At 53.7% G+C, this 54,413-nt stretch carries 48 protein-coding genes (1 of these 48 only partly in view); 28 read left to right on the forward strand and 20 right to left on the reverse strand.

The genetic code is table 11. The features are described 5' to 3' along the window. From HED65_RS14760 to thpR, 11 genes are all read right to left on the reverse strand, one after another. Window positions 1-388, reverse strand: the 5' portion of a protein-coding gene (locus tag HED65_RS14760) for a fimbrial chaperone (protein WP_114979124.1). Its footprint begins 356 nt before the window's first position; 388 of the gene's 744 nt are visible here — the first part of the coding sequence; the start codon lies at window positions 386-388; its stop codon lies beyond the left edge, outside the window. A 74-nt stretch (window positions 389-462) separates the two neighbouring features. Next, window positions 463-1,053 (reverse strand): fimbrial protein, encoded by a 591-nt coding sequence (locus HED65_RS14765; protein ID WP_114979125.1) that lies wholly within the window; start codon window positions 1,051-1,053, stop codon window positions 463-465. A gap of 267 nt (window positions 1,054-1,320) precedes the next feature. After that, window positions 1,321-1,701: an aspartate 1-decarboxylase gene (gene panD, locus HED65_RS14770; RefSeq protein WP_006810068.1), complete on the reverse strand. Its 381-nt coding sequence runs from the start codon at window positions 1,699-1,701 to the stop codon at window positions 1,321-1,323. Window positions 1,702-1,733: 32 nt separating this feature from the next. Beyond that, complete coding sequence (gene panC, locus HED65_RS14775) at window positions 1,734-2,585, reverse strand: pantoate--beta-alanine ligase (protein WP_114979126.1); 852 nt, start codon at window positions 2,583-2,585, stop codon at window positions 1,734-1,736. Window positions 2,586-2,596: 11 nt separating this feature from the next. Continuing rightward, window positions 2,597-3,388, reverse strand: a complete 792-nt coding sequence (panB, locus tag HED65_RS14780; RefSeq protein WP_114979127.1) for a 3-methyl-2-oxobutanoate hydroxymethyltransferase — start codon at window positions 3,386-3,388, stop codon at window positions 2,597-2,599. Between the two features lie 122 nt (window positions 3,389-3,510). After that, window positions 3,511-3,990 carry a 2-amino-4-hydroxy-6-hydroxymethyldihydropteridine diphosphokinase gene (gene folK / locus HED65_RS14785; RefSeq protein WP_114979128.1) on the reverse strand — a complete coding sequence of 160 codons (480 nt, stop codon included), beginning with the start codon at window positions 3,988-3,990 and terminating at the stop codon, window positions 3,511-3,513. Next, window positions 3,987-5,384, reverse strand: coding sequence for a polynucleotide adenylyltransferase PcnB (pcnB, locus tag HED65_RS14790; protein WP_223256825.1), 1,398 nt, complete (start codon window positions 5,382-5,384; stop codon window positions 3,987-3,989). Before pcnB ends, folK begins: the two co-directional genes overlap by 4 nt. A 42-nt stretch (window positions 5,385-5,426) precedes the next feature. Next, window positions 5,427-6,317: a tRNA glutamyl-Q(34) synthetase GluQRS gene (gene gluQRS, locus HED65_RS14795; protein ID WP_114979130.1), complete on the reverse strand. Its 891-nt coding sequence runs from the start codon at window positions 6,315-6,317 to the stop codon at window positions 5,427-5,429. A 59-nt stretch (window positions 6,318-6,376) separates the two neighbouring features. Then, window positions 6,377-6,832 (reverse strand): RNA polymerase-binding protein DksA, encoded by a 456-nt coding sequence (gene dksA, locus HED65_RS14800; RefSeq protein WP_001155232.1) that lies wholly within the window; start codon window positions 6,830-6,832, stop codon window positions 6,377-6,379. 176 nt (window positions 6,833-7,008) lie between these two features. Further along, window positions 7,009-7,713, reverse strand: coding sequence for a DNA/RNA nuclease SfsA (sfsA, locus tag HED65_RS14805; protein WP_114979131.1), 705 nt, complete (start codon window positions 7,711-7,713; stop codon window positions 7,009-7,011). Beyond that, on the reverse strand, window positions 7,713-8,258 hold the full coding sequence (gene thpR / locus HED65_RS14810) for an RNA 2',3'-cyclic phosphodiesterase (RefSeq protein WP_114979132.1): 546 nt from the start codon (window positions 8,256-8,258) through the stop codon (window positions 7,713-7,715). Before thpR ends, sfsA begins: the two co-directional genes overlap by 1 nt. Before the next feature lie 73 nt (window positions 8,259-8,331). On the opposite strand from thpR, the gene hrpB reads away from it, so the two are divergent. The 6 genes from hrpB (at window position 8,332) to fhuB (ending at window position 19,569) form a co-directional block, all read left to right on the forward strand. After that, window positions 8,332-10,761, forward strand: a complete 2,430-nt coding sequence (hrpB, locus tag HED65_RS14815; protein WP_114979133.1) for an ATP-dependent helicase HrpB — start codon at window positions 8,332-8,334, stop codon at window positions 10,759-10,761. 79 nt (window positions 10,762-10,840) lie between these two features. Beyond that, complete coding sequence (gene mrcB, locus HED65_RS14820) at window positions 10,841-13,366, forward strand: bifunctional glycosyl transferase/transpeptidase (protein WP_114979134.1); 2,526 nt, start codon at window positions 10,841-10,843, stop codon at window positions 13,364-13,366. A gap of 236 nt (window positions 13,367-13,602) precedes the next feature. Further along, window positions 13,603-15,852 (forward strand): ferrichrome porin FhuA, encoded by a 2,250-nt coding sequence (gene fhuA, locus HED65_RS14825; protein ID WP_114979135.1) that lies wholly within the window; start codon window positions 13,603-13,605, stop codon window positions 15,850-15,852. 50 nt (window positions 15,853-15,902) lie between these two features. After that, entirely contained in the window at window positions 15,903-16,700 is a 798-nt protein-coding gene (gene fhuC / locus HED65_RS14830) for a Fe3+-hydroxamate ABC transporter ATP-binding protein FhuC (protein ID WP_114979136.1), read from the forward strand. Beyond that, on the forward strand, window positions 16,700-17,590 hold the full coding sequence (gene fhuD, locus HED65_RS14835) for a Fe(3+)-hydroxamate ABC transporter substrate-binding protein FhuD (RefSeq protein WP_114979137.1): 891 nt from the start codon (window positions 16,700-16,702) through the stop codon (window positions 17,588-17,590). Before fhuC ends, fhuD begins: the two co-directional genes overlap by 1 nt. After that, the gene (fhuB, locus tag HED65_RS14840; protein WP_114979138.1) at window positions 17,587-19,569 is read left to right on the forward strand and encodes a Fe(3+)-hydroxamate ABC transporter permease FhuB; all 1,983 of its coding nucleotides are present in this window, start codon (window positions 17,587-17,589) and stop codon (window positions 19,567-19,569) included. Before fhuD ends, fhuB begins: the two co-directional genes overlap by 4 nt. A gap of 34 nt (window positions 19,570-19,603) precedes the next feature. On the opposite strand, the gene hemL is transcribed toward fhuB, so the two are convergent. Continuing rightward, window positions 19,604-20,884 carry a glutamate-1-semialdehyde 2,1-aminomutase gene (gene hemL, locus HED65_RS14845; protein WP_114979139.1) on the reverse strand — a complete coding sequence of 427 codons (1,281 nt, stop codon included), beginning with the start codon at window positions 20,882-20,884 and terminating at the stop codon, window positions 19,604-19,606. Between the two features lie 176 nt (window positions 20,885-21,060). Here hemL and clcA point away from each other — a divergent pair, with 176 nt between their 5' ends. Further along, window positions 21,061-22,461 (forward strand): H(+)/Cl(-) exchange transporter ClcA, encoded by a 1,401-nt coding sequence (gene clcA, locus HED65_RS14850; protein ID WP_114979140.1) that lies wholly within the window; start codon window positions 21,061-21,063, stop codon window positions 22,459-22,461. A gap of 79 nt (window positions 22,462-22,540) precedes the next feature. Beyond that, on the forward strand, window positions 22,541-22,885 hold the full coding sequence (gene erpA / locus HED65_RS14855) for an iron-sulfur cluster insertion protein ErpA (protein WP_013095643.1): 345 nt from the start codon (window positions 22,541-22,543) through the stop codon (window positions 22,883-22,885). Window positions 22,886-22,924: 39 nt separating this feature from the next. Here the strand turns inward: erpA and HED65_RS14860 are convergent, their stop codons facing one another. The 3 genes from HED65_RS14860 to mtnN are packed head-to-tail and all read right to left on the reverse strand — an operon-like array spanning window position 22,925 to window position 25,067. After that, window positions 22,925-23,548: a TRIC cation channel family protein gene (locus HED65_RS14860; protein ID WP_114979141.1), complete on the reverse strand. Its 624-nt coding sequence runs from the start codon at window positions 23,546-23,548 to the stop codon at window positions 22,925-22,927. Window positions 23,549-23,575: 27 nt separating this feature from the next. Continuing rightward, window positions 23,576-24,376 (reverse strand): vitamin B12 ABC transporter substrate-binding protein BtuF, encoded by an 801-nt coding sequence (gene btuF / locus HED65_RS14865; protein WP_114979142.1) that lies wholly within the window; start codon window positions 24,374-24,376, stop codon window positions 23,576-23,578. Further along, the gene (gene mtnN / locus HED65_RS14870; RefSeq protein ID WP_028018306.1) at window positions 24,369-25,067 is read right to left on the reverse strand and encodes a 5'-methylthioadenosine/S-adenosylhomocysteine nucleosidase; all 699 of its coding nucleotides are present in this window, start codon (window positions 25,065-25,067) and stop codon (window positions 24,369-24,371) included. The genes btuF and mtnN overlap by 8 nt, the downstream gene beginning before the upstream one ends. An 83-nt stretch (window positions 25,068-25,150) precedes the next feature. On the opposite strand from mtnN, the gene dgt reads away from it, so the two are divergent. The 3 genes from dgt to HED65_RS14885 all read left to right on the forward strand — a co-directional run bounded on the left by dgt (window position 25,151) and on the right by HED65_RS14885 (window position 29,537). Then, window positions 25,151-26,665 carry a dGTPase gene (dgt, locus tag HED65_RS14875; protein ID WP_114979143.1) on the forward strand — a complete coding sequence of 505 codons (1,515 nt, stop codon included), beginning with the start codon at window positions 25,151-25,153 and terminating at the stop codon, window positions 26,663-26,665. Window positions 26,666-26,796: 131 nt separating this feature from the next. Next, entirely contained in the window at window positions 26,797-28,233 is a 1,437-nt protein-coding gene (degP, locus tag HED65_RS14880; protein ID WP_114979144.1) for a serine endoprotease DegP, read from the forward strand. Between the two features lie 146 nt (window positions 28,234-28,379). After that, window positions 28,380-29,537, forward strand: coding sequence for a CdaR family transcriptional regulator (locus HED65_RS14885; protein WP_114979145.1), 1,158 nt, complete (start codon window positions 28,380-28,382; stop codon window positions 29,535-29,537). 59 nt (window positions 29,538-29,596) lie between these two features. Here the strand turns inward: HED65_RS14885 and HED65_RS14890 are convergent, their stop codons facing one another. From HED65_RS14890 to map, 4 genes are all read right to left on the reverse strand, one after another. Beyond that, window positions 29,597-29,986: a DUF3461 family protein gene (locus tag HED65_RS14890; RefSeq protein WP_008501916.1), complete on the reverse strand. Its 390-nt coding sequence runs from the start codon at window positions 29,984-29,986 to the stop codon at window positions 29,597-29,599. Window positions 29,987-30,097: 111 nt separating this feature from the next. Beyond that, window positions 30,098-30,922 (reverse strand): 2,3,4,5-tetrahydropyridine-2,6-dicarboxylate N-succinyltransferase, encoded by an 825-nt coding sequence (gene dapD, locus HED65_RS14895; protein ID WP_008501915.1) that lies wholly within the window; start codon window positions 30,920-30,922, stop codon window positions 30,098-30,100. A gap of 32 nt (window positions 30,923-30,954) precedes the next feature. After that, window positions 30,955-33,630, reverse strand: coding sequence for a bifunctional uridylyltransferase/uridylyl-removing protein GlnD (gene glnD, locus HED65_RS14900; protein ID WP_114979146.1), 2,676 nt, complete (start codon window positions 33,628-33,630; stop codon window positions 30,955-30,957). Window positions 33,631-33,693: 63 nt separating this feature from the next. After that, window positions 33,694-34,488: a type I methionyl aminopeptidase gene (gene map, locus HED65_RS14905; protein ID WP_028018301.1), complete on the reverse strand. Its 795-nt coding sequence runs from the start codon at window positions 34,486-34,488 to the stop codon at window positions 33,694-33,696. 321 nt (window positions 34,489-34,809) lie between these two features. Between map and rpsB the strand changes: the two genes are divergently transcribed. The 17 genes from rpsB to accA all read left to right on the forward strand — a co-directional run bounded on the left by rpsB (window position 34,810) and on the right by accA (window position 54,256). Further along, a complete protein-coding gene (gene rpsB, locus HED65_RS14910) occupies window positions 34,810-35,535 on the forward strand; it encodes a 30S ribosomal protein S2 (protein ID WP_003856207.1) in 726 nt (241 codons plus the stop codon). Window positions 35,536-35,652: 117 nt separating this feature from the next. After that, window positions 35,653-36,504, forward strand: coding sequence for a translation elongation factor Ts (gene tsf / locus HED65_RS14915; protein ID WP_014830708.1), 852 nt, complete (start codon window positions 35,653-35,655; stop codon window positions 36,502-36,504). Between the two features lie 150 nt (window positions 36,505-36,654). Next, window positions 36,655-37,380, forward strand: a complete 726-nt coding sequence (pyrH, locus tag HED65_RS14920; protein ID WP_008501910.1) for a UMP kinase — start codon at window positions 36,655-36,657, stop codon at window positions 37,378-37,380. A 167-nt stretch (window positions 37,381-37,547) separates the two neighbouring features. Next, window positions 37,548-38,105 (forward strand): ribosome recycling factor, encoded by a 558-nt coding sequence (gene frr, locus HED65_RS14925; protein ID WP_028018300.1) that lies wholly within the window; start codon window positions 37,548-37,550, stop codon window positions 38,103-38,105. Window positions 38,106-38,200: 95 nt separating this feature from the next. Beyond that, entirely contained in the window at window positions 38,201-39,400 is a 1,200-nt protein-coding gene (ispC, locus tag HED65_RS14930; RefSeq protein WP_114979147.1) for a 1-deoxy-D-xylulose-5-phosphate reductoisomerase, read from the forward strand. 186 nt (window positions 39,401-39,586) lie between these two features. Next, window positions 39,587-40,345 (forward strand): (2E,6E)-farnesyl-diphosphate-specific ditrans,polycis-undecaprenyl-diphosphate synthase, encoded by a 759-nt coding sequence (gene ispU, locus HED65_RS14935; RefSeq protein WP_028018298.1) that lies wholly within the window; start codon window positions 39,587-39,589, stop codon window positions 40,343-40,345. Between the two features lie 12 nt (window positions 40,346-40,357). Further along, window positions 40,358-41,215: a phosphatidate cytidylyltransferase gene (gene cdsA, locus HED65_RS14940; protein WP_114979148.1), complete on the forward strand. Its 858-nt coding sequence runs from the start codon at window positions 40,358-40,360 to the stop codon at window positions 41,213-41,215. An 11-nt stretch (window positions 41,216-41,226) separates the two neighbouring features. Next, window positions 41,227-42,579, forward strand: a complete 1,353-nt coding sequence (gene rseP, locus HED65_RS14945) for a sigma E protease regulator RseP (RefSeq protein ID WP_023310458.1) — start codon at window positions 41,227-41,229, stop codon at window positions 42,577-42,579. A 29-nt stretch (window positions 42,580-42,608) separates the two neighbouring features. Further along, window positions 42,609-45,026, forward strand: coding sequence for an outer membrane protein assembly factor BamA (gene bamA, locus HED65_RS14950; protein WP_114979149.1), 2,418 nt, complete (start codon window positions 42,609-42,611; stop codon window positions 45,024-45,026). Between the two features lie 122 nt (window positions 45,027-45,148). Continuing rightward, complete coding sequence (gene skp, locus HED65_RS14955) at window positions 45,149-45,643, forward strand: molecular chaperone Skp (RefSeq protein ID WP_023334576.1); 495 nt, start codon at window positions 45,149-45,151, stop codon at window positions 45,641-45,643. Between the two features lie 3 nt (window positions 45,644-45,646). Then, entirely contained in the window at window positions 45,647-46,672 is a 1,026-nt protein-coding gene (lpxD, locus tag HED65_RS14960; protein ID WP_114979150.1) for a UDP-3-O-(3-hydroxymyristoyl)glucosamine N-acyltransferase, read from the forward strand. A gap of 102 nt (window positions 46,673-46,774) precedes the next feature. Beyond that, a complete protein-coding gene (gene fabZ, locus HED65_RS14965; protein ID WP_010426706.1) occupies window positions 46,775-47,230 on the forward strand; it encodes a 3-hydroxyacyl-ACP dehydratase FabZ in 456 nt (151 codons plus the stop codon). A gap of 3 nt (window positions 47,231-47,233) precedes the next feature. Beyond that, window positions 47,234-48,022: an acyl-ACP--UDP-N-acetylglucosamine O-acyltransferase gene (lpxA, locus tag HED65_RS14970; RefSeq protein ID WP_114979151.1), complete on the forward strand. Its 789-nt coding sequence runs from the start codon at window positions 47,234-47,236 to the stop codon at window positions 48,020-48,022. Beyond that, window positions 48,022-49,170: a lipid-A-disaccharide synthase gene (gene lpxB, locus HED65_RS14975; RefSeq protein ID WP_114979152.1), complete on the forward strand. Its 1,149-nt coding sequence runs from the start codon at window positions 48,022-48,024 to the stop codon at window positions 49,168-49,170. The genes lpxA and lpxB overlap by 1 nt, the downstream gene beginning before the upstream one ends. Continuing rightward, complete coding sequence (rnhB, locus tag HED65_RS14980) at window positions 49,167-49,763, forward strand: ribonuclease HII (RefSeq protein WP_114979153.1); 597 nt, start codon at window positions 49,167-49,169, stop codon at window positions 49,761-49,763. Before lpxB ends, rnhB begins: the two co-directional genes overlap by 4 nt. 38 nt (window positions 49,764-49,801) lie before the next feature. Then, entirely contained in the window at window positions 49,802-53,284 is a 3,483-nt protein-coding gene (gene dnaE, locus HED65_RS14985) for a DNA polymerase III subunit alpha (RefSeq protein WP_114979154.1), read from the forward strand. 12 nt (window positions 53,285-53,296) lie between these two features. Then, window positions 53,297-54,256, forward strand: a complete 960-nt coding sequence (gene accA, locus HED65_RS14990) for an acetyl-CoA carboxylase carboxyl transferase subunit alpha (protein ID WP_006810033.1) — start codon at window positions 53,297-53,299, stop codon at window positions 54,254-54,256. A 60-nt stretch (window positions 54,257-54,316) separates the two neighbouring features. Here accA and HED65_RS14995 read toward each other — a convergent pair. Continuing rightward, a partial coding sequence (locus HED65_RS14995; protein ID WP_147279780.1) for an IS3 family transposase occupies window positions 54,317-54,413 on the reverse strand: 97 nt, incomplete at its 5' end.

A 54,413-nucleotide genomic window follows, 5' to 3' on the forward strand; every position in this document is an offset into this window, starting at 1 on the left:
TACTGGTTTTGGCTTTTGGTGGTACTTCCAGCACGTTAAACCAGAACAATGATTCACGGTCTTTGGGTAATGACTGGCCGAGTGAGGTAATGCGGATAGCCTGACCTTTTTGTGCATCTACACGAGTTACTGGCGGAGTAATGACGAACGGTAATTTAAGCTCCTGAGGGTCGGTCGTGTCACGGCCATCATCCAGCCATGACTGAACGAGTAAAGGATGTGCGCCTCTGTTTTCCAGATTCACCACAACATCTTTTGCTTTTTCAGGATAAATAATACGGGTTCCGGAGATAACAATATCAGCGTGGGCATGACATGCCATTATGCTGGTCAGCACAAAAGAGAGTGCTTTCATTCCTTTGATCATTTTTGCATTAAGCTGTCGCATATCCACTCCAGGATAATTGAGATAAACAAGCGCCCACGGCTAAGCGGGCGCATTATTAAATAAATAATCGACGATTATTCGTAGCTCATGGTGAAGTAAGCGTTCGCAGAGACTTTACCTGCAGTGACGGGGTTGGTGTCTTTCACCCAGGCAGAACCCGGAACATAAGCCACGCGGTAGTAAAGTTTGCCGGAACCGCTGGTGACAGTCGCAACCTGGGGGTTATTGTCAGGCTGACCAACCATAATACGATCGGTGTTGCTGCTGGAGTTGTTATACATCGCCAGGCTTACGTTGGTTGCTGAACCTGCAACGTTAGTATCTGGATCAACGGTACCGTTAGCCACGGAACCCATGTTTTTAGACATGAAGTTTGCGGAAGCTTTAGATACAGTTCCTGGGCAGTTTGTCAGCAGCAGTTCGAAGTTTTTCGCGCCAACACCTTTGTCCAGCGTAGTGCCTTCAACGTCAGATTTTTTCACGACAGGCAGTGCGATAGTGATGTTGTTAGTGCCTTCACCATTGTTGGTGGTGATGGTACAGGTAGTATCAGTAACAGCACCGTCAAATGTGATCAGGCCAAGATCGGTAGCAGCGAAAGAAGAAGAGGTGCCCAGTGCGAGAACGACGGTAGCAGCTGCCATGCTAATTTTTTTCAGTGACATAACAATATCCATGTAAAAGATTAAAAGGCCAAACATTGTTTTTGGCTGGTGGATAATAGTGTGCACACTAAAAAAAGTAATTTTAAATATACTTAAAGTTAAATTTAGTTATTCTTTTTCTTTAAATATACCAGACAGTTAATGTTATTGTTGCGTGGAAAGTAAATGAAATCTTAAAAAATAAAAAAGACTAGCGGGGCATTTCTTTTTGATGAATTTATCTGAAAGCCCGAATTATTCAATTAAAATATAATTCGGGCTTTTATATCAGGCAACCTGAACAGGGATCGCCTTTGCGGTGCGTTTCATGTCGTTGTCGCCTTCGAAGTAGGCTACTTTTGGCTGCCAGCGACGGGCTTCTTCGTCGGACATCATGACGAAGCTGGCGATGATCACGATATCACCCACGTCAGCACAGTGTGCTGCCGCGCCGTTGACGGAGATGATTTTAGAGCCGCGCTCGGCAGCAATCGCATAGGTAGAGAAGCGTTTGCCGTTGTTCACGTTCCAGATATCAATCGCTTCATTTTCAAGGATGCCAGCCGCGTCCAGAAAATCCTGGTCGATTGCGCAGGAGCCTTCATAGTGCAGGTCGGCCTGGGTGACTTTCACACGGTGAAGCTTACCTTGCAGCATTTTGCGAATCATTACGTTTACCTTTAATCGTCCGGGTAGAAAAACTACGCCAGCTCAACCACTTTATTGTCGATAAGGCGGGCCTGACCGAGCCATGCCGCCACCAGGATCACCGCACGTTTGCTGGTCTCTGCAAGCTCCAGCAGCGTATCGGCATCGCGAATTTGAACGTCGTCAGCGCGAAGACCTTTCTCGTTCAGCGCTTGTTCGGCGAGGGCAATAATCTCTTCTGCACTCAGCTCTTTAGTCAGGAGTTGCTCAGCCATGGTATTCATGACCTTGCTTAAGCCCGGCGCGATTTTGCGCTGCTCGGCCGTCAGATAGCCGTTACGGGAACTGAGCGCCAGACCGTCTTTGGCACGCACAATCGGCACGCCGACGATCTCGATATCGTAACCCATATCGGCAACCATCTTGCGGATCAATGCTAGTTGCTGGAAATCCTTCTCGCCGAAGCAGGCAACGTCTGGCTGCACCAGATTGAACAGTTTGCTGACGATGGTGGACACACCGCGGAAATGACCCGGGCGGCTCGCGCCTTCCAGCATGGTGGAAATGCCCGGAACGTCAACGTAGGTCGCCTCATCGGTACCCTGAGGGTAGATATCGGCCGGCGCAGGAGAGAAGACAATATCCGCATGGCGTTTTTTGAGCTTCTCGCAATCTTCCTGCAGGGTGCGCGGGTAGCGTGCCAGGTCGTCGGCGCGGTCAAACTGCATTGGGTTAACGAAGATACTGACCACCACGATATCTGCCCGGGCTCTCGCCTCATCGACCAGCTTCATATGGCCGTCATGCAGGTTACCCATGGTTGGGACCAGTGCGATGCGTTTACCTTCCTGACGTGCGCGACGGATGTGTTGGCGCAGCAGCGGCAGGGTTTCAATGATTAGCACAACGAGACTCCTTAATGGAAACTGTGTTCTTCGCCCGGGTAAACGCCGGACTCAACCTCGGCAATATACTGCCTGACCGCAGCGCGCATGTCGCCCGCTTCTGTGAGAAAATTTTTGGCAAATTTCGGGATATGTCCACCGGTAATGCCAAAAGCGTCGTGCATCACCAGGATCTGGCCATCCGTCACGTTACCTGCGCCAATACCAATCACCGGAATCGATAGCGCGTCAGTGATGCGTTTTGCCAGTTCAACCGGAACGCACTCGAGCACCAGCAGTTGTGCACCAGCGGCTTCCAGGGCGAGAGCATCATCGAACAGCGTTTGTGCGGCATCGCCACGGCCCTGCACTTTATAACCGCCAAAGATATTCACGGATTGCGGCGTCAGGCCTAAATGACCGCACACCGGCACGGCGCGCTCGGTGAGCATTTTCACCGTATCAACGAGCCAGGCACCACCTTCGATTTTGACCATGTTGGCCCCGGCACGCATCACGGCTGCTGCATTTTCAAAGGCTTGCTCTGGCGTGGCGTAGGCCATAAACGGCAGGTCGGAAAGTAGCAGGCAGGCTGGCGCACCACGGCGCACGGCACGGGTATGGTAAGCAATATCCTCAACCGTAACCGGCAGGGTGGAATCATGTCCTTGTACCGTCATCCCTAACGAATCTCCGACCAACATGACGTTGATACCCTCTTCGGCAAAGAGTTTGGCGAAGCTGTAGTCATACGCGGTGATGGTGGCGAAGCGTTTTTTTTCCTGTTTGCATTTCTGCAGTAAGGAGATGGTGGTTGGTTTCATACTGTTTCCTGATAGCCCAAAAGCGAATCTTTGCGCATTTTAACAGTAACATTCGGGGGAACAATGATTTTAGGTAACCGATTAACTGCAAATATTTCAGGGTTAATCGGTAAGATGCAGGATCACCAGCGAGCGGGTCTTTCCGCATTGAGAGTGTCCAGAACGGCCTTCAACGAGATACCATCCGGAAAGGTGAGGTCGGGGGCGACTTCAAACAGCGGCCAGAGCATAAAACCCCGGTTTTTCATGTCGTAGTGCGGAACAGTGAGGCGGTCGGTGTTTATGATCTCATGACCAAACAACATAATATCGAGATCGAGAGTGCGTGGCCCCCAGCGTTCGGCTTTGCGTACGCGACCCTGTTGCAGTTCGATGCGCTGAGTATTATCCAGCAACGTTTCGGCATCCAGAGTGGTTTCCAGCACGACGGCGGCATTGAGGTAATCAGGCTGATCCTGCGGGCCCAATGGTGGAGTACGGTAAAACGAAGAGACTGCCACGATCCGGCTTTGCGGAATTTCGCCCAACGCCTGTACGGCAGCATTAACCTGCTCCAGTGGAGAGGCTAAATTGCTGCCGATGGCGATATACGCGAGGGTCATGAAGCACCTTCACGACGCGGCGCGCGTTTGCGCGGACGACGATGACGGCGACGTGGTTCCGGCTCTTCATCCAGCCCGGTGAGCATATCTTTCTGTTCAGGTGGGGCGGAAACCTGGAACTCGGCCCACCACTGCGCCAGACGCTGTAGCTCCTGATTCCTTTCAATTTCAGCCCGCAGTGAAAGCAGATCGAATGCCGCGCGGAACTTAGGATGCTCCATCAACTTCCAGGCACGTTTGCCCTGACGACGGGACATACGCAACTGAAGCTGCCAGATATCACGCACCAGCGTGGTAATACGTTTCGGGATCGCCAGCGTACGGCACCCTTCGTCCAGCACGTCGTTCGCGGCCAGTGCGAAGGCATCGTAATAGGCGAGACCGCTCTCCTGAGTGATTCTTTGAGCCGTTTCCAGCAGTGGATACCAGAACATCGCCGCAAACAGAAACGCCGGATTGACACGCATATCGTTGCGAATACGGGTATCGGTATTTTTCAGCACCTGCGCAATCATGCGCTCCATCGGGCTGTCACCGCTTTCGGTGAAGTAGCGGGTAATGGTCGGGAACAACGGCTGGAAAAGGTTATATTCACGCAGCAGATTATAGGTATCGAACCCAAAACCGGCTTGCAGCAGTTTCAGGGCTTCCTCAAACAGACGGGCAGGGGGCACGTCGTTGATCAGCGTCGCCAGACGCGGAATAGGTTCTGCTGTTTCCGGGCTAATGCGCATATTCAGCTTGGCGGCGAAACGCACGGCGCGCAGCATACGCACGGGATCTTCACGATAACGCGTTTCCGGCGTGCCAATCAGACGAATCAGGCCTTCTTTCAGGTCCTGCATGCCGCCGACGTAATCACGCACGGTGAAATCCGCCACGCTGTAGTAAAGGCTATTGATAGTGAAATCGCGACGCTGGGCATCTTCTTCGATAGAACCGAAGATATTATCGCGCAGCAGCATACCGTTCTGGCCGCGCTGCGACGTGGTGCGATCAGATGCGCCCGCTTCGTGGTGGCCGCGGAAGGTCGCCACTTCGATGATCTCCGGTCCAAACATCACGTGAGCCAGACGGAAACGACGGCCAACAAGACGGCAGTTACGGAATAATTTACGTACCTGCTCAGGCGTGGCGCTGGTCGTCACGTCGAAATCTTTAGGTTTTTTGCCCAGCAGTAAATCACGCACCCCACCGCCCACGAGATAGGCCTCGTAGCCCGCTTTATTCAGACGATAGAGCACCTTGAGGGCATTTTCACTGATATCTTTGCGGGAAATATTGTGCTGCTCACGCGGAATAACCGACATGTGTGGCTGTGCAATAGCATCATTCGCCATGCTCTCTTCGCGGCTTAGCACTTTACGGCAAAAATTAGCGACTCGGGTAAAAATGGTACACCTCGTAGTGTGTTTTGTTATGAAAAAAGCGGCTAATCATAGCTCAGCGCAACGCATTTGAGAATGCTGGATTTTTTGCACCGCCGTGAGCGTCCAGTGGGCGATCGCCATTTTCAGCAGTTCGTCAATACGCAGATCCTGCCATTCATTGGTTACATTCTGGTTGAGAAATCGCAGCGCGTCGATCAAAACCGGGCGTGGATCGCCGTATGGCAGGGCTGGCGCATGGTTTTGCTTCGACAGCTTACAACCATGCTCATTGACCGCCAGCGGCAGATGAATGTAATCCGGCGCTTTCCAGCCAAACTGGTGATAAAGCGATATTTGCCGCACGGTAGGTTCAACAAGATCTGCCCCACGAACGATTTCCGTGACGCCCTGGAAATTGTCATCCACGACAACGGCCAGGTTGTAAGCGAACAGACCATCACGACGGTGAATAATAAAATCTTCACGCGCCAGACGTTCATCGGCTTGGATCTCGCCGGAGAGTAAATCGTTAAAGTGTGTCACCGGTGAACGCTGTCGAATCCGTACAGCGGCATTTTCCGTACCGTTGTTAAGCGTACTGCAATGGCCGTCGTAGACACCCCCTACGCTCTGAATACGTGCGCGGGTGCAGGTACAGTTATAGGAAAGCCCCTGAGCGCTAAGCCAGGCCAGACGTTCCTGGTAAGCGTCGTGACGTTTTGATTGCCAGAGTACTTCGTCATCCCAGTGAAGACCGTAATGTTCCAGCTGACGCAGAATGGTGTCTGCTGCACCGGGAACTTCACGCGGAGGGTCAATATCTTCAATGCGAACAAGCCATTTGCCCTGGCTGGCACGAGCCTGCAGGTAGCTGCCGAGCGCGGCAATTAATGAGCCGAAGTGTAATTCACCGGAAGGAGATGGCGCGAAGCGCCCAATATAGTGTGATTCAGACATATCAACAGTAACAAGGCGGGAGTGACTCCCGCCTTTGGAGTGTGTAAACAGCGCTGGTATTAACCGGCCATCTGTTTTTCGCGGATTTCGGCCAGTGTTTTACAGTCGATGCACAGGTCGGCGGTTGGACGCGCTTCCAGGCGACGAATGCCGATTTCAACACCACAGGATTCGCAGTAGCCAAAATCTTCGTCTTCGACTTTTTTCAGCGTTTTCTCGATCTTTTTGATCAGTTTGCGTTCGCGGTCACGGTTACGCAGTTCGAGGCTGAACTCTTCTTCCTGAGCGGCACGGTCGACCGGATCCGGGAAGTTAGCAGCTTCATCCTGCATATGAGTAACGGTGCGATCGACTTCATCCCTGAGTTGATTACGCCATGCTTCAAGAATACGCTTGAAGTGCGACAGCTGGGCTTCGTTCATATACTCTTCGCCCGGTTTCTCTTGATACGGCTCCACCCCAGCGATGGCGAGAATACTCAGGGACGATGTTTTACGGTTTTGCCCTTCTTGCATGTTGCTTCTCCTTAACACGCACTATCGATCCCCGTGTTGGGGGAAAAATCAGGTCGCTATAAATAGCAGATGCTTTTCCGGATGGCAATTATCTAAACGTAACACTTGACAAGCCTGTGAGGAAAAGCGTATTTACGCACGCGGCCAGAACACTTAATCATCAATCGTCTAATCCCTTATAAGACAATGGGAAGAGAGGATCTCAGAGTCATATTATCGGCAGAAAGTTCCGCTTTATAAGCCAAAACCTCTACCCCCTGCTTTTGTGCCTCATTCAACAATTGCGCGTATTTAGGATCAATATGGCGGGCAGGAGAGAATCGTTCAATGGCTGAATGCAAAACCGCAAACAGCAATACGGCGCGTTTGCCCGCCGCCGCAACACACATTAGCTCTCGCAGATGCTTCTGCCCGCGTAGCGTTACCGCATCCGGGAAGTAGCCATTTTCCTGTTCCGCTAACGTCACTGATTTCACTTCAATATAGCACTCAGGCCTGTCTTGCGCCTGTAACATGAAGTCAATTCTGCTGCCTTCATCGCCATATTTCACTTCACTTTTATGCGTGTCATAACCCACCAGTTCGGGAAGGGCATTATTCATTAGCGCTTCTTTAACCAGTTGATTGGCACGCAGTGTGTTAACACAAATAAATGCCCCGTTTTGTGTTTCGGTCATTTCCCAGGTATGGGCATATTTGCGTTTAGTATTTTCTGATGTGGAATACCAAACCCGGTCACCCGCTGTCGCACACCCCGTCATGGCACCGGTATTGGGACAGTGCAGGGTGAGCTGTATTCCTTCAGGCGTGACTACGTCTGCGAGGAAGCGTTTGTAGCGTTGAATCAGTGTGGCGTGCTGCAGGGGAGGGCTAAACTTCATCAGGCGTCCTTAACGGTGTTGCCCAGCGTCCAGCGCTGTAGCGGCGTGTAGCGGGTGCGTCCTTGTGCAAAGACGGATTCATAAAGTGCGAATTCATTAACCGGAAAGGCCCAGTGAAAACCTGGTGGTGGGATGGCAACGGCCTGACCTGCATCGCGCAGCAACGTGATATGCGGATGAAATGGCTGCGGGCTCTGGTAACAGCCGCTGCGTGCCGCCTGGGCGCGCAGCATATTTGCAAGCTGTAATATTCCACGAGGCGGCTGGCGCGTACCCAGCCAGACTACCCGCGAGCGCAACCACTGCCCGGCATCATCAAGGTGTAGCGTAAATCCCGGTTGAGAGATCCGTCCGGCCATTGATGCCAGGGCCCGCTGTTTATCGGAGCTCACATCACCCAAAAAGGCCAGCGTCAGGTGCAAGTTAGCCGCGGCAACAGGGCGACCCGCTTCCGGCGGGAAGTGCTCAGCGCGCCAGCGAACAATTTGCCGCTGTATTGGGGCGGGTAATTCAATGGCAAAAAACAGCCGTTTCGACTCAGACATACGGGGGACTCGGTAATGATATGCGCCGATGCTACAATGTACGCCGACTAATGTTAACCCTCTGGAGCTGTTAGTGTCCTCATTGCCGGTCGCCGTCGTCCTTCCCGAGCTTCTCGCTGCCTTACAACATGCCCCGCAGGTTTTGCTGAATGCCCCGACAGGGGCCGGTAAATCCACCTGGCTGCCACTGCAGATCCTGAAAGACGGGAATATCAGCGGGAAAATTATCCTGCTGGAGCCGCGCAGGCTGGCCGCGCGCAATGTGGCACAACGCCTGGCGGAATTGCTTAACGAAAAACCGGGCGAGACGGTGGGCTACCGTATGCGCGCTGAAACCTGCATCGGCCCGACCACACGGCTTGAAGTAGTGACCGAGGGAATACTCACCCGCATGCTGCAAAACGATCCTGAACTGACCGGCGTCGGGCTGGTGATTCTGGATGAATTCCACGAACGCAGTCTGCAGGCGGATCTGGCTCTCGCGCTATTACTGGATGTTCAACAGGGTCTGCGTGACGACCTTCGGCTGCTCATCATGTCGGCGACGCTGGATAACGAACGGCTGCAGCAGACACTGCCTGATGCACCGGTGATAGCCTCGCAAGGGCGAGCGTTCCCCGTTGAGCGCCGTTATCAACCGCTACCTGCCCATCAGCGTTTTGATGAAGTGGTCGCCATCGCAACCGCAGAACTGCTGCGTCAGGAACCCGGTTCGCTGCTGCTGTTTTTACCTGGTGTGGGCGAAATACAGCGTGTGCAGGAGCACCTGGCCTCCCGTGTCAGCAGCGATGTACAGTTGTGTCCGCTTTACGGTGCGCTGTCGCTGGCCGACCAGCGTAAAGCGATTCTCCCGGCGCCTGCGGGGCAGCGCAAAGTGGTACTGGCAACCAATATTGCGGAAACCAGTTTGACCATCGAAGGTATTCGCCTGGTGGTGGATAGCGCGCAGGAGAGAGTGGCAAGCTTTGACCCGCGTACCGGGCTGACGAAACTCCTGACGCAACGTATAAGCCAGGCGTCGATGGTACAGCGCGCAGGCCGTGCAGGACGTCTTGAGGCGGGTATCTGCCTGCATTTGACCAGTGCAGAGCAGGCTGAACGCGCGGCACAACAAAGTCCCCCGGAAATTTTACAAAGTGATTTATCAGGTCTGGTGATGGATCTGCTGCAATGGGGCTGTCCGGATCCGGGACAACTGGCCTGGCTTAATCCGCCTCCTGTCGTAAACCTTACCGCAGCACGTACACTGCTGGCCCAGCTTGGCGCGCTTGAAGGCGAGCGTCTGACGACGCGCGGCCAGAAAATGGCTGCTCTGGGCAACGATCCGCGTCTGGCCGCAATGCTGGTTGCCGCGCAAGGGGAAGATGAAATTGCCACGGCGGCGAAACTGGCCGCTATTCTTGAGGAGCCGCCGCGTGGTGGCAGCAGCGATCTGGCGCAGGCATTTTCACGCAATCAGGGGAACTGGCAGCAACGGGCGCAGCAGCTCAGCAAACGGCTAAACAGCCGTGGTGGCTCGCCAGACACTGATATTATCGCGCTGTTACTGGCACAAGCATTTCCGGACCGAATTGCGCGCCGACGCGGGCTGGACGGTCGATATCAGCTGGCAAATGGCATGGGCGCGATGCTGGACAGCGACGATGCTCTGACGCGCCATGAGTGGCTGATCGCACCGCTCCTGTTGCAGGGCAGCCAGTCGCCGGATGCACGGATATTACAGGCGATAGCTGTCGATATTGAGGCCCTGACGCGTGCCTGTCCGCAACTGCTTCAGCAATCTGATATCGTCGAATGGGATGACACCCAGGGCACCCTGAAGGCGTTTCGGCGTAGCCAGATTGGCAAATTGACCCTTGGTACGAAGCCGCTGGCGAAGCCGTCAGAAGAAGAGATGCATCAGGCGATGCTGAACGGCATTCGGGAAAAAGGGTTGAACGTACTGAACTGGACGCCCGAGGCGGAGCAATACCGTATTCGTCTGCACTGTGCCGCGCGCTGGCTGCCAGAATATGCCTGGCCTGCGGTGGATGATGAGACGCTGCTTGCCTCGCTGGAGAGCTGGCTGCTGCCGCAAATGAGCGGTGTACACTCGCTGCGGGCACTAAAAGCCCTTGATGTTAAGGTCGCGTTACAGAATTTACTGGACTGGTCATTACGTCAACGTCTGGATAGTGAACTGCCAGGGCATTACACTGTGCCGACCGGAAGCCGGATTGCCATTCGTTATCACGAGGATAATCCTCCGGCGCTGGCGGTACGCATGCAGGAGATGTTTGGTGAGGCGACCACGCCATCCATCGCTGAAGGGCGTGTGCCGGTGGTGCTTGAACTGTTGTCGCCTGCTCATCGTCCGCTACAAATCACCCGCGATCTGGGGGCGTTCTGGGCGGGCAGCTACCGGGAAGTGCAAAAAGAGATGAAGGGTCGATATCCCAAACACGTTTGGCCGGACGATCCGGCGAATACCGCGCCGACACGGCGTACGAAGAAATATTCTTAATTGAGAGATTTCTTCTTTCACGGTGATGTGGAAGAAAAGAGAATCGGGCCTTTGCGCCTGAAAGTTGCGGAGAAAAAGCATGGCGGGGAATGACCGCGAGCCAATAGGACGTAAGGGAAAACCAACGCGTCCGGCGAAAGAAAAGGTAAGCCGTCGTCGCCTCAGAGATGAGGACTATGACGATGACTATGAAGATGATTATGAGGATGAAGAACCGATGCCGCGTAAAGGGAAAGGCAAAGGGCGTAAGCCTCGGGGTAGACGCGGCTGGTTCTGGCTGCTGCTGAAGCTGTTTATTGTTTTTGTTGTGCTGATGGCGATTTACGGCGTCTATCTGGATCAGAAGATCCGCAGCCGTATCGACGGTAAAGTCTGGCAGTTGCCTGCGGCAGTATATGGCCGCATGGTTAACCTTGAGCCAGATATGTCCATCAGTAAGAACGAGATGGTGAAACTGCTGGAAGCTACCCAGTATCGTCAGGTGTCTAAGATGACGCGCCCGGGTGAATTCACCGTGCAGGCGAACAGCATCGAGATGATCCGCCGTCCGTTTGATTTCCCGGACAGCAAAGAGGGACAGGTGCGGGCGCGTCTGACCTTTGACGGCGATCGTCTGGACACTATCGAGAACATGGATAACAACCGCCAGTTCGGTTTCTTCCGCCTTGATCCTCGCCTGATCACCATGCTCTCATCGGCAAACGGTGAACAGCGTCTGTTTGTGGCGCGTAATGGCTTCCCGGATCTGCTGGTGGATACGCTGCTGGCAACCGAAGACCGTCACTTCTACGAGCACGACGGTATCAGCCTCTACTCCATCGGGCGTGCAGTACTGGCGAACCTGACTGCAGGGCGCACGGTGCAGGGGGCGAGTACGCTCACCCAGCAGCTGGTGAAGAACCTGTTCCTCTCCAGCGAACGTTCTTACTGGCGTAAAGCCAACGAAGCGTACATGGCCGTGCTGATGGACGCGCGTTACAGCAAGGATCGTATCCTTGAGCTGTACATGAACGAAGTGTACCTCGGTCAAAGCGGTGATAATGAAATCCGTGGTTTCCCGCTGGCAAGTCTGTACTACTTTGGTCGCCCGGTTGAAGAGTTGAGCCTTGACCAGCAGGCGCTGCTGGTCGGCATGGTGAAAGGGGCGTCCATTTATAACCCGTGGCGTAACCCAAAACTGGCGCTTGAACGTCGTAACCTGGTGCTGCGTTTGCTGCAACAACAGCAGGTGATCGATCAGGAGTTGTACGAGATGCTGAGCGCTCGCCCACTCGGCGTGCAGCCGCGCGGTGGCGTGATTTCGCCTCAGCCTGCGTTTATGCAACTGGTGCGTCAGGAGCTGCAAAGTAAGCTCGGTGATAAGGTTAAAGATCTCTCCGGCGTGAAGATCTTCACTACCTTTGACTCCGTAGCGCAGGATGCCGCGGAAAAAGCGGCAGTGGAAGGCATTCCGGCGCTGAAGAAACAGCGTAAGCTCTCCGATCTTGAAACCGCGATGGTGGTGGTTGACCGTAACACCGGTGAAGTTCGCGCGATGGTGGGCGGGGCTGAGCCACAGTTTGCGGGCTACAACCGCGCTATGCAGGCGCGTCGTTCGATTGGTTCTCTGGCAAAACCAGCGACCTATCTCACTGCGCTGAGCCAGCCAAACCAGTATCGCCTGAATACCTGGATTGCAGATGCGCCAATTTCCCTGCGTCAGCCTAACGGCCAGGTATGGTCACCGCAGAACGATGATAAACAGTTCAGCGGCCAGGTGATGCTGGTGGATGCGTTAACCCGCTCCATGAACGTACCAACGGTTAATCTGGGGATGTCACTGGGCCTGCCAGCGATTGTTGATACCTGGCAGAAACTGGGTATTTCGAAAGATCAGCTGAATCCGGTACCGGCGATGATTCTGGGCGCGCTTAACCTGACGCCAATCGAAGTCGCACAGGCGTTCCAGACCATTGCCAGCGGCGGGAACCGGGCACAGCTGTCTGCGCTGCGCTCAGTGATAGCTGAAGATGGCTCTGTGCTGTATCAGAGCTTCCCGCAAGCTGAACGTGCGGTGCCCGCTCAGGCCGCCTATATGACGCTGTGGACGATGCAACAGGTTGTGCAGCGTGGTACCGGGCGTCAACTGGGAGCGAAGTATCCGGGTCTGCATCTGGCGGGTAAAACCGGGACCACCAACAACAACGTCGATACCTGGTTTGCCGGTATCGACGGCCGTGAAGTGGTGATCACCTGGGTAGGTCGCGACAACAACCAGCCGACCAAACTGTACGGCGCAAGCGGGGCAATGTCGATTTACCAGCGTTATCTGGCGAATCAGTCCCCTGTGCCGCTGAATCTGGTCGCGCCGGAAGACATTGTTGATATGGGCGTGGATGGTTCCGGTAACTTTGTCTGTGGCGGCGGGATGCGTACCTTGCCGGTCTGGACGACCAACCCGGACGCGCTGTGTCAGCAAAGTCAGCCAGAACAACCATCGGGCAATCCGTTTGATTCGTCTTCTCAGCCACAGCAGCCGCAGCAACAACAGCCGCAGCAGCAGAATGAGAAGAAAGACAGCGACGGTGTCGCAGGCTGGATTAAAGATATGTTCGGCGGTAACTAACTCCTCAATATCCCCTTCTTCGGAAGGGGATGTTTTTTCACCAGCCCGTCTCATTTCCTTAACTGCAAATTTAATTCAGATTAACCCTTCGTTTTCTCTTGTTTAATTCTTAAACCCTTAAATCTTGTAGGGCCGCTTATTGCTTGCTATGCAGTCAGTGTTTCGCATATTATTCTGGCGCTCATAATAATAATTCTCGTTTACGTTATCATTCACTTTTCCATCAGAGATTAAACATGGCGCTTTCCAATACTGCTCAGCCAGGCAAAACGTCGCTGCATAAAATCGCAGTTGTCGTCGCCACCGCGGTTGCTGGCATGTCTGCTTATGCACATGCTGCCGAAACACCGAAAAAAGAAGAAACCATCACTGTTACTGCCGCTCCGGCTGCACAGGAAAGTGCCTGGGGGCCTGCTGCGACTATCGCTGCAAGGCAATCTGCGACCGGAACGAAAACGGATACCCCGATTCAAAAGGTTCCACAGTCCATTTCGGTAGTGACTGCCGAAGAGATGGCATTGCATCAACCACGCTCTGTTAAAGAAGCGCTGAGTTATACCCCGGGCGTTGCGGTCGGCACGCGTGGTGCATCTAATACCTATGACTACCTGGTCATTCGCGGTTTCGCGGCCGATGGTCAGAGCCAGAATAACTACCTCGACGGTATGAAGATGCAGGGCAACTTCTATAACGACGCGGTGATTGACCCTTATATGCTGGAACGCGCTGAAATTATGCGTGGCCCGGTTTCTGTTCTGTACGGAAAAAGCAGCCCTGGTGGCTTGCTGAATATGGTGAGTAAGCGTCCAACGACTGAGCCGCTGAAAGAGATCCAGTTCAAAGTAGGTACTGACAGCCTGTTCCAGACTGGCTTTGATTTTAGCGATGCGCTCGACGACGACGGCGTTTATTCCTACCGTTTAACCGGCGTGGCGCGTTCTAATAATGCCCAGCAGGAACGTGCGGAAGAACAGCGTTATGCTATCGCGCCATCGTTCTCCTGGCGTCCGGATGATAAAACCACCTTCACGTTCCTCTCCTATTTCCAGAACGAGCCTGAAACGGGCTATTACGGCTGGCTGCCAAAAGAGGGAACGGTTGATCCGCTACCAAACGGCGATCGTCTGCCGACTGACTTCAACGAAGGTGCGAAGAACAACACCTATTCCCGTAACCAGAAAATGGTGGGATATAGCTTCGATCACGAATTCAACGATACCTTTACCGTGCGTCAGAACCTGCGTTTTGCCGAGAATAAAACCTCGCAAAATAGCGTTTACGGCTATGGCGTTTGTTCCGACCCGGCGAATGTCGGCAACAAGCAGTGTGCAGCGTTAGCACCTGCTGACAAAGGCCATTACCTGGCGCGTAAATACGTTGTCGATCATGAAAAACTGCAGAACTTCACCGTTGATACTCAACTGCAGAGCAAATTCTCTACCGGTGAGGTGGACCACATTCTGCTGACCGGCGTTGACTTTATGCGTATGCGTAATGACATCAACTCCTGGTTTGGTTATGACGATTCTGTACCGCTGCTGGATCTCTACCATCCGGTGAACAGCGATTTTGATTTCGGCTCGAAAGATCCTGCAACCTCTGGTCCTTATCAAATTCTCAACCGCCAGAAACAGACAGGTCTGTACGTTCAGGATCAGGCGCAGTGGGATAAAGTGCTGGTAACCCTTGGCGGCCGTTATGACTGGGCCGATCAAGAGTCCTACAACCGCGTATCTAATACCACTTCCAAACGTGATGATACCCAGTTCACCTGGCGCGGTGGCGTTAACTATCTGTTTGATAACGGCGTAACCCCGTACTTTAGCTACAGTGAATCGTTTGAACCATCTTCACAGGCAGATGCCCAGGGCAAACCATTCTCGCCGTCTAAAGGCAAACAGTACGAAGCGGGCGTGAAATACGTGCCGAACGATCGTCCGATCGTAATTACCGGTGCGGTATACCAGCTGACTAAAACCAACAACCTGATGGCTGACCCAGCGGGTTCTATATTCTCCGTTGAAGGTGGTGAGATCCGTTCCCGTGGCGTAGAGCTGGAAGCGAAAGCGGCATTGTCTGCGAGCGTTAACGTTGTAGGTTCTTATACCTATACCGATGCGGAATACACCACGGACACCAACTACAAAGGCAACACACCAGCGCAGGTGCCAAAACACATGGCATCGCTGTGGGGTGACTACACGCTGTATGACGGTGCGCTGTCTGGCCTGACGCTGGGTACCGGTGTTCGTTACACCGGCTCCAGCAAAGGCGATGCGGCGAACACCTTCACGGTAGGCAGCTACACCGTAGTTGATGCACTTGTCAGATATGATCTGGCGCGTGTGGGGATGGCAGGCTCAAACGTCGCGCTTCATGTGAACAACCTGTTCGATCGTGAATATGTTGCCAGCTGCTTCAACACCTACGGTTGCTTCTGGGGTGCTGAACGTCAGGTTGTGGCCACGGCGACCTTCCGCTTCTAATCTCTCTTTGGGCACGGTTCGCCGTGCCCTTTTTATTTAAGTTGGCTGACATGCAGGATAATAAAACGCAATCCGACACCACTTTTACGCTCAGCAATCTCTCCTTTCGCGTACCCGGGCGCACCTTGCTGCATCCGCTCTCTTTGACATTCCCTGCCGGTAAAGTCACTGGCCTGATTGGTCACAACGGTTCCGGTAAATCGACTTTGCTTAAGATGCTGGGCCGCCATCAGCCGCCTTCGGAAGGCGATATTCTGCTGGATGACCAACCGCTGGAGAGCTGGAGCAGTAAAGCCTTTGCCCGCAAAGTCGCGTATTTGCCCCAGCAGCTGCCGCAGGCGGAGGGGATGACGGTGCGTGAACTGGTAGCGATTGGGCGTTATCCGTGGCACGGGGCGCTTGGGCGTTTCGGTGTCGCCGACAGAGAAAAAGTGGAAGAGGCGATTTCGCTGGTGGGATTAAAACCACTGGCACACCGTCTGGTGGATAGCCTGTCCGGAGGCGAACGTCAGCGCGCGTGGATTGCGATGCTGGTGGCGCAGGACAGCCGTTGCCTGCTGCTGGATGAACCCACTTCTGCGCTGGATATTGCCCATCAGGTTGACGTTCTGGCGCTGGTGCATCGCTTAAGCCAGCAGCGTGGGTTGACGGTGATTGCGGTCCTGCACGATATCAACATGGCCGCGCGTTATTGTGACTACCTCGTCGCGCTGCGTGGCGGGGAAATGATTGCGCAGGGCACACCATCCGAACTGATGCGCAGCGAAACGCTGGAACACATTTACGGAATTCCAATGGGTATTCTGCCTCACCCGGCCGGGGCTGCACCGGTGAGCTTTGTATACTGATGCTGGATTCAATGCTACTGAGCCGCCGTCGCCTGCTGACGGCAATGGCGCTATCACCGTTGTTATTAAAAATGAATACGGCGCATGCCGCCGCTGTCGATCCGCACCGTATCGTGGCACTGGAGTGGTTGCCAGTCGAGTTGATGATGGCGCTCGGCGTCACGCCTTATGGCGTAGCGGACATTCCCAACTATAACCTCTGGGTGAACGAGCCGAAGCTGCCGGACTCGGTGATCGACGTCGGCCTGCGTACTGAGCCAAACCTTGAGCTGCTCACTCAGATGAAACCGTCATTCCTGTTCTGGTCAGCGGGGTACGGTCCGTCAGAAGAGACCATGTCCCGCATTGCGCCTGGTCGAGGTTTCTCCTTCAGTGACGGTAAAAAACCGCTGACCATGGCGAAACACTCAATTAACGAGATGGCGCATCTCCTCAACCGAGAGGCGGAGGCCAAAAAGCATCTCGACGAATTCGACGCCCTGATTGACTCCCTGAAACCGCGCTTTACCCACCGGGGCGATCGTCCGCTGTTGATGATGACGTTACTGGATGCCCGCCATATGCTGGTCTTCGGCAAAAACTGTCTGTTCCAGGACGTGCTCGACAGTGTTGGTATTCGCAATGCCTGGGAAGGTGAGATGAACTTCTGGGGCAGTACGACAGTGGGTATTGACCGCCTGGCGGCATTTCGTGATGTCGACGTGCTGTGTTTCGACCATGGCAATGAACGGGATATGCAAACGCTGATGGCCACTCCGCTCTGGCAGGCGATGCCGTTTGTGCGTGAGCAGCGCTTCCAGCGCGTGCCAGCGGTATGGTTCTACGGCGCGACGCTGTCGGCTATGCATTTTGCCCGCGTGCTGGATAATGCGCTGGGAGGTAAAGCATGAGTACGCGTATTGCACGCTTCCCGGCACTGCTGTTGTCCTTACTCTTCCTTGCTGCGCTGGTCTTAACCTGGTTCAACTTGTCGACGGCATTGCCGCGCGGGCAGTGGGGCGCCGCGCTGACAGCCCCGGATATCGACAACATTCGGCAGATGGTGTTCCACTACAGCCTGCTACCACGTCTGGCGATTTCGCTGCTGGTCGGGGCCGGGTTAGGCCTGGTGGGGGTGTTGTTCCAGCAGGTACTGCGTAACCCTCTGGCAGAGCCGACAACGCTGGGTGTTGCAACAGGTGCGCAGCTTGGGATCACCATTACCACGCTGTGGGCGCTGCCCGGCGCGTTAACCACACAGTTTGCAGCTCTCGTGGGGGCATGTGTGGTGGGGGCTCTGGTCTTTGGCGTGGCCTGGGGTAAACGCCTGTCCCCCGTGACACTAATCCTGGCCGGGCTGGTGGTCAGTCTCTATTGTGGCGCGATTAATCAACTGCTGGTGCTGTTCCATCACGATCAACTGCAAAGCATGTTCCTGTGGAGTACCGGAACCCTTACCCAGACTGACTGGAGCGGTGTTGAGCGTCTGTGGCCGCAGCTAATTGGCGGTGTACTGCTGACCCTGCTGCTCCTGCGTCCGTTAACGTTAATGGGGCTGGATGATGGTGTGGCGCGTAACCTGGGGCTGGCGCTGTCGCTGGCTCGTCTTGCAGCGCTGACGCTGGCGATTGTATTAAGCGCTTTGCTGGTAAACGCCGTTGGCATCATCGGGTTTATTGGCCTCTTTGCTCCCCTGCTGGCGAAAATGCTCGGTGCACGGCGTCTTCTGGCGCGTCTGATGCTGGCGCCGCTAATTGGCGCGCTGATCCTCTGGCTTTCCGATCAGATCATTCTCTGGCTGGCGCAAGTCTGGAGGGAAGTGTCAACGGGATCGGTGACCGCGCTTATTGGTGCGCCGCTGCTGCTGTGGCTGCTCCCGCGTCTGCGCAGTATTAGCGCACCGGCGATGGATGTCGGCGATAAGGTTCATGCTGAACGTCAGTCAGTACTGTGGTTTAGCCTTGCCGGTCTGGTGTTGCTGATTATTGCCTCATTTGCCGCATTCGCTTTTGGGCGGGATGCGGCGGGCTGGCACTGGGCGACGGGCGATTTATTCCATGAACTGCTGCAGTGGCGCTGGCCGCGTGTTCTTTCTGCGTTAATTGCCGGTGTCATGTTGGCTGTCGCGGGTTGTATTATCCAGCGCCTGACCGGCAATCCGATGGCCAGCCCGGAAGTGCTGGGGATTAGTTCTGGCGCGGCATTTGGTGTGGTGCTGATGCTGTTCTTCGTGCCGGGAAATGCCTTCGGCTGGTTAATGCCTGCCGGGAGTATTGGTGCGGCGGTGACGCTGTTAATCATCCTGATTGCCTCTGGTCGCGGTGGTTTTTCCCCGCACCGAATGCTGCTGGCCGGGATGGCGCTCAGTACGGCATTTACCATGTTGCTGATGCTGCTTCAGGCGAGTGGCGATCCGCGTATGGCGAAGATCCTGACCTGGATTTCCGGCTCAACGTACAGTGCTACCGGCAGCCAGGTTGTTCATACCGGGATCGTGATGATCGTGTTACTGGCGGTTGTGCCGCTGTGTCGTCGCTGGATGACCATCCTGCCGCTGGGTGGTGAAACCGCACGTGCGGTCGGGTTAGCGCTAACACCAACGCGCGTGGCGCTTCTTCTGCTGGCTGCGTGTCTGACGGCGACGGCCACCATGACGATAGGACCGCTAAGTTTTGTGGGGTTGATGGCGCCGCACATCGCCAGAATGATGGGTTTTCGTCGGACCATGCCGCATATTGTTATGTCGGCCCTGACGGGCGGGATAATGCTGGTGTTTGCGGACTGGTGCGGAAGAATGGTGTTGTTCCCGTATCAGATCCCGGCGGGTCTGCTGTCGACCTTTATTGGCGCGCCGTACTTTATTTATCTGTTAAGAAAGCAGAGCAGGTAAGCCGGGTAAGCGTTAGCGCCACCCGGCAATGCCCTTACAACTTCGCGAACACCTTACGCGCCGCGTCGATGGTCTTATTGATATCGTCTTCGCTGTGCGCCACGGACATAAAGCCAGCTTCGAACGCTGACGGAGCCAGGTATACCCCTTCTTCCAGCATCAGGTGGAAGAAGCGCTTGAAGCGCTCGACGTCACATTTCACCACATCCTGATAGCAGGTGACGGTTTTCGCATCGGTGAAGAAAATCCCGAACATCCCACCTACGTGGTTCACCACCAGAGGGATCCCCACTTCTGCAGCGGCTTCCAGCAGACCGTTTGCCAGCTGAGTGGTCAGGTCAGTCAGAGTTTCATGAATACCTGGCTGAGCCACTTCGGTCAGGCAGGCTAAGCCCGCAGCCATCGCGATCGGGTTACCGGAGAGCGTACCCGCCTGGTAAACCGGGCCTGTTGGTGCCAGGGCTTCCATCACATCCTTACGACCACCGAATGCACCGACTGGCATGCCGCCGCCGATGATTTTGCCGAGGCAGGTCAGATCAGGCTCAACGCCATAATAAGACTGGGCACCCGCCAGCGCCACGCGGAAGCCGGTCATCACTTCGTCAATGATCAGCAGCGCGCCGAATTCATCACACAGTGCGCGCAGACCCGGCAGGAAATCAGGCTGCGGTGGGATGCAGTTCATGTTGCCCGCAACGGGTTCAACGATAATGCAGGCGATCTCCTGTGGATATTGCTCGAACGCTGCGCGAACGGTATCCAGATCGTTATAGGTGCAGGTCAGCGTGTGCTTTGCGAAATCAGCCGGTACACCCGGAGAGTTTGGCTGGCCCAGGGTCAGCGCGCCGGAGCCCGCTTTCACCAGCAGGCAGTCCGCGTGGCCGTGGTAGCAGCCTTCAAACTTGATGATTTTGTCGCGGCCAGTAAAACCACGCGCCAGACGGATGGCGCTCATGGTGGCTTCGGTACCGGAGTTCACCATGCGCACCATGTCCATGGTGGGCACCAGTTCAGTCACCAGCTCTGCCATTTTCACTTCCATCTCGGTTGGCGCGCCGAAGCTCAGACCACGCTGAGCTGCTTCAATCACCGCGTTACGAATAGCAGGGTGGTTATGCCCAAGTACCATCGGTCCCCAGGAACCGACATAATCAATATAGGCTTTGCCATCGACATCAAACAGGTACGCGCCGTCAGCACGTTCGATAAACAGCGGCGTGCCGCCTACGCCGGTAAAGGCGCGTACAGGTGAGTTCACGCCACCCGGAATAAGCTCGCGGGCTGCACTGTAGAGGTTTTCAGACTTGCTCATGGCGTCGTTCCTGGTTCGTATAAAATGATTAAGCACACTATTCTAAGTGATCCGCGGAAGGTAATGAAATTTTTGCCTCTTTCTTCCCTGAACAATTGTTAAGTATTTTTCACGGGATGACATGACGCAGTCTGGTAGAATCCCCGGGGCTATTTGTATGACGATAAGAAATGGTAATGAAAGCAAACATCCCCACTTTTGAAGAACAACAGTTCAGACGCATACAGCACCGTATCAGTATTCGGCGTTTGCTCAATCGCGATAAAACCCCGCTGGCTATTCTGCTGGCTGCCGCCGTGGTCGGTACAGTCGCCGGGCTGGTGGGTGTACTATTCGAAAAAGCGGTCAATGCGGTACTGAACTGGCGAGTCGGCACTGTAGCTGGTTTCGCCGATAGTCGGTGGCTGGTTTGGGTATGGGCGTTCGGACTGTCGGCGCTGTTTGCCATGGTGGGATACTTTCTGGTGCGCAAGTTTGCGCCGGAAGCTGGGGGTTCAGGGATCCCGGAAATTGAAGGTGCGCTGGAGGAGTTACGCCCGGTGCGCTGGTGGCGCGTCATCCCGGTAAAATTTATCGGCGGTATGGGAACGCTCGGAGCGGGCATGGTTCTGGGGCGAGAAGGTCCAACCGTACAACTGGGCGGGAACGTCGGGCGCATGGTGGGCGATCTGTTTCGGATGCGTAGCGCCGAAGCACGCCATACCCTGCTGGCCACGGGCGCGGCGGCGGGACTTTCGGCGGCGTTTAACGCGCCGCTGGCGGGGATCCTGTTTATCATCGAAGAGATGCGCACGCAGTTTCGCTACAACCTGATTTCTATCAAAGCGGTGTTTACCGGCGTCATTATGTCGAGCATTGTCTTTCGCATCTTTAATGGCGAAGGCGCGGTGATTGAGGTCGGCAAACTCACCAATGCCCCGGTGAATACTCTGTGGCTTTACCTGATCCTCGGTATGATTTTTGGCGTGGTTGGCCCGCTATTTAACACCTTTATCTTGCGTGCTCAGGATATGTTCCAGCGCATTCACGGCGGAAATACCACCAAATGGGTGCTGATGGGCGGCCTGCTGGGTGGGATGTGTGGTCTACTCGGTTTTATTGAGCCCAATGCCGCTGGCGGTGGCTTCGGGCTGATTCCCATCGCGGCGGCGGGCAATTTCAGCGTGGGTCTGCTGCTGTTTATGTTTATTTCACGCGTCATCACAACGGTGTTGTGTTTCTCCTCCGGAGCACCCGGCGGGATTTTCGCGCCAATGCTGGCATTGGGCACGCTGCTGGGGACCGCGTTTGGGATGGCGGCTGAAGTGGGTTTCCCGGCTTATCATCTGGACGCCGGGACGTTTGCGGTGGCCGGAATGGGCGCGCTGCTGGCCGCATCCTTGCGAGCACCGTTGACTGGCATCGTACTGGTGCTGGAAATGACGGATAATTACCAGCTCATTTTGCCAATGATCATTACCTGCCTCGGCGCGACACTATTAGCCCAATTCCTGGGTGGAAAACCGCTATACTCCACCATCCTTGCACGTACCCTGGCAAAACAAGAGGCTGAACGGGCGGCCACGCAGAATACTTGAATGAAATACCAGGGTATTAGATAATGACATAAAGAATTGGGTGAATTTTGCCCAATAGCAGTATTCATGGGAGCATAAGATGAGTGATGACGTAGCGCTGCCGCTGGAATTTACCGAAGCAGCAGCCAACAAAGTGAAAACCCTGATTGCCGATGAAGACAATCCGGATCTGAAACTGCGTGTCTATATTACCGGTGGCGGCTGCAGCGGCTTCCAGTATGGTTTTACCTTTGACGACCAGGTTAACGATGGTGATATGACTATCGAGAAGCAGGGCGTTGCACTGGTGGTTGACCCGATGAGCCTGCAATATCTGGTAGGCGGTTCGGTGGATTACACTGAAGGTCTGGAAGGTTCACGCTTTGTTGTGACTAACCCGAACGCAACCAGCACCTGCGGATGCGGTTCGTCGTTCAGCATCTGATGACCAAAAAACGGTAACCTGGCGGTTACCGTTTTGCTTTTACCTTCCGTTATCATCCAGCGCAAACGTCGGTAGCTTCAGATGCCAGCGTATCGCCGCTAAACGTATCACCAGCGTGACCACCATCCCCAGCATCGCGGAATTTTCCAGCGGGAGGGCAAAGGTGTAGTACGCGGTAGCGTGAACAATCCCGCCCACTATGCAGGCCGTTGCATAAATTTCAGTACGCAGAATCATCGGCACTTCACGCGCCAGAATATCGCGAATGATCCCGCCGCCGACGCCGGTTAAGACCCCCATGCAGATTGCCACCATTGGGCCCGTTCCCGCATTGAAGGCTTTGTTGACCCCAATGCCTACGAATACGGCCAGACCGACGGCGTCCAGCACGGGAAGAATCCATTTTGGTAATCTACGGGGCTGACGCACCAGAACGATGGTTAACAGGCAAGTGACCATCGCTACCACCAGATCGGTGGGATCTTTTACCCAAAACACGGGGCCATTTGCCAGCGCCATATCGCGGATAGTCCCACCACCAACGGCGGTAACCACGCCAAGCACCAGCACGCCAAATGGATCCATGCGTAGTTTCCCGGCCAGCAGGACACCGGAGATAGCAAAAACGGCTGTGCCAAGAATATCCAGCCAATACACGAGCATCGTTAAATCCTCGAACGGGGTCTTATGTTAGTGACTCTCTGCCAGCGCGGCACAGAGCTGTTTTGCGGCGAGGATAATACGCGGGCTGGCGCGTTCAAACCAGTCACTGTTGAGTGGGATCACCGGAATTTTTAGCTGGCTTCGCCAGAATTGTTCAATTTTAGGAATCTCGCTCGCATTTCCGACCACGACAATGGCCTGTGGCTGGCGTGCCAGCACCTGTTCACGGCTGACCTGAGGCCACGGTACCCGGCTGGCAGCAAAGATATTTTCACCACCGCAAACTTCCAGCACCTGGTTCTGAATTGAGCCTTTCCCGGTGGTGAATAGTGGCTGGCTACCAAACTGCAGGAAGATGCGCTTTTTAACTGGGGTGTCGTATCGCGATTTTAGCGCGGCATAGTCACTGAGCATCTGTTTCGCCGCGCTCTCGGCTTTTTTGGGCGTTGGGCTATAAGGGGCGAGAGAGCGTAGCGCCTGAGCGACTTGTTCAATGCTCACGGCATCAATCCACATGACGTTGATCCCAAGCGAGGTGAGCTGGTTGACCTGTCGCTCGGCATTACCACCACGCCACGCCAGCACCAGATCCGGTTTAAGTGCGACGATGCGCTCAAGGTTCATTCCTTGCCAGGATGCAACCTGTTCAATACCTGCCGCTTGCGGGGGGTAATCCGAAAAGCTACTCACGCCAACTGGCGTGATCCCGGCGGCAAACGCCAGTTCGGTGTTGGCGGGAGAGAGTGTAATCACACGCGGCACAGCATAGAGCCATACCGGTGCAAGCAGAAGCAGGGCGGCCAGCGCCCTGACGGTATGTTTAGCCACGTGCCAGTTTCTGCACCAGGCGTTCCACCATCACGGTGGACTGTTTTGCCGCAACGGTCAGGAACTCGTCGAAGCTGATGTGAGACTGCTGATCTGCTACGTCAGAGATGGCACGTACCACCACAAACGGTACGTTGAAGTTATGGCAAACGTGAGCGATCGCGGTCGCTTCCATCTCAACGGCAACGGCCTGCGGGAAGTTATGACGGATTTTCGCCAGGCCAACAGAACCATTGATGAAGGCATCACCGCTGACAATCAGACCACGTACAGCGTTGAGGTTCAGCTCGGCAATGCAGGTTTCTGCCGCCGCAATCAGTTTATCGTCAGCTTTAAACCCTGCCGGGCATCCCGGGAGCTGGCCGTACTCATAACCGAACGCGGTGACGTCAGCATCGTGGTAACGTGCTTCGTCGGAGACGACGATATCACCCACTTTCAGCGACGGTGCCAGACCGCCCGCAGAGCCGGTGTTAACGATCACGTCTGGCTTGCAGCGCTCAAGCAACAGGGTTGCACCCAGTGCAGCAGCCACTTTACCGATGCCTGATTTCAGCAGAGCCACGTCAACACCGTTCAGTTGGCCGGTGTAGATCTCACAACCCCCCAGAGAGAGCGTCTGACGGTTCTCAATTTTGTCACGCAGCAGCGTAACTTCTTCTTCCATTGCACCAATAATGCCGATTTTCATAGATTTACTCGCGATGTGCCTTGTTAAGATGCATAGTCTATCATGGGCTTTAGTGGAAGCGCATTTCTCACGCGGGGGAGCACATGGCGCAGATCGATTTTCGCACCAAAATTAACTGGCACCGACGTTTCCGTTCGCCGCAGGGCGACAAGAGCGAGCATGAAATCCTGCGTATCTTCGAAAGCGATCGCGGGCGGATCATTAACTCGCCCGCCATCCGTCGTTTGCAGCAAAAGACCCAGGTATTTCCGCTTGAACGTAACGCTGCAGTGCGCACGCGCTTAACCCACTCAATGGAAGTGCAGCAGGTTGGCCGTTACATTGCCAAAGAGATTTTGAGCCGTCTCAAAGAACAACGTTTGCTGGAAACCTATGGTCTGGACGAACTGACAGGCCCCTTTGAGAGTATCGTTGAGATGGCCTGCCTGATGCATGACATTGGCAACCCGCCTTTTGGTCACTTTGGTGAAGCGGCAATCAATGACTGGTTTAAACAACGACTTTACCCTTCAGATGCGGTAAGCCAGCCTCTCAGCGATGACCGCTGCATCGTACGCGATTTACGCCTGCGCGAAGGCGAAGAGGGGCTGAACGATCTGCGTCGCAAAGTGCGCCAGGATCTGTGTCACTTCGAGGGTAATGCGCAGGGGATCAGACTGGTCCATTCCCTGATGCGTATGAACCTGACCTGGGCGCAGGTCGGCTGTATCCTGAAATATACGCGTCCCGCCTGGTGGATGGGAGAGACGCCCGCATCCCACAGCTATTTGATGAAAAAGCCGGGCTATTACCTTTCTGAAGAAGCCTATATTGAACGGCTACGTAAAGAACTCTCATTGACGCCAAACGGCCGTTTTCCATTAACGTGGATTATGGAAGCCGCCGACGATATTTCCTATTGTGTGGCTGACCTGGAAGATGCCGTTGAGAAAAGAATATTCAGCGTCGAGGAGCTTTATCAGCATCTTTATACTGCCTGGGGAACGCATGAAAAAGGGTCGCTGTTTGCTCAGGTTGTCGAAAATGCCTGGGAGAAATCGCGATCAAATACATTAAGCCGCAGCACTGAAGATCAGTTCTTTATGTATTTGCGGGTCAATACACTAAATAAACTGGTGCCATATGCTGCGTCGCGTTTTATTGATAATTTGCCGCTGATTTACAGCGGGGAATTCAATCACGCGCTGCTGGAAGATGACAGCAGTTTCAGTCAACTCCTTGAGCTTTATAAGCATGTGGCAATGCGGCATGTATTCAGCCATCCGGATGTCGAACAGTTAGAGCTACAGGGATACCGGGTAATCAGTGGGTTACTGGAAATTTATTCCCCATTGCTTCAGTTATCGGTCGATGAGTTCAGTGAACTGGTGGAAAAAGAACGGGTGCGTGGAATACCCATCGAATCCCGGCTTTATCAGAAACTCTCAACCCGTCATCGGTTGGCGTATGTTGAAGCGATCGGTAAGCTGGATCGCCATTCTCCCCAATGGCCAGTGATGGAATATTATTATCGCTGTCGTCTTATCCAGGACTATATCAGCGGTATGACAGATTTGTATGCCTGGGATGAATACCGCAAGCTCATGGCTGTGGAATAAGCGCTGAGTTTTGTAAAGACGGCCAATAAATTTTTACCTTTTCCATAAACTTATCGCCGGAACTAAGCGGTATAAAACGAATCTGAGTTACACAGCAATTTTGCGTTACCTGTAAATCGAGATTGAGAAACATGAAAAAAACCACATTAGCAATGAGTGCACTGGCTCTGAGTTTAGGTTTAGCGCTGTCTCCTCTGACTGCTACTGCAGCCGAGACCGCGTCGTCGGCAGCAACCGCGCAGCAGATGCCAAGCCTGGCACCGATGCTCGAAAAAGTGATGCCATCGGTGGTGAGTATCAACGTTGAGGGTAGCACGACCGTCAACACGCCGCGTATGCCGCGTAACTTCCAGCAGTTCTTCGGTGACAACTCACCGTTCTGCCAGGACGGTTCTCCTTTCCAGAGCTCTCCGTTCTGTCAGGGCGGTGGCGCAGGGGATGACAGCCAGGGCGGCGGCCAGCAGCAGAAATTCATGGCGCTTGGTTCAGGGGTGATTATTGATGCGGCGAAAGGCTACGTGGTGACGAACAACCACGTGGTTGATAACGCCAGCACCATCAAAGTTCAGCTGAGCGACGGCCGTAAATTTGATGCAAAAGTCGTGGGTAAAGATCCGCGCTCTGATATTGCGCTGATCCAGATTCAGGATCCGAAAAACCTGACGGCGATTAAAATTGCCGACTCCGACGCGCTGCGTGTGGGTGACTACACAGTGGCGATCGGTAACCCGTTCGGTCTGGGTGAAACCGTAACCTCAGGTATCGTCTCCGCTCTGGGGCGTAGCGGTCTGAATGCGGAAAACTACGAAAACTTCATCCAGACGGATGCGGCGATCAACCGCGGTAACTCCGGCGGTGCGCTGGTGAACCTGAACGGTGAACTGATCGGGATCAACACCGCGATCCTGGCACCGGACGGTGGCAACATCGGTATCGGCTTTGCTATCCCAAGTAATATGGTGAAAAACCTGACCGCGCAGATGGTGCAGTATGGCCAGGTGAAACGCGGTGAGCTGGGTATCCTCGGTACGGAACTGAACTCCGAACTGGCTAAGGCGATGAAAGTTGATGCTCAGCGTGGGGCATTCGTCAGCCAGGTGATGCCTAATTCCTCTGCGGCAAAAGCGGGTATTAAAGCGGGGGATGTGATCACCTCTCTGAACGGTAAACCGATCAGCAGCTTTGCCGCCCTGCGTGCGGAAGTGGGCTCTATGCCGATTGGCAGCAAAGTGACCCTTGGCCTGCTGCGTGACGGTAAGCCGGTTAACGTGAGCCTGGAGTTGCAGCAGAGCAGCCAGAATCAGGTGGATTCCAGCACCATCTTCAGCGGTATTGAAGGTGCCGAGATGAGCAATAAAGGTGCAGATAAAGGTGTGGTGGTGAACAACGTGAAAGCGAATTCACCGGCAGCCCGTATCGGCCTGAAAAAAGGTGATGTCATCATGGGTGCTAACCAGCAGCCGGTGAAAAACATTGCTGAACTGCGCAAAATTCTCGACAGCAAGCCTTCCGTGCTGGCGCTGAATATCCAGCGTGGTGATACCTCTCTCTATCTGCTGATGCAGTAATCCTCTAAAGCCCCTGTACGCAGGGGCTTTCTCTTTTCTGTGACTCTTACCACAACTCCATACATCTTCCTCTCTCTTTGTGCATTCGCACAATGCAGCCGTCGCTGAACTTCCCTATGCTTGAGCTCTGCTCAGAGGAGGGTTACATGGCTGGCTGGCACCTTGATACCAAAATGGCGCAGGATATTGTGGCGCGCACCATGCGAATCATTGATACCAATATCAACGTAATGGATGCCCGCGGGCGCATTATTGGTAGCGGCGATCGTGAGCGTATTGGTGAATTGCACGAAGGTGCGTTGCTGGTGCTCTCCCAGGGGCGGGTCGTGGATATCGACGATGCAGTGGCGAAACATCTGCACGGTGTTCGTCAGGGCATTAATTTGCCGCTGCGCATTGAAGGCGAAATTGTGGGGGTAATTGGCCTGACAGGCGAGCCGGGAGCCTTGCGCAAATATGGCGAGCTGGTCTGCATGACGGCAGAGATGATGCTGGAGCAGTCGCGCCTGATGCACCTGCTCGCTCAGGACAGCCGCCTGCGTGAAGAGCTGGTGATGAACCTGATCCAGGCGGAAGAGCATACGCCGGCACTGAGCGAATGGGCGCAGCGTCTGGGGATCGATCTGAACCAGCCGCGCGTGGTGGCGGTGATTGAGGTCGATAGCGGCCAGCTTGGCGTCGACAGCGCGATGGCCGAACTGCAGCAACTGCAAAATGCGCTGGCGACACCGGAGCGCGATAACCTGGTGGCAATCGTGTCTCTGACGGAAATGGTGGTGCTCAAACCGGCGCTCAATGCATTTGGTCGCTGGGATGCGGACGATCATCGTCGTCGCGTGGAGCTGCTGATCTCCCGGATGAAGGAAAATGGTCAACTGCGTTTTCGCGTTGCGCTCGGCAATTACTTTACCGGACCGGGCAGTATTGCCCGTTCCTGGCGTACTGCTCGCACCACCATGATGGTGGGTAAACAGCGGATGCCGGAAAGCCGCAGTTATTTTTATCAGGATCTGATGCTGCCGGTGCTGCTCGATAGCCTGCGTGGGGGCTGGCAGGCCAATGAGCTGGCACGACCATTAGCGCGACTGAAAGCCATGGACAACAACGGGTTGCTGCGTCGGACGCTACAGGCGTGGTTTCGTCATAACGTGCAGCCGCTGGCGACCTCGAAAGCGCTGTTTATTCATCGTAATACTCTGGAATATCGGCTTAACCGGATTTCGGAGCTGACAGGGCTGGATTTGGGGTGTTTTGACGACAGGCTGCTGCTGTATGTGGCGCTGCAGCTGGATGAGCAGAGATAAGAGTTTCACCCTCTCCCGGTGGGAGAGGGCTGGAGTGAGGGCAACAGGCCGCACCTGACTTATTTATTCCGCGTTAATTTCTCAAGATCCGCTTCAATCTCGCTGATCTTATTCGTCACAACGCTTTCAAGGTGACGCAGATCGTCGAGGATCTTACGCTTGAGATCGACTTCAGTGCGGTCGCGCTGGCAGATCTGATCGAGTTCATCGATCACATAGCGCAGGTTAGGGCTGATTTCCTGAACTTCTTTGTACCCTTGCCCTACACCGTCAGCGACGACGGTCTTACGCTGGCGTGGATATTTAAACTTCACGCTCTTGGCGAAAAACTCTCCTTTGTCCTTGTGAAAATAGATTTTCAGAATATCGTTATTGGCTTCCTGACGGAGGCTGTAACGATCAATTTCATCAGGATTGGTAATGCCCAGACTTTTCAGATTATCGTACATAGCGGTACCCTTGATCTCAACATAACCTTTGAATAATTAACGAAAAAATCTATTTTCGCCACCCTCAGATATAAAAAAAGCGGGGTTGCCCCCGCTTTTTGTTATACCCGATTAATCGATGGTGCGCAGCAGTTCGTTGATGCCAACTTTGCCACGCGTTTTCGCATCGACTTTTTTCACGATAACCGCACAGTACAGGCTGTATTTGCCATCTTTTGACGGCAGGTTGCCGGAAACCACCACGGAGCCCGCCGGAACGCGACCGTAATGCACTTCACCGGTTTCACGGTCATAAATGCGGGTGCTCTGGCCGATGTAAACGCCCATGGAGATCACGGAGCCTTCTTCAACGATGACACCTTCAACCACTTCAGAGCGCGCGCCGATGAAGCAGTTGTCTTCGATAATGGTTGGGTTAGCCTGCAGTGGTTCCAGAACACCACCGATACCGACGCCGCCAGACAGGTGAACGTTTTTACCGATCTGCGCGCAGGAGCCAACGGTAGCCCAGGTATCTACCATGGTGCCTTCGTCAACGTAGGCACCGATGTTCACGTAGGATGGCATCAGCACGGTGTTGCGTGCGATGAATGCGCCCTGACGAACCGCCGCTGGCGGAACCACGCGGAAACCTTCTTTCTGGAAACGCGCTTCGTCGTAATCAGCGAATTTCATTGGCACTTTATCGAAGTAGCGGCTTTCTGCTCCGTCGATAACCTGGTTATCGTTGATACGGAAAGAGAGCAGCACGGCTTTCTTCAGCCATTGATGAGTGACCCACTGACCGTCGATTTTTTCTGCCACACGCAATGCGCCGGAATCCAGCAGGGAAATGACCTGGTTTACCGCTTCACGGGTAACGGTATCCACATTGGCCGGGGTGATCTCGGCGCGACGCTCAAAAGCGGACTCAATAACGTTCTGTAACTGCTGCATTGTTTACTCTTTCCATTTCACTAAAAAACACGTCACCCTTTATCGTTTGGATTGAGGGCTGCTGTCAACCGTTGTTGCACTTCAAGTTGCAGGTCATTATTAAGGGCACGCCGGTCTGCAGTGGCGATTATAAATAAATCTTCTACTCGCTCGCCAATGGTTGTAATTCTGGCCCCGTGAAGCGAAATTCCTAGATCGGCAAAAACCTGGCCGACACGGGCGAGTAGCCCTGGCTGGTCGAGCGCGATCAGCTCCAGGAACGATTTACGGTCGGTGTGGGTCGGCAGGAAATTGACCTCGGTATCGACGGTAAAGTGGCGTAATTTTGCAGGCTGACGACGCGGCTGCGGAGGCTGCCAGCTGCGCTGGGTGATGGCCTGTTCCAGACCGAAGCGTATTCCTTCGTGCCTGTCCGATGACAGCGGGCTGCCGTCCGGTTCCAGCACAATGAACGTATCCATCGCCATGCCGTCGCGGGTAGTGAAAATCTGCGCGTCGTGAACGCTCAGATTACGCCTGTCCAGTTCGGCGCAGACTGCGGCAAACAGATAAGGTCGATCCGGGCTCCAGATGAAAATCTCCGTACCACCGCGCGTGGCTTGCGGACTGAGGAGGATCATTGGTTGCGACAAATCATGTTGCAGCAGATGCCGCGCATGCCAGGCAAGCTGATTTGGGCTGTGGCGAACAAAATAGTTAGCACGGCAGCGCGCCCAAATTTGATGCAGTGCCTCTTCATCAATGTTATCCATCCGCAGCAGCGCCAGGGCCTGCAACTGGTGGTGGCGTACACGCTCGCGCATGTCCGGGGTGTTTTGCATTCCGCGACGCAGCTGTTTTTCGGTGGCAAAGTACAGCTCGCGCAGCAGGCTTTGCTTCCAGCTGTTCCACAACGTCTCGTTGGTGGCACAAATATCCGCCACCGTCAGGCAGACCAGATAGCGCAGACGGTTTTCCGTTTGCACCTCTTCCGCGAACTGCTTGATCACTTCAGGATCCTGAATATCTCGACGCTGCGCGGTGACCGACATCAGCAGGTGATGGCGTACCAGCCAGGCGACCAGCTGCGTTTCACGTGAGTTCAGACCGTGCAGTTCGGCAAATTTGAGCACGTCCTGGGCACCCAGCACCGAATGGTCACCGCCGCGACCTTTGGCAATATCGTGGAACAGGGCGGCAATCAGGATCAATTCCGGATGGGTAAGGCGCGGCCACAATTCTACACACAGCGGGTGGCGGGATCGCGTCTCTTCTCTGGCAAAACTTTCCAGCTTGAGCATCACGCGGATCGTGTGTTCATCTACCGTGTAGGCGTGGAACAGATCGAACTGCATCTGCCCGACAATGTGTGACCACTGCGGCATATAGGCCCACAGCACGCTGTGGCGGTGCATCGGCAGTAAGCCGCGGCTGACGGCACCCGGGTGGCGGAGCATACTCAGAAATAGCGATCGCGCTTCCGGGATATAGCACAGCGGCTGTGTCAAATGACGGCGTGCATGGCGCAGATGGCGCAGAGTTGTGGAGTAGATCCCGGTGATCGCGCTGTTACGCACCATGGTGTAAAACATGCGCAGGATCGCTTCCGGCTCGCGGATAAATAACGTTTCGTCGCGCAGATCGATAAGCGTGCCGCGCAGCTGGAATTCGTCGTCGATAGGGCGGGGCTTTTCATCCGCCGTCAGGGCGAGGATTGCCTCATCGAATAGCTGCAACAGCATCTGGTTCAGTTCGGTAACGCGGCGGGTGACACGGAAGAAATCCTTCATCATGTGTTCAACCGGCTCGTTGCCTTCGCCCTGGTAATTCAGACGCTGAGCTACGCTGAGCTGACGGTCAAACAGCAAGCGGTTATCGTAGCGATTAAGTTCCAGGTGCAGGGCAAAGCGAATGCGCCACAGCAGGTGCAGACACTCATTTAATTCGTTACGCTCGGCTTCGGTTAAAAAACCAAAGCCCACCATCTCATCCAGCGAGGTCGCGCCGAAGTGGCGACGGGCTACCCACTGCAGGGTGTGGATATCGCGCAGACCGCCGGGGCTGCTTTTGATATCAGGCTCCAGATTATAGCTGGTGCCGTGGTAACGCTGGTGGCGCTGGTTTTGTTCCTCAACCTTCGCAGCGAAGAACTTTTCTGACGGCCAGAAACCGTCACTAAAAATGTGTTTTTGCAGCTCCAGGAACAGCGCCACGTCGCCTATCAGCAGGCGGGTTTCAATCAGGTTGGTGGCGACGGTCAGGTCAGATAACCCTTCCAGCAGGCACTCTTCAAGAGTGCGTACGCTATGGCCGACTTCCAGCTTCACATCCCAGAGCAGAGTCAGCAGTTCACCAATTTTTTGCGCCTGTTCGTCCGGCAGTTTTTTGCGACTTAAGATCAGTAAATCAATGTCGGAAAGTGGATGCAGCTCACCGCGGCCATAGCCCCCAACGGCAACCAGTGCAACATCGCTAATTTGCCCAAAACCGTAATCGATCCACAGTCGCTGCAGCAACTGGTCGATAAATTCGGTGCGCGCTTCAATGAGTTGCTCGGCCGACACGCCTGCGTCGAACGCACTACCCAGCCAGCGATGGAAAACATCCATATGGGCTTTAATATGCGCGCAGGTCAGCTCGTGCGCCGGCCAGACACCCGGGTTATCGGGTTGGTCGGGGAGGGTGGGAAGTGCTGTGTTAGCATACTGTTCGGGTAAAAGATTACTCATCGTGCGCCACCCATAAGAAAAAGCTATAGCCATTAAAAAAGCCGGCATTTGCCGGCTTTTTTATCATTCATCGTGCGTCAGTATCGCCGGGATAGTGTCATCCTTGCGCAACGTCATAATTTCGCAGCCGTTGTCTGTTACCACAATAGTATGCTCGTACTGCGCAGACAAGCTTCTGTCTTTGGTTTTCACCGTCCAGCCATCTTTCATGGTGCGGATGCGGTAGTCACCGGCGTTGACCATCGGCTCGATGGTGAAGGTCATGCCTTTTTGCAACACTACGCCGCCATCATCTGCATCATAGTGCAGAACCTGCGGTTCTTCGTGGAACACACGGCCAATGCCGTGACCGCAGTATTCGCGAACGACGGAGAAACCTTCCGCTTCCACGAACTTCTGAATCGCGGCACCAATGGTACGCAGGCGAATACCCGGTTTCACCATTTTCAGCGCCAGGTACAGGCTCTCTTGCGTCACTTTACACAGACGCTCGCCCAGAATGGTTGGCTTGCCAACGATGAACATCTTAGAGGTGTCACCGTGGTAGTCATCTTTAATGACCGTCACGTCGATGTTGACGATGTCGCCATCTTTGAGCAGTTTTTCGTTGTCCGGAATGCCGTGGCAAACCACTTCATTAATAGAAATGCAGACGGATTTCGGGAAACCGTGGTAGCCGAGGCACGCAGATACCGCGTGCTGCTCGTTCACGATGTAGTCGTTACAGATGCGGTCCAGTTCACCGGTGCTGACGCCCGGCTTCACGAACGGCTCGATCATTTCCAGCACTTCCGCGGCCAGACGACCGGCGACGCGCATCTTTTCAATTTCTTCAGGTGTCTTAATAGAGATAGCCATGTAATCTGTCCATCGGTGTCGATTTTTTCGACAATACTAGTCTAAGTGTCGCCAATGGTATCAGTCAGGCACACCTCGTGCCAAATTGAGAATCATTAACAGCACACTCCGCCAACAACTGTTGGTTTCTGGTCGTGTTTTGTGGTATAAAGCGCGCCGGACTTCCGATCCATCTCAGATACACAAGCTGGACGGAAGCGACAAATCTCACTTTGTGTAACAACACACACGTATCGGCACATATTCCGGGGTGCCCTTCGGGGTCGGTAATATGGGATACGTGGAGGCATAACCCCAACTTTCAATATAGAGGTTTTAAACATGGCAACTGTTTCCATGCGCGACATGCTCAAGGCTGGTGTTCACTTTGGTCACCAGACCCGTTACTGGAACCCGAAAATGAAGCCTTTCATCTTCGGCGCACGTAACAAAGTTCACATCATCAACCTTGAGAAAACTGTACCAATGTTCAACGAAGCCCTGGCTGAGCTGAACAAGATCTCTTCCCGTAAAGGTAAGATTCTGTTCGTTGGTACTAAGCGCGCTGCAAGCGAAGCTGTGAAAGATGCTGCTAACAGCTGCGACCAGTTCTTCGTGAACCATCGCTGGTTGGGCGGCATGCTGACTAACTGGAAAACTGTTCGTCAGTCAATCAAACGCCTGAAAGATCTGGAAACCCAGTCTCAGGACGGTACTTTCGACAAGCTGACTAAGAAAGAAGCGCTGATGCGCACTCGTGAGCTGGACAAGCTGGAAAACAGCCTGGGCGGTATCAAAGATATGGGCGGCCTGCCAGACGCGCTGTTCGTAATCGATGCAGACCACGAGCACATCGCAATCAAAGAAGCTAACAACCTGGGTATCCCGGTATTCGCTATCGTTGATACCAACTCCGATCCGGACGGTGTTGACTTCGTTATCCCGGGTAACGACGACGCAATCCGTGCTGTTAGCCTGTATCTGAGCGCTGTAGCTGCTACCGTTCGTGAAGGCCGTTCCCAGGATCTGGCTTCTCAGGCGGAAGAAAGCTTCGTAGAAGCTGAATAATAAGGTTTCACCCCTTATTAGTACCGTGTATGAATAGGGGCCCATTATCGGCCCCTTTTTTCAATTTACACTGTTTGGCCGCAGGCCGGGCAGTTCACATCTCCCGAGGATTTAAGAATGGCTGAAATTACCGCATCCCTGGTAAAAGAGCTGCGCGAGCGTACTGGCGCAGGCATGATGGATTGCAAAAAAGCGCTGACTGAAGCGAACGGCGACATCGAGCTGGCAATCGAAAACATGCGTAAATCCGGTGCGATCAAAGCAGCTAAAAAAGCAGGCAACGTTGCTGCTGACGGCGTGATCATCACTAAAATCGACGGCACCTACGGCATCATTCTGGAAGTTAACTGCCAGACTGACTTCGTTGCTAAAGATGGTGGTTTCCAGGCATTTGCTAACAAAGTTCTGGACGCTGCAGTTGCTGGCAAAATCACTGACGTTGAAGTTCTGAAAGCACAGTTCGAAGAAGAACGTGTTGCGCTGGTTGCTAAAATCGGTGAGAACATCAACATCCGTCGTGTTGCTTCTCTGGAAGGTGACGTTCTGGGCTCTTACCAGCACGGTGCACGTATCGGCGTTCTGGTTGCTGCTAAAGGCGCTGACGAAGAGCTGGTCAAACAGCTGGCTATGCACATCGCTGCAAGCAAACCAGAATTCGTTAAGCCAGAAGACGTGTCTGCTGAAGTGGTAGAGAAAGAGTACCAGGTTCAGCTGGACATCGCGATGCAGTCTGGTAAACCAAAAGAAATCGCAGAGAAAATGGTTGAAGGCCGCATGAAGAAATTCACCGGCGAAGTTTCTCTGACTGGCCAGCCATTCGTAATGGATCCAAGCAAGTCTGTTGCTCAGCTGCTGAAAGAGCACAACGCTGACGTAACTGGCTTCATCCGCTTCGAAGTGGGCGAAGGCATCGAGAAAGTTGAGACTGACTTCGCAGCAGAAGTTGCTGCAATGTCCAAGCAGTCTTAATGATTGAAAAGGAGCCGCCTGAGGGCGGCTTCTTTTTGTCACCCGTCACAGGAAATCAGACAGGCTCCAGTATCGCTGTGCTGATTTGCGGCATATCATGTCGCCAGAATTAACCCCCATCTTAATCGTTGACAGTCTCAGGAAAGAAACATGGCTACCAATGCAAAACCCGTGTACAAACGCATTCTGCTTAAGCTGAGTGGCGAAGCACTGCAGGGATCGGAAGGCTTCGGTATTGACGCAAGCATCCTTGATCGCATGGCACAGGAAATCAAAGAACTGGTCGAACTGGGTATCCAGGTTGGCGTGGTCATTGGCGGTGGCAACCTTTTCCGTGGTGCTGGTCTGGCGAAAGCGGGGATGAACCGCGTTGTGGGCGACCACATGGGTATGCTGGCAACCGTCATGAATGGCCTGGCAATGCGTGATGCACTGCATCGCGCCTATGTAAATGCCCGCCTGATGTCCGCGATTCCACTGAATGGCGTATGCGATAATTACAGCTGGGCAGAAGCGATTAGCCTGCTGCGCAACAACCGCGTGGTGATCCTCTCCGCCGGTACGGGTAACCCGTTCTTTACAACCGATTCCGCTGCCTGTCTGCGCGGTATCGAGATCGAAGCCGATGTGGTACTGAAAGCGACCAAAGTTGACGGCGTGTTTACTGCCGACCCGGCAAAAGATCCTTCTGCCACCATGTACGATCAGCTGAGCTACAGCGAAGTGCTGGATAAAGAGCTGAAAGTGATGGATCTTGCCGCCTTCACGCTGGCTCGCGACCACAAACTGCCGATCCGTGTCTTCAACATGAACAAGCCTGGCGCACTGCGTCGCGTGGTCATGGGTGAAAAAGAAGGCACTTTGATCACGGAATAATTTCCGTTGACGCTAAATACAGGTAAGATTCCGCTTTATTTTGTAGTGGTATCTTACCCGGGCGCGCCTTTGGCGTTGTCATGAATTAAACGCGACTATACTTAGCACACCTGTAGCGCTGTGCTGGCGGATAGTCTGCCTGAGACAAGTTTCCAAGGATTCGTAACGTGATTAACGACATCAGAAAAGATGCTGAAGTACGCATGGAAAAATGCGTAGAAGCGTTCAAAACCCAAATCAGCAAAATCCGTACTGGCCGTGCTTCCCCAAGCCTGCTGGATGGCATCATCGTAGAATACTACGGGACGCCAACCCCTCTGCGTCAGCTGGCGAGCGTGACGGTTGAAGATACCCGTACGCTGAAAATCAACGTATTCGATCGTTCTATGGGCCCGGCCGTTGAGAAAGCGATCATGGCGTCTGACCTCGGTCTGAACCCAAGCTCTGCGGGCGCTGACATCCGCGTTCCACTGCCTCCGCTGACGGAAGAGCGTCGTAAAGACCTGATCAAAGTCGTTCGTGGCGAAGCTGAGCAGGGTCGTGTTTCTGTGCGTAACGTACGTCGCGACGCGAACGATAAAGTCAAAGCGCTGCTGAAAGAAAAAGAGATCAGTGAAGATGATGATCGTCGTTCCCAGGACGATGTTCAGAAAATGACTGATGCTGCCATCAAGAAAATTGATGCGGCGCTGGCAGATAAAGAAGCGGAACTGATGCAGTTCTGATTTCTGTCGTACACTGATAAACGCCGTTCAGAGGGACTTCGGGTCTTGCTGGCGGCGTTTTGCTTTTATCTGGTCTAACTTTTTTCGGGCATCTCATGAAGCATTTAACACTCCTCGGCTCAACCGGCTCTATCGGTTGCAGTACTCTCGACGTCGTTCGCCATAATCCTGAACTTTACACCGTGACAGCGCTGGTGGCCGGTAAGAATGTGCAGCGAATGGTCGAGCAGTGCCTGGAGTTTGTGCCCCGCTATGCGGTGATGGATGACGAAGAGAGTGCGCGTCTGCTGAAAGTGCAACTGCGTGAAAAGGGCTGTCGAACCGAGGTTCTGAGTGGACAGCAGGCCGCTTGTGAGATGGCTGCGCTGGATGAGGTTGACCAGGTTATGGCGGCCATCGTCGGGGCCGCTGGGCTGTTGCCAACCCTTGCCGCAATTGATGCTGGTAAGGATGTTCTGCTAGCCAATAAAGAGTCTCTGGTGACCTGCGGACGCTTGTTTATGGAGGCGGTGAAGCAGCGCGGGGCGCGTCTTTTACCGGTCGATAGCGAGCACAACGCGATTTTTCAGAGTTTACCGCAACCTTTTCAACAGAACCTGGGGTACGCTGACCTCGAGCAGAATGGCGTGGTGTCAATTCTGCTTACCGGGTCTGGTGGCCCGTTCCGTGAAACGCCACTGTCTGAACTGAGCGCAATGACGCCGGATCAGGCGTGCCGTCATCCGAACTGGTCAATGGGGCGTAAAATCTCCGTTGACTCTGCCACCATGATGAATAAAGGTCTGGAATACATTGAAGCGCGCTGGCTGTTTAATGCGTCAGCGAAACAGATGGAAGTACTGATCCACCCGCAATCGGTGATTCACTCGATGGTGCGCTATCAGGATGGCAGTGTGCTGGCACAGTTGGGCGAGCCGGATATGCGTACGCCAATTGCCCATTCCATGGCGTGGCCGAACCGAGTGAAATCTGGCGTGAAGCCGCTTGATTTCTGCAAGCTAAGTTCTCTGACGTTCAGTGAACCAGATTACGATCGCTATCCGTGCCTGAAGCTTGCGATGCATGCCTTTGACCAGGGGCAGGCGGCGACAACGGCACTGAATGCAGCCAATGAAATTACCGTTGAAGCATTCCTGAATCAGCAGATCCGCTTTACCGATATTGCGGCGTTGAATTTATCGGTACTGGAAAAGATGGATTTGCGTGAACCACAAAGTGTGGAAGAGGTGCTGGCGGTTGATACAGCTGCACGCGAAATTGCGCGCCAACAGGTGACACGCCCCGCAAGCTGGTGATAAAGCAAGCACTAGTCGTCGTGCTATTTGTTAGCGTTGGGCTTCAGTGATATAGTCTGCGCCACCTGATCGCAGGTATTTGACTTAATGTGGTCAGGTAAGCCGTGGTTTGACACGGCTTTTTTATGTATAGGCTTCAGTATTCCTGAGTACCGTTAAATCCTTTTCAGGGACTAAAAACGCGTTATGTTGTCTGCGAATCAACCAATAAGCGAAAACTTGCCAGCTCATGGCTGTCGTCATGTAGCAATCATTATGGATGGCAATGGCCGCTGGGCGAAAAGACAAGGGAAGATACGAGCCTTTGGGCATAAAGCTGGGGCGAAATCTGTTCGCCGCGCCGTTTCTTTTGCCGCCAATAACGGCATTGATGCGTTAACGCTCTATGCTTTTAGCAGTGAAAACTGGAATCGACCTCCGCAGGAAGTGACTGCGTTGATGGAATTGTTTGTGTGGGCGCTCGACAGCGAAGTAAAAAGCCTGCACCGCCACAACGTTCGCCTGCGTATCATCGGCGATACCAGTCGTTTTAACTCACGTTTGCAGGAACGGATTCGTAAAGCAGAAGCGCTGACTGAGAATAATACAGGTCTGACGCTCAATATTGCGGCGAATTACGGCGGGCGCTGGGATATTATCCAGGGCGTTCGGCATTTGGCTGAACAGGTTCAGGAAGGGCTGTTGAGACCCGACCAAATTGATGAAGAGGCGCTGAACAAGCAAATCTGCATGAATGAACAGGCACCTGTGGATTTGGTAATTAGGACAGGGGGGGAACATCGCATAAGTAACTTTTTGATATGGCAAATTGCCTATGCCGAACTTTACTTTACGGATGTTCTTTGGCCCGATTTTGATGAACAAGACTTTGAAGGTGCGCTGCATGCCTTTGCCAATCGAGAGCGTCGTTTCGGCGGCACCGAGCCTGGTGGCGACAAAGCCTGATGGGGGTAGCTTTTGCTGAAGTATCGCCTGATTTCCGCTTTTGTATTAATACCCATTGTCATTGCGGCGCTGTTTTTACTGCCCCCAGTGGGATTCGCTATTGTTACGCTGGTCGTGTGTATGCTCGCCGCGTGGGAATGGGGACAATTTAGCGGCTTTACCTCACGCAGTCAGCGAGTATGGCTTGCGGTACTCTGTGGTTTGATCCTGGCCATGATGCTGTTTATGTTGCCTGAATATCACCATGATATTCATCAACCGCTGGTTGCCGGTTCTCTGTGGATATCACTGGCCTGGTGGGTTGCTGCTCTGCTGCTGGTGCTTTTCTACCCCGGTTCTGCTGCAATCTGGCGTAATTCAAAAGTGCTGCGGCTTATTTTTGGTTTGCTCACCATTGTTCCATTTTTCTGGGGTATGGTCGCACTGCGTGCCTGGCACTATGACGAAAACCACTACAGCGGTGCGATCTGGCTGCTTTATGTGATGATTCTCGTCTGGGGGGCTGACTCCGGGGCCTATATGTTTGGTAAACTGTTTGGCAAGCATAAACTGGCTCCGAAGGTTTCCCCGGGTAAAACCTGGCAAGGCTTCATCGGTGGCTTGTTTACGGCAGCGATTATCTCCTGGGGCTATGGCGTCTGGGCTAATCTGGAAGTGGCACCGTCAATACTGTTGGTGTGCTCGATTTTTGCTGCGCTTGCCTCAGTGCTCGGTGATTTAACCGAGAGTATGTTCAAGCGAGAAGCAGGGATTAAGGACAGCGGACACCTGATTCCAGGGCATGGCGGTATACTGGATCGCATTGATAGCCTGACAGCGGCTGTTCCGGTATTTGCTTGCTTGCTTTTACTGGTATTTGGGACGATTTAACGGAAGGTTTTATGCTGAGCATTCTCTGGAATCTGGCGGCGTTCATTGTTGCACTGGGTGTACTGATTACCGTGCATGAATTTGGCCATTTCTGGGTTGCTCGCCGTTGTGGTGTGCGGGTAGAGCGATTTTCCATCGGTTTCGGAAAATCACTCTGGACGCGCACTGACCGCCACGGCACTGAATTTGTCATCGCTCTTATCCCGCTGGGCGGCTACGTTAAAATGCTCGACGAGCGCGTTGAGCCTGTCGCCCCTGAATTACGACACAGCGCATTCAACAACAAAACGGTTGGACAACGCGCCGCCATCATCGCTGCCGGACCGGTAGCTAACTTCATCTTTGCTATTTTCGCTTACTGGCTGGTGTTTATCATCGGCGTCCCCGGCGTGCGTCCAGTTGTGGGTGAAATTGCCCCCAATTCCATCGCGGCGAGTGCGCAAATTACGTCAGGGATGGAACTTAAAGCGATTGATGGCATCGAAACCCCTGATTGGGATGCCGTGCGACTGCAACTGGTAGCCAAAATTGGTGATCCGCAGACAACAATCAGCGTATCGCCGTTTGGTTCCGACACGCGTCAGGACAAAGTACTCGATTTACGTCACTGGCGTTTCGAGCCAGACAAAGAAGATCCCGTCGCTGCACTGGGCATTCGTCCACGCGGTGCCCAGATTGAGCCGGTATTAGCCGAAGTACAGGCAAATTCGGCGGCGAGCAAAGCGGGTTTGCAAGCGGGCGACAGGATCGTTAAAGTCGATGGTCAACCATTAACAGAGTGGATGACCTTTGTTACTCTGGTGCGCGATAATCCGGGAACGTCTCTCGCGCTGGAAGTTGAGAGGCAAGGTAGTCCGCTTTCGCTGACGCTGATCCCGGATACGAAGTCGGTCGGCAAAAAGGCAGAAGGGTTTGCAGGCGTTGTGCCAAAAGTGATCCCGCTGCCAGATGAGTACAAGACAATACGCCAGTATGGGCCCTTCAGCGCCATCCTTGAAGCCACGGATAAAACATGGCAACTGATGAAGCTGACGGTCAACATGTTGGGGAAATTGATAACCGGTGATGTGAAACTGAACAACCTCAGTGGGCCAATTTCGATTGCTCAGGGGGCTGGGATGTCAGCGGAATTCGGGGTGATTTACTATCTCATGTTCCTCGCGCTGATTAGCGTGAACCTTGGGATAATCAACCTGTTCCCGCTTCCCGTTTTAGACGGGGGTCATCTGCTGTTTTTAGCGATTGAAAAGCTAAAAGGCGGACCGGTATCCGAGCGAGTTCAAGACTTTAGTTATCGCATTGGCTCGATTTTGCTGGTGCTGTTAATGGGGCTTGCACTTTTCAATGATTTCTCTCGGTTGTAAGAGAGTGTTAGGAAGAACGCATAATAACGATGGCGATGAAAAAGTTGCTCATAGCGTCGCTGCTGTTTAGCAGCGCCACCGTATACGGTGCTGACGGGTTCGTAGTGAAAGACATTCATTTCGAAGGCCTCCAGCGTGTCGCCGTTGGTGCGGCCCTCCTCAGTATGCCTGTACGCCCCGGCGATACGGTCAATGATGATGATATCAGTAACACCATCCGTGCTCTGTTTGCCACTGGCAACTTCGAGGATGTTCGCGTCCTGCGCGATGGTGATACGCTGCTGGTACAGGTAAAAGAACGTCCAACGATTGCCAGTATCACTTTCTCCGGTAACAAGTCGGTGAAAGATGACATGCTCAAGCAAAACCTTGAAGCATCGGGTGTTCGTGTGGGCGAGTCTCTGGACCGCACAACCCTTTCAGACATTGAAAAAGGTCTGGAAGACTTCTACTACAGCGTGGGTAAATACAGTGCCAGCGTGAAAGCAGTGGTAACACCTCTGCCACGTAACCGTGTTGACCTGAAGCTGGTCTTCCAGGAAGGTGTTTCTGCGAAGATCCAACAGATCAACATTGTCGGCAACCACGCGTTTAGCACCGACGAACTGATCTCGACCTTCCAGCTGCGCGATGAAGTGCCGTGGTGGAACGTGGTGGGCGATCGTAAATACCAGAAACAGAAACTGGCGGGCGACCTTGAGACCCTGCGTAGCTACTATCTGGATCGTGGTTATGCCCGTTTCAACATTGACTCAACCCAGGTCAGTCTGACGCCGGACAAGAAAGGGATCTACATTACGATTAACATCACTGAAGGCGATCAGTACAAGCTTTCAGGTGTTGAAGTAAGTGGTAACCTGGCAGGGCATTCTGCTGAGATCGAATCGCTGACCAAAATTCAGCCAGGCGATCTGTATAGTGGTTCCAAAGTCACCAAAATGGAAGACAGCATTAAGAAGCTGCTCGGCCGTTATGGTTATGCCTACCCGCGCGTACAAACACAGCCGGAAATCAACGACGCGGATAAAACCGTTAAGTTGCACGTAAACGTTGATGCGGGTAACCGTTTCTACGTGCGTAAGATCCGCTTCGTCGGTAACGACACCTCTAAAGATTCCGTTCTGCGCCGCGAAATGCGTCAGATGGAAGGAGCCTGGTTAGGCAGCGATCTCGTTGACCAGGGGAAAGAGCGTCTGAACCGTCTGGGCTATTTTGAAACTGTTGATACGGATACCCAGCGTGTACCAGGTAGCCCGGATCAGGTTGATGTCGTCTATAAAGTGAAAGAGCGTAACACCGGTAGCTTCAACTTCGGTGTGGGCTACGGTACTGAAAGCGGCGTGAGCTTCCAGGTTGGTGTACAGCAGGATAACTGGCTGGGTACGGGTTACTCTGTTGGTATTAATGGTACCAAAAACGACTACCAGACCTATTCTGAGTTCTCTGTCACTAACCCATACTTCACCGTAGACGGTGTGAGTCTGGGCGGTCGTATCTTCTATAACGACTTTAAAGCTGACGACGCGGATCTGTCCTCTTACACCAACAAGAGTTACGGTGTAGACGGTACGCTTGGCTTCCCGGTTAACGAATACAACACTCTGCGTGCGGGCTTAGGTTATGTGCATAACGACCTATCCAACATGCAACCGCAGGTGGCGATGTGGCGTTATCTGGACTCTATTGGCCAGTCGGCAAGCACCTCCAGTGATGACAACGGTTTCGCTGCGGATGACTTCACCTTTAACTACGGCTGGACCTATAACCGTCTTGACCGTGGTTACTTCCCGACGGAAGGTTCTCGTGTCAACCTGAACGGTAAAGTCACCGTACCGGGTTCCGATAACGAGTTCTATAAGGTCACGCTGGATACTGCGTCTTACTTCCCGATCGATGACGACCACAAGTGGGTGGTTCTGGGTCGTACCCGCTGGGGTTATGGTGATGGTCTGGGTGGCAAAGAAATGCCATTCTATGAAAACTTCTACGCCGGTGGTTCAAGCACCGTTCGTGGTTTCCAGTCCAACAACATTGGTCCGAAAGCGGTCTACTACGGTGGGAACGACAAGGATAACTGCGACAAGTCTTCTTCTTCTGAAGTCTGTAGTTCTGATGATGCGGTGGGCGGTAACGCGATGGCGGTGGCCAGTCTGGAGTTCATCACACCAACACCGTTTATCAGTGATAAATATGCAAACTCAGTCCGTACGTCCTTCTTCTGGGATGCCGGTACTGTGTGGGATACCAACTGGCAGAATACTGCCCAGATGCGTGCGGCAGGTGTTCCAGATTATAGCGATCCGAGCAATATTCGCATGTCTGCCGGTATCGCATTACAATGGATGTCACCGCTGGGGCCGTTGGTCTTCTCTTACGCCCAGCCGTTTAAGAAATATGATGGAGATAAGTCGGAGCAATTCCAGTTTAACATTGGTAAAACCTGGTAATAATCCGCTGCAAAGGAATGCGTTGGCAGTGTAGCGCTGACAACTGGCGATCAGTAAAACGGTCGCCTTGCCACGCAAAGAACGGTACCTTCTGGTGCCAATGGGATGGTAAGGAGTTAATTGTGAAAAAGTGGTTATTAGCTGCAGGTCTCGGTTTAGCGATGGCAACTTCTGCTCAGGCAGCAGACAAAATTGCAATCGTCAACATGGGTAATTTGTTCCAGCAGGTTGCACAGAAAACTGGCGTTTCTGCGACTCTGGAAAACGAATTCAAAGGCCGTGCAAGCGAACTGCAGGGTATGGAAAACGATCTTCAGTCCAAAATGCAGCGTCTGCAGCGTGATGGTTCTACCATGAAAGCAAGCGACCGTAGCAAACTGGAAAAAGACGTAATGGCTCAGCGCCAGGCGTTCTCCCAGAAAGCGCAGGCTTTCGAGCAGGATCGTCAGCGTCGTTCTAACGAAGAACGTGGCAAGCTGGTGACTCGCATTCAGACTGCTGTTAAAGCAGTAGCTGCCGATCAGAGCATCGATCTGGTTGTTGATGCGAACGCCGTAGCTTTCAACAGCAGCGATGTTAAAGACATCACCGCTGATGTTCTGAAACAGGTTAAATAAGTAATGCCTTCAATTCGACTGGCTGATTTAGCTCAGCAGTTGGATGCAGAATTACACGGTGATGGCGATATCGTCATCACCGCTGTTGCGTCCATGCAATCTGCTAAAGCTGGCACTATTACTTTCATGGTAAGCCCTAAGTACCGTGAACAACTGGCTCAATGCCAGGCGTCAGCTGTTGTTCTGACGCAGGACGATCTTCCGTTTGCCACTAGCGCTGCACTGGTAGTGAAAAATCCCTACCTGACGTATGCACGCATGGCTCAAATTCTTGATACCACGCCGCAGCCGGCCCAGAACATTGCTGCCAGTGCAGCGATTGATCCGACGGCTCAGTTGGGTAACAACGTGGCGGTTGGTGCGAACGCAGTTATCGAATCTGGCGTAGTGCTGGGTGATAACGTCGTTATCGGACCAGGTTGCTTTGTTGGGAAAAATACGAAAATTGGCGCAGGGACCCGTTTATGGGCCAATGTGTCCATTTATCATGAAGTTGAAATTGGCGAAAACTGCCTCGTCCAGTCCAGTACTGTGATTGGTTCTGATGGTTTTGGTTACGCTAACGATCGTGGTAATTGGGTTAAGATCCCACAACTTGGTCGCGTGATTATTGGCGATCGTGTGGAGATCGGGGCCTGTACCACTATTGACCGTGGCGCACTTGACGACACGATCATTGGCAATGGTGTTATCATCGATAACCAGTGCCAGATTGCGCATAACGTTGTGATTGGCGACAATACCGCGGTAGCGGGGGGCGTCATCATGGCTGGCAGCCTGAAAATTGGCCGTTACTGCATGATCGGCGGCGCGAGCGTGATTAATGGCCATATGGAAATATGCGACAAAGTCACAGTGACCGGAATGGGCATGGTAATGCGCCCTATCACTGAACCTGGCGTCTATTCCTCCGGCATCCCGCTGCAACCCAACAAGGTATGGCGTAAAACAGCAGCTCTGGTGATGAATATTGATGATATGAGCAAGCGTCTCAAGTCTCTTGAGCGCAAGATCGATCAACAAGACTAAACGTCACCCGTTTAACGCTATTTTTCCCGGCCTGTCGGCTTTCTAATAAACCGGCAGGCCGTGTTATTATTGTTATCAGTACATTTTGACAGGAAGAGTATTTTGACTACTGACACTCATACTCTGCATATTGAAGAGATTTTAGAACTTCTGCCGCACCGCTACCCGTTTCTGCTGGTAGACCGTGTGCTGGATTTTGAAGAAGGTCGTTTTCTGCGCGCAGTGAAAAATGTTTCCGTGAACGAGCCGTTTTTCCAGGGGCACTTCCCTGGTAAGCCTATCTTCCCGGGTGTGTTGATTCTGGAAGCGATGGCTCAGGCTACCGGTATTCTGGCGTTTAAAAGCGTTGGTAAACTGGAGCCAGGCGAACTGTATTACTTCGCGGGTATTGATGAAGCGCGCTTTAAGCGCCCAGTCGTGCCTGGTGATCAGATGATCATGGAAGTCACTTTTGAAAAAACGCGTCGTGGCCTGACTCGCTTCAAAGGCGTAGCGCTGGTTGACGGCAAAGTTGTTTGCGAAGCGACGATGATGTGTGCTCGTAGCCGGGAGTCCTGATACGTGATTGATAAATCTGCCTTTATTCATCCTACCGCGATTGTGGAAACCGGTGCCATCATTGGCGCTAACGTCCACATTGGCCCGTTTTGTATTGTTGGACCCCAAGTCGAAATTGGTGAGGGTACAGTACTGAAATCTCACGTTGTGGTGAATGGTCACACGACTATTGGCTGCAATAACGAGATCTATCAGTTCGCTTCCATCGGCGAAGTTAACCAGGATCTGAAATATGCTGGTGAGTCGACCCGTCTGGAAATTGGCGATCGTAACCGTATTCGCGAAAGCGTCACCATTCATCGTGGAACAGTACAGGGTGGTGGGTTGACGAAGGTGGGCAGCGATAACCTGTTTATGGTTAATGCGCATATCGCGCACGACTGTACTGTGGGTGACCGCTGTATTCTTGCCAACAACGCAACGCTGGCAGGACACGTATCGGTTGATGACTTCGCAATTATTGGCGGCATGACCGCAGTCCATCAGTTCTGCATTATTGGTGCACACGTGATGGTCGGCGGATGCTCCGGTGTGGCGCAGGACGTTCCACCGTATGTGATTGCGCAGGGCAACCATGCCACGCCGTTTGGCGTGAACATCGAAGGCCTCAAGCGTCGTGGTTTTAGCCGCGAAGCGATTACCGCTATCCGCAACGCGTACAAACTGCTGTACCGTAGCGGCAAAACGCTGGAAGAGGCAAAGCCGGAAATTGCCGAGCTGGCGAATAAGTACCCGGAAGTGAACGCGTTCATGGAATTCTTTGACCGTTCAACAAGGGGTCTGATTCGTTAATGGTCGACAGTCGTCCGCTTACGATAGCCCTGGTCGCCGGAGAAACCTCCGGCGATATTCTTGGTGCCGGTCTCATCCGTGCGCTTAAGGCGCGTGTACCCAATGCACGATTTGTTGGCGTTGCTGGCCCGCTGATGCAGGCCGAAGGCTGTGAAGCCTGGTATGAAATGGAAGAGCTGGCTGTGATGGGCATCGTTGAGGTGCTGGGGCGGCTACGCCGTTTGTTACATATTCGCGCCGATCTTACTCGCCGCTTTACCGAACTGAAACCCGATGTGTTTGTCGGTATTGATGCACCTGATTTCAACATTACCCTCGAATGGAATTTGAAAAAGCAGGGCATAAAAACCATTCATTACGTCAGTCCGTCCGTTTGGGCGTGGCGACAGAAACGCGTTTTCAAAATTGGACGGTCTACCAACCTGGTGCTGGCTTTCCTGCCTTTCGAAAAAGCGTTTTACGACAAATTTAATGTTCCGTGCCGCTTTATCGGTCATACCATGGCAGATGCGATGCCATTGGATCCGGATAAAAACGCAGCGCGCGACGTGTTGGGTATTCCTCATGATGCGCACTGTCTGGCATTGCTGCCAGGCAGTCGTGGTGCAGAAGTTGAGATGCTGAGCGCTGATTTCCTGAAAACAGCGCAAATTCTTCGCCAGACGTATCCCGATCTGGAAGTCGTTGTGCCACTGGTGAATGCTAAGCGCCGCGAACAATTTGAGCGCATCAAGGCCGAAGTGGCTCCAGACCTCCAGATTCATCTTCTGGACGGGAAAGGCCGGGAGGCGATGATCGCGAGCGACGCCGCGCTGCTGGCCTCCGGCACGGCAGCACTGGAGTGTATGCTGGCGAAATGCCCGATGGTGGTCGGCTATCGCATGAAGCCATTCACCTTCTGGCTGGCTAAACGTCTGGTGAAAACGGAATATGTCTCTCTGCCGAACTTACTTGCCGGGCGCGAACTGGTGAAAGAGCTTCTGCAGGATGAGTGCCAGCCGCAGCTGCTTGCCGATGCGTTGCTGCCGCTGCTTGCCAATGGCAAGACCAGCCACCAGATGCATGATACGTTCCGTGAACTGCATCAGCAGATCCGCTGTAATGCCGATGAGCAAGCGGCTGATGCGGTGCTGGAGTTAGCAAAATGATGGAATTTGTTTATCCTCACACCCACCTTGTGGCTGGTGTGGATGAAGTGGGGCGTGGCCCGTTAGTCGGGGCAGTAGTTACCGCAGCGGTGATCCTCGATCCAGCTCGCCCGATTATTGGACTGAATGACTCTAAAAAATTGTCCGAAAAGCGTCGACTGGCGCTGTTTAGTGAAATTCAGGAGAAGGCACTGGCCTGGAGCCTGGGGCGCGCTGAACCACATGAAATTGACGAGTTGAATATTTTGCACGCCACGATGCTGGCGATGCAGCGTGCGGTGGCGGGGCTGAACATTTCCCCGGAATATGTCCTGATTGACGGCAACCGCTGCCCGTCATTGCCGATGCCTTCGATGGCCGTGGTCAAAGGCGATAGTCGCGTCGCAGAAATCAGTGCCGCTTCTATTATTGCCAAAGTGACACGCGATGCCGAAATGGCCGCGCTGGATCTCACTTACCCTCAGTATGGTTTCGCCCAGCACAAGGGGTATCCAACAGCTTTCCATCTGGAAAAGCTGGCTGAACATGGCGCAACCGAACATCACCGGCGCAGCTTTGGCCCGGTGAAACGCGCGCTGGGACTGGTGTCCTGAATCAATACGCAAGCAATTAAGTAACGCGGAATCTGAAGATGGCTGAACCACGTTTCGTACACCTGCGGGTGCATAGCGACTACTCCATGATCGATGGGCTGGCGAAGACCGGGCCGCTGGTTAAAAAGGCGGCCTCACTTGGCATGCCTGCACTGGCGATCTCCGATTTTACCAACCTGTGTGGCCTGGTGAAGTTCTACGGAACGGCGCATGGCGCGGGGATGAAGCCTATCGTCGGTGCAGATTTTCATGTGCAGAGCGATCTCATCGGCGATGAAATGACGCAAATCTCCGTGTTAGCGATGAACAACACGGGTTATCAAAACCTCACACTGCTTATCTCAAAAGCCTATCAACGCGGCTATGGTGCGCTGGGGCCGTGGATCGACCGCGACTGGCTGGCTGAGCTAAATGAAGGGCTGCTGCTGATCTCTGGCGGCCGTATGGGTGATGTCGGTAAATGCCTGCTGCGTGGTAATAGCGCATTGGTGGATCAGTGCATCTCGTTTTATGAAGAGTACTTCCCGGATCGCTATTATCTGGAGTTGATTCGTACTGGCCGCCCTGACGAAGAGAATTATCTGCACGCTGCTGTCGCGTTGGCTGAAGAGCGCGGCTTGCCTGTGGTGGCAACGAATGACGTGCGTTTCCTGGAGTCCGGTGATTTTGACGCGCACGAAATACGCGTCGCTATCCACGATGGCTTCACCCTCGACGATCCAAAGCGTCCGCGTAATTACTCCTCGCAGCAATATATGCGCAGCGAAGAGGAGATGTGCGAACTCTTCTCCGATATTCCGGAAGCGCTGGAAAACAGCGTCGAGATTGCAAAACGCTGCAACGTTACTGTGCGCCTTGGCGAATACTTCCTGCCTCAGTTCCCGACGGGAGATATGACCACGGAAGATTTCCTGGTCATGAAATCCAAAGAGGGTCTGGAAGAGCGTCTGGAATTCTTGTTCCCGGATGAAGAAGAACGCAAAAAACGTCGTCCTGAATATGACGAACGTCTGGATATAGAACTCCAGGTGATAAACCAGATGGGCTTCCCGGGCTACTTCCTGATCGTTATGGAGTTTATCCAGTGGTCGAAGGACAACGGCGTGCCGGTAGGTCCGGGACGTGGTTCCGGTGCGGGCTCACTGGTTGCTTACGCGCTCAAAATCACCGACCTCGATCCGCTGGAGTTCGACCTGCTGTTCGAACGTTTCCTTAACCCGGAACGTGTCTCAATGCCCGACTTCGACGTCGACTTCTGCATGGAGAAACGTGACCAGGTTATCGAGCACGTGGCGGACATGTACGGCCGTGATGCGGTATCGCAGATTATTACTTTCGGTACCATGGCGGCAAAAGCGGTTATCCGCGACGTAGGCCGCGTGCTGGGACATCCGTACGGCTTTGTTGATCGTATCTCGAAACTGGTCCCGCCCGATCCGGGGATGACGCTGGCGAAAGCGTTCGAAGCCGAACCACAACTGCCGGAAATTTACGAAGCTGACGAAGAAGTCAAAGCGCTGATCGATATGGCGCGTAAGCTGGAAGGCGTCACGCGTAACGCCGGTAAGCATGCGGGTGGGGTGGTTATCGCTCCAACCAAAATCACTGATTTTGCGCCGCTTTACTGTGATGAAGCGGGTCAGCATCCGGTTACCCAGTTTGACAAGAACGATGTGGAATATGCCGGGCTGGTGAAGTTCGACTTCCTCGGCCTGCGTACGCTGACCATCATCAACTGGGCGCTGGAGATGATCAACGCCCGCCGTGAGAAGAACGGTGAGCCGCCTCTGGATATTGCCGCTATCCCGCTGGATGATAAGAAAAGTTTCGACATGCTGCAGCGCTCGGAGACTACTGCTGTCTTCCAGCTTGAATCCCGCGGCATGAAAGACCTGATTAAACGTCTGCAACCTGACTGTTTCGAAGATATGATCGCACTGGTGGCGCTGTTCCGCCCGGGTCCGCTGCAATCAGGGATGGTAGATAACTTTATCGACCGTAAGCACGGGCGCGAAGAGATTTCCTACCCGGACGTTCAGTGGCAGCATGAAAGCCTGAAACCAGTACTGGAACCGACCTACGGCATCATTCTGTACCAGGAACAGGTTATGCAGATTGCCCAGGTGCTCTCTGGTTATACCCTTGGCGGCGCGGACATGCTGCGTCGTGCGATGGGTAAGAAAAAGCCGGAAGAGATGGCCAAGCAGCGCGGCACCTTCGAGGAAGGGGCGAAACAAAACGGCGTTGACGGCGAACTGGCGATGAAAATTTTCGACCTGGTGGAGAAATTCGCCGGGTACGGATTTAACAAATCTCACTCTGCCGCCTATGCTTTGGTCTCGTATCAGACGCTGTGGCTCAAAGCGCATTATCCAGCCGAGTTTATGGCGGCGGTAATGACTGCTGATATGGACAATACCGAGAAGGTGGTTGGCCTGGTGGATGAGTGCTGGCGCATGGGGCTTAAGATCCTGCCGCCGGATATCAATTCCGGCTTGTACCATTTCCACGTTAACGAACACGGGGAAATCGTTTACGGGATCGGCGCGATCAAAGGCGTGGGTGAAGGTCCGATCGAAGCGATCATCGAAGCCCGTAACAACGGTGGTTATTTCCGTGAGCTGTTCGATCTTTGCGCTCGTACGGATACCAAAAAACTGAACCGCCGCGTGCTGGAAAAATTGATCATGTCCGGCGCATTCGACAGGCTGGGGCCGCACCGCGCCGCACTGATGAACTCGCTCGGCGATGCGCTGAAAGCAGCTGATCAACATGCGAAAGCGGAAGCCATTGGCCAGGCGGATATGTTCGGTGTGCTGGCAGAAGAGCCAGAGCAGATCGAGCAGTCATACGCCAGCTGCCTGCCGTGGCCAGAACAGGTGGTGCTGGATGGCGAGCGTGAAACGTTAGGTTTGTACCTGACAGGACACCCGATCAACCAGTACATCAAAGAAATTGAGCGCTATGTCGGAGGCTACAGGCTGAAAGACATGCATCCGACAGAACGTGGTAAAATCACCACGGCTGCGGGGCTCGTGATTGCTGCAAGGGTAATGGTCACCAAGCGCGGCAATCGTATCGGCATCTGTACGCTGGATGACCGTTCCGGGCGTCTGGAGGTGATGTTGTTCACCGACGCGCTGGATAAATACCAGCAATTGCTGGAAAAAGACCGCATACTTATCGTCAGCGGACAGGTCAGCTTTGATGACTTCAGCGGGGGGCTTAAAATGACCGCCCGCGAAGTGATGGACATTGACGAAGCCCGGGAAAAATATGCTCGCGGGCTTGCTATCTCGCTGACGGACAGGCAAATTGATGACCAGCTTTTAAACCGACTCCGTCAGTCTCTGGAACCCCACCGCTCGGGGACAATTCCAGTACATCTCTACTATCAGAGGGCGGATGCACGTGCGCGGTTGCGCTTTGGTGCAACGTGGCGTGTCTCTCCGAGCGATCGTTTACTTAACGATCTCCGTGGCCTCATTGGTTCGGAGCAGGTGGAACTGGAGTTTGACTAATACAGGAATACTATGAGTCTGAATTTCCTTGATTTCGAACAGCCGATTGCTGAGCTGGAAGCGAAAATCGATTCTCTGACAGCGGTAAGCCGTCAGGATGAAAAACTGGATATTAACATCGACGAAGAAGTGCATCGTCTGCGCGAAAAAAGCGTAGAGCTGACGCGCAAAATCTTTGCCGATCTCGGCGCATGGCAGATTGCCCAGCTGGCGCGTCACCCACAGCGTCCGTACACCCTGGATTATGTCCGCCTGGCGTTTGATGAATTTGACGAACTGGCTGGCGATCGCGCTTATGCCGACGACAAAGCTATCGTCGGTGGTATTGCTCGTCTGGATGGGCGTCCGGTGATGATCATTGGTCATCAGAAAGGTCGTGAAACCAAAGAGAAAATCCGTCGTAACTTTGGTATGCCAGCACCAGAAGGCTACCGTAAAGCCCTGCGTCTGATGGAGATGGCTGAGCGTTTCAACATGCCAATCATCACCTTTATCGACACGCCGGGTGCATATCCGGGTGTGGGCGCGGAAGAACGTGGCCAGTCTGAAGCTATCGCACGTAACTTGCGTGAGATGTCTCGCCTGAGCGTGCCGGTCATCTGTACCGTTATCGGTGAAGGTGGTTCCGGTGGTGCGCTGGCGATTGGCGTTGGCGATAAAGTTAATATGCTGCAATACAGCACCTATTCCGTTATCTCTCCGGAAGGCTGTGCGTCTATTCTGTGGAAAAGCGCCGACAAAGCGCCACTGGCCGCAGAGGCGATGGGTATTATTGCCCCACGTCTGAAAGAGCTGAAACTGATCGATACCGTTATCCCGGAACCACTGGGTGGTGCGCATCGCAAGCCTGAAGTGATGGCGGCTTCCCTGAAAGCTCAGCTGCTGGCAGACCTGGCCGACCTCGACGTGCTGAGCAAAGAAGATTTGCTGAACCGTCGTTATCAGCGCCTGATGACCTACGGTTACGCATAAGCTTCACAATTATCTGAAAAGCCGCACAATTGAAGTGAACCCCATATATTGGACACTTTCTTAACTGGCGGCTGACATGGCCTGAGTTCGGTATTGTACCGGACTCAGGCCGTTTAGTTTTAGCTTGATTCGTTCGTTGTTGTAGTAGTGGATGTAC

The organism is Pantoea sp. LS15 (assembly GCF_012241585.1).
Classification (GTDB): domain Bacteria; phylum Pseudomonadota; class Gammaproteobacteria; order Enterobacterales; family Enterobacteriaceae; genus Enterobacter.

What these genes read in the sequence shown, in the direction of transcription:
- mtnN (WP_028018306.1), bottom strand. Translation starts at nt 25,067, where the DNA reads ATGAAAATCGGCATTATTGGTGCAATGGAAGAAGAAGTTACGCTGCTG.
- clcA (WP_114979140.1), top strand. Translation starts at nt 21,061, where the DNA reads ATGAAAGCAAACATCCCCACTTTTGAAGAACAACAGTTCAGACGCATA.
- bamA (WP_114979149.1), top strand. Translation starts at nt 42,609, where the DNA reads ATGGCGATGAAAAAGTTGCTCATAGCGTCGCTGCTGTTTAGCAGCGCC.
- fhuB (WP_114979138.1), top strand. Translation starts at nt 17,587, where the DNA reads ATGAGTACGCGTATTGCACGCTTCCCGGCACTGCTGTTGTCCTTACTC.
- lpxD (WP_114979150.1), top strand. Translation starts at nt 45,647, where the DNA reads ATGCCTTCAATTCGACTGGCTGATTTAGCTCAGCAGTTGGATGCAGAA.
- mrcB (WP_114979134.1), top strand. Translation starts at nt 10,841, where the DNA reads ATGGCGGGGAATGACCGCGAGCCAATAGGACGTAAGGGAAAACCAACG.
- HED65_RS14765 (WP_114979125.1), bottom strand. Translation starts at nt 1,053, where the DNA reads ATGTCACTGAAAAAAATTAGCATGGCAGCTGCTACCGTCGTTCTCGCA.
- pyrH (WP_008501910.1), top strand. Translation starts at nt 36,655, where the DNA reads ATGGCTACCAATGCAAAACCCGTGTACAAACGCATTCTGCTTAAGCTG.
- HED65_RS14885 (WP_114979145.1), top strand. Translation starts at nt 28,380, where the DNA reads ATGGCTGGCTGGCACCTTGATACCAAAATGGCGCAGGATATTGTGGCG.
- hemL (WP_114979139.1), bottom strand. Translation starts at nt 20,884, where the DNA reads ATGAGCAAGTCTGAAAACCTCTACAGTGCAGCCCGCGAGCTTATTCCG.
- gluQRS (WP_114979130.1), bottom strand. Translation starts at nt 6,317, where the DNA reads ATGTCTGAATCACACTATATTGGGCGCTTCGCGCCATCTCCTTCCGGT.
- fhuD (WP_114979137.1), top strand. Translation starts at nt 16,700, where the DNA reads ATGCTGGATTCAATGCTACTGAGCCGCCGTCGCCTGCTGACGGCAATG.
- sfsA (WP_114979131.1), bottom strand. Translation starts at nt 7,713, where the DNA reads ATGAAGTTTAGCCCTCCCCTGCAGCACGCCACACTGATTCAACGCTAC.
- HED65_RS14860 (WP_114979141.1), bottom strand. Translation starts at nt 23,548, where the DNA reads ATGCTCGTGTATTGGCTGGATATTCTTGGCACAGCCGTTTTTGCTATC.
- erpA (WP_013095643.1), top strand. Translation starts at nt 22,541, where the DNA reads ATGAGTGATGACGTAGCGCTGCCGCTGGAATTTACCGAAGCAGCAGCC.
- rseP (WP_023310458.1), top strand. Translation starts at nt 41,227, where the DNA reads ATGCTGAGCATTCTCTGGAATCTGGCGGCGTTCATTGTTGCACTGGGT.
- panB (WP_114979127.1), bottom strand. Translation starts at nt 3,388, where the DNA reads ATGAAACCAACCACCATCTCCTTACTGCAGAAATGCAAACAGGAAAAA.
- fhuC (WP_114979136.1), top strand. Translation starts at nt 15,903, where the DNA reads ATGCAGGATAATAAAACGCAATCCGACACCACTTTTACGCTCAGCAAT.
- rnhB (WP_114979153.1), top strand. Translation starts at nt 49,167, where the DNA reads ATGATGGAATTTGTTTATCCTCACACCCACCTTGTGGCTGGTGTGGAT.
- lpxB (WP_114979152.1), top strand. Translation starts at nt 48,022, where the DNA reads ATGGTCGACAGTCGTCCGCTTACGATAGCCCTGGTCGCCGGAGAAACC.
- ispU (WP_028018298.1), top strand. Translation starts at nt 39,587, where the DNA reads ATGTTGTCTGCGAATCAACCAATAAGCGAAAACTTGCCAGCTCATGGC.
- thpR (WP_114979132.1), bottom strand. Translation starts at nt 8,258, where the DNA reads ATGTCTGAGTCGAAACGGCTGTTTTTTGCCATTGAATTACCCGCCCCA.
- rpsB (WP_003856207.1), top strand. Translation starts at nt 34,810, where the DNA reads ATGGCAACTGTTTCCATGCGCGACATGCTCAAGGCTGGTGTTCACTTT.
- HED65_RS14890 (WP_008501916.1), bottom strand. Translation starts at nt 29,986, where the DNA reads ATGTACGATAATCTGAAAAGTCTGGGCATTACCAATCCTGATGAAATT.
- degP (WP_114979144.1), top strand. Translation starts at nt 26,797, where the DNA reads ATGAAAAAAACCACATTAGCAATGAGTGCACTGGCTCTGAGTTTAGGT.
- dksA (WP_001155232.1), bottom strand. Translation starts at nt 6,832, where the DNA reads ATGCAAGAAGGGCAAAACCGTAAAACATCGTCCCTGAGTATTCTCGCC.
- folK (WP_114979128.1), bottom strand. Translation starts at nt 3,990, where the DNA reads ATGACCCTCGCGTATATCGCCATCGGCAGCAATTTAGCCTCTCCACTG.
- glnD (WP_114979146.1), bottom strand. Translation starts at nt 33,630, where the DNA reads ATGAGTAATCTTTTACCCGAACAGTATGCTAACACAGCACTTCCCACC.
- ispC (WP_114979147.1), top strand. Translation starts at nt 38,201, where the DNA reads ATGAAGCATTTAACACTCCTCGGCTCAACCGGCTCTATCGGTTGCAGT.
- map (WP_028018301.1), bottom strand. Translation starts at nt 34,488, where the DNA reads ATGGCTATCTCTATTAAGACACCTGAAGAAATTGAAAAGATGCGCGTC.
- accA (WP_006810033.1), top strand. Translation starts at nt 53,297, where the DNA reads ATGAGTCTGAATTTCCTTGATTTCGAACAGCCGATTGCTGAGCTGGAA.
- dapD (WP_008501915.1), bottom strand. Translation starts at nt 30,922, where the DNA reads ATGCAGCAGTTACAGAACGTTATTGAGTCCGCTTTTGAGCGTCGCGCC.
- dgt (WP_114979143.1), top strand. Translation starts at nt 25,151, where the DNA reads ATGGCGCAGATCGATTTTCGCACCAAAATTAACTGGCACCGACGTTTC.
- fhuA (WP_114979135.1), top strand. Translation starts at nt 13,603, where the DNA reads ATGGCGCTTTCCAATACTGCTCAGCCAGGCAAAACGTCGCTGCATAAA.
- tsf (WP_014830708.1), top strand. Translation starts at nt 35,653, where the DNA reads ATGGCTGAAATTACCGCATCCCTGGTAAAAGAGCTGCGCGAGCGTACT.
- dnaE (WP_114979154.1), top strand. Translation starts at nt 49,802, where the DNA reads ATGGCTGAACCACGTTTCGTACACCTGCGGGTGCATAGCGACTACTCC.
- panD (WP_006810068.1), bottom strand. Translation starts at nt 1,701, where the DNA reads ATGATTCGCAAAATGCTGCAAGGTAAGCTTCACCGTGTGAAAGTCACC.